The sequence below is a fragment of the Colwellia sp. E150_009 genome, assembly GCF_053543955.1.
This window is the reverse complement of record NZ_JBHFOM010000033.1, coordinates 1-50,810: the sequence shown is the minus strand read 5'-3', so window position 1 is coordinate 50,810 and position 50,810 is coordinate 1. Positions and strand designations below refer to the sequence as shown.

Here is a 50,810-nt window from a genome sequence, read left to right as displayed (position 1 = left end):
ATATCTATGTTTAATCAATTTTCCTTGTTCTAAGCTCGCTAATGAAGCTCTGAGTTGGGAAGAAATTTAATCAAATTGGTATTAGTTTGAACCCAAGTTAATAATAAGTCTATTAAGTCATTCCCACTCAGCGAGAATAAACTTAATAGAATTAATGCTATAAAAATCAACAGAGTCAACTTGTGGTGTTTAAAGCAGAATAAGGCATCAAATACCCTGCTGACCGTTCATTACCTTAAAGGTAGTACAACAACACATAGGCCGAAAGTAACCCAGCAATCCATAAAGCTGTAGTTCCCACAGGCCAAGAACGGGCAAACATGCCGCGTTCTTTACTATCAGCCGTATGCGGTTGCCCTAAATATTTAACCGCTATATTATGCAATAATTTTTGTAAACCCGTTCTTTGTACAGCAATTATTTCAGCCAAAGAAGTAAAGACTCTCTCTAGCGCTTTAAATAAAGAATAACCTACACGTCGCCACAACCAGTCAGTATCTAAACTGATGGTCATAGTACGTTTCATTAACGGTAATAGTACAAAGAAAGCAAGACCTGAGAACAATAACAACTGCAAATAGAACAATACCTTGCCTATCGAATAAGGTACGTAATCTACTGGGTAAGGAAGCAGGCTATAAAGCAGCTCGGGGAAGATACCAAGTAAAATACATAAGCTAGCAAAGATTACCATCGCTAGCCCCATATTCCATGGCGCATCTTTAGGGCGTAAACCTGAATCTTTTTGAAAAAATACAAACCAAGGAAATTTAATTCCTGCATGCAGAAACACACCAGCAGAAGCCGCCGTTAATGCCATATATACCCACATTAAGTTCATATCTATGGCTGCCTGAGAAATCATACTTTTTGTCGTAAAACCTGACGTAAGCGGAAAACTAGAAATGGCTAAAGCACCAATAATTCCACAAGCACAAGTAAGCGGCATAGTGCGAAACAGGCCGCCCAACTCTATGCATTTATTTTTACCTGTGCGGTAGATAACCACACCAGCGCTCATAAATAACAAGGCTTTGTAAACGATATGAGCAAAAGCATGAGCCGTTGCGCCATTGAGTGCCATTTCGGTACCAACCCCTACAGCCACCACCATGAAGCCCACTTGGTTCACCACAGAATAGGCGAGAATACGTCGAACATCGTTCTCTAACAGAGCAAAGATGATGCCATACATCACCATAAACAGGCCAAGGCCAATCAGTACAGGTTCACCAGGGAACAACAATATCAGCGCTAATACGGCTGTTTTGGTTGTAAATGCTGAAAGGAATACAGAACCTGTTGGCGTAGCTTCTGGGTAGGCATCAGCAAGCCATGCTGAAACAGGCGGTGCAGCAGCATTAATTAACACACCAATGAGTATCATCCATGTACTAAAATCGGTTGCAAGCATAGGTTGTATTTGTACGCTTCCTGTATTAAGCACTACACCTACAATACCAATTTTAAGTACAACACCACCAAGAAAGTGCATTATCGCATAACGAATTCCTGCCGCCCTTGCGCTTGGGGTACCACCGCAAAATACAACCACGGTAGAAAATATTGCCATCAGTTCCCAATAAACAAACATGCTAATCAAATCGCCCGAAAAACACACGCCAATAGCACCCGCAGCATAGGCATAAGCGGCCGCAAGTTCATACCATTTAGCTATTCGATAGGAATAAAGACCTCCGACAAAAACCATAATGGCAAAAATAGTAGCAAATATGCGCCTTAGCGAGCTACCTTCGATAGGCTCTATAGTATAAGAGAGAAATTGTACTGTACTTTGCACACCATCGGGGATCTGCCAAATCGCCCAAAGCGTTAAAATAGGAGCTACTAATAAAACACCTGTACGTACGTGACCTTTTAGTAGCCCAATAAGTAAAGCGGCGATTAACAAGATAAACGCGGGTGGAAATGATTCAAACCCCATTACTGCCCTCCTCTACTATTGTTATTATTCAATTTAGGAGTGACTTTTTGTTTTGACGGTTGTGATGATTGTGGATGCTCATCATCATAATAATCCTCAGGGCGCTTTAACAGCAAACCTAATAACTTAGCTACCAACACCATAATTAAACAGCTAACAAACCCATAAATAGCGCCAAAACCAAACCAAGCATCGAAACCAAAATATCCCTTAACGTAAATAACGGTCTGTGCCAATACCACAAAGGCGAGTACAACACTTGCGCCAATCCATAATTTACGAATTGTTGACGGTCGCACTAACCAGTGTAAATTTGTTTCATCAGTCATTATTATCCCAGCCCCTTAACTATCTGGCTTTCAAGTTCGATAACAGGTGCATTAAACAAGAAGAAGCCTAGTGTTAACAACGCGGTTATACACAGTGCTATCACAGCTAGCAATGGAGCTTCACCATGTTCCTTTCCACCTTCTTTTTCTTGCTCAAACCAAACCATATATAAAATAGGTAAAAAGTAAGCTGCATTAAGCACCGTACTGCCAATGATGGTAAATATAGCCACTAAATTATTAGCTTCAAATGCACCAGCCAAAATATACCACTTAGAAACAAAACCTGCGGTTGGCGGCATACCAATCATACTCAGAGCACCAATAGTAAATGCTGCCATGGTCCATGGCATACGTCGCCCAATACCACGTAATTGAGCAATCTCAGTTTTTTTAGATGCGACATAAATAGCGCCTGCAGCAAAGAACAAGGTTATTTTACCAAACGCGTGGGCAACTATATGTAACGAGGCGCCAAGCTCAGCTAAAGGTTTAAAAATTGCGGCCGCCATAACAACATACGAAAGTTGGGCAATAGTAGAATAGGCCAAAAGGCGTTTAATATTAGTTTGCCGTAATGCAACCACACTTGCAGCAATGATAGTAAACGCTGCCGCATATAATAGCCATTGAGCACTAGAAGCTTCAAACAAAAATTCAATGCCGAACACATAAATAATAATTTTAGTAATTGCAAACACGCCCGCTTTAACAACCGCAACCGCATGCAGCAAAGCGCTTACGGGTGTCGGAGCTACCATAGCCGCAGGTAACCATTTGTGCATAGGCATTACTGCTGCCTTACCGATACCAAAGGCAAACAAACCGAGTAATAATCCTATTTCTGGATCATTCAACTTACCCGCGAGAATCCCCCCCTCGGTAAAATCACCAGTGCCTGCAACACTGTAAGTCCAAATAATTGCTGGTAAAAACAACGCAATAGAGGTACTGATCAAAACACCTAAATACACCCTTGCAGAACGCACGGTAGCAGCATCGCCTTTATGCGCTACTAAGGGATAAGTAGAAAGGGTTAATAATTCATAAAATAAAAATAACGTAAACAAGTTGCCCGCAAAGGCGATACCCATAGTAGCAGAAAGGGCCAAAGCAAAGCAGGCGAAAAATCGGGTTTGATTTTTCTCTTTATTACCGCGCATATAACCCACTGAATAGAGGGAATTAATAAGCCATAGTCCAGAAGCTAACGCGGCGAACAACATACCTAAAGGTTCAACCGTAAAGGCAATACTTAGCCCAGGCATCACCTGACTCACCTCTATTGAAGGGCGTCCACCGTCAATAATAACAGGGAGTAATCCCCAAACCACAAAGATCAAAGAAATTGACGTAACAGCCGTGGCTGCTTCCCGAATATTAGATCCTACACGTCCAGCAAGTGCTATTACCAAAGCACCAATAAGCGGAAGTATTATTGCCGTTAATATAGCTATTTCTGGTGTCATAATACGCCCTCCAGAAGCAATACCGCAGCACTATCGGCTAGTGCTAATGGCACTTGTGGGAATAGGCCAAAGTAAATATTTAGGATAGCCACTATACCTGTCACTAATAACAACTGTATTGGCGCCTCAGATATCTTAGCCTCTCCCGCTATAGGCTCTTGAAAATAAAGTGCCTCAATGATACGCCAAATATAAACCACCGCCATCAACGAACTAGCAAGAATAATAGCGACTAATAACCAACCCCAAGAGCCGCTTTGCAGCGCGGCATTAATAAGTAACCATTTGCTAATAAATCCTGCAGTACCTGGCACACCAATTAGGCTTAAACCACAAACAACGATAGCTGCGCACGTCCAAGGCATACGGGTAGAAGCACCGCCCAATTGGCTTAGACGTAAGTCACGATAATGATAAGCTATACAGGCAACACCAAGAAATAAGCCCCCTTTTGCCAATGCATGATTAAACAAATGCATAGCACTACTACTAAGGCCAGCGACGCTTACAAAACTAGCGCCAAGCAAAATATAGCCAATTTGAGCAATAGAAGATGAGGCTAATAATCTTTTAAGATGTCCTTCAAACATAGCAACCGCTGAGGCAACCAGTATTCCTAAAATAGCTAACGGTATTGCAAACATAGAGAACTGCACCACGTGTTCAATAAGATTTCCCTGAAATACCATATAATCAAAACGGAGCAATACATACAGTGCCACTTTGGTTGCACACGCAGCCAAAAAGGCTGTTACCATATGTGGCGCGTGCGTATATGCATTTGGTACCCATACATGCAGCGGAAATACTGCGGCTTTAAGCGCTAACCCTACAGTGATAAACCCAGCAGCAACAAATAACGGATTTATATCACTAACATTACCGATACGCGCATCAATATCTGCTAGGTTAAGGGTGCCAGTCATCATGTAGATCAGCCCAACCCCAATTAAATAAAACGTTGCCCCAATAGTACCCATCATCAAATATTTAAATACAGCAGGAAGTGCGCGACGATCAGGGCCGCCAGCAATCAATATATAACTTGCTAGTGAGGAAATTTCCATAAAGACAAAAATATTAAAGGCATCAGCAGCGACTACAATTCCTACCAATCCAGCCAATGCCAACAGCCAAGCTGAGTAAAAGAGTGGTTGACGTGCAGACTCAATTTGTTGGTCAATGCTGGGTTTAGCTGCAATCAATGCGGCAGCGCTAGCACCTGTCACCACCAATAACATCAACGCGCTAAACGCATCTACCATTAGCGTGATACCAAAAGGTGCTGGCCAACCGCCTACCGCATAGTCAACAGCCTGACCGTCTAAAACAGCTAAGGTAAGTGCCACCGCAATAGCAAAGCTCACCAGTGAAGTAGCCGTAGCGCCAGCCCATGCCAGACCTCGCGGTTGTAACATAACGATAATAGGTGCCGACAACATCGGCACCACAACTTGTAATACGGGAAGGTGTGCTAATAAATCCATAGTCGTTAGTCAGCGTCCAAAATTTCGTCTTCTTCTATCGTGCCATAACACTCATTAATACGTACCACGAGTGCTAAGCCCAATGCTAAGGTAGATACCCCCACAACGATGGCCGTTAATATCAGTACCTGCGGTACAGGGTTAGAAAATATTTGATCATCTACACCTGCTGTTATGATGGGAGCCGTACCGCCTTCCACTTTATCCATGGTGATATACATAAGAAACACAGCCGATTGAAAGATAGACAACCCAATTAATTTTTTGATCAAGTTGGTTTTACTAATAACCGCATACAAACCCACAGTTAAAATAATTGCGAACACCCAATAATTGAAATAACCCAACAGTTCTAATAGTTTCATGAAAAACTCTCTCGGGCGGCAAATGCATGGTAAATTGACAGCAGAGCACCGCAAACAGCCATGCCAACACCGGCCTCAATAAATAAAATACCCAACTGTTGCCCTACTACAGGGTCAGTAGCTAGCACAGAATAATCTAAAAAAGCGCCTCCCATTAATATGCAGGCGACTCCCACACCACCATATAAAAGTGCGCCTCCTACAACCATACCAAGTAATACCGAGCGAGGGATTGCTCGTAAAGCAGAAGACTCTCCTTCTAACAATGCGTACAGAATCACACCTGTAGCAATAATTGCTCCTGCCTGAAAGCCACCACCTGGTCCGTATTCACCATGAAATTGCACATAAAGACCAAAAAGTACAATAAACGGGATCAGTAGCCGACCAACCACTTGGGGTATCAAATGATGGCGTAGTCCACTTTCCTTTTTTATCACCTGATTAGTTTTTTTTGTTGGCTTTACACTAAGGATAAATAAAACACCAATACAGGCCGCGAAAACAACAAATACTTCGCCAAGCGTATCGTAGCCACGAAAGCTACCAAGAATTGCCGTAACTACATTAGGAATATCAATATACTCAGGGGTTTTTTCTAAATACCAAGGCGCTACATGTTGGTGCACTGGAGCATCAGGATCACCAAGACGAGGTTTATCAAAGGTTGCGTAAATAATTAATAACGCTAAAACACCAACAGTACAAAAAGCAACCCAACGACTACCTTCACGAGGTTTTTCCCGATCATCAGTTAAAGATAAAGCACAAAGAAAAATTACTGTGGTTATTCCAGCACCAACAGCTGCTTCGGTTAACGCTACATCAGCAGCATCTAGAATGAAAAAGTTAGCCGCCATTAACAAACTAAATATAGAGGTTAGCATTACCGCAACAAATAAGTTTTTAGCGCGCACAATAGCAATAGCAGTAATAACAAGTAAAGAAAGCAGAAAAACCGCAAAGATAAATATCATTTTAACTTATTCTCCTGAGGTTCATCACTCGCAGATCCAACGTCAGGCTTAAGTCCAGATAACAATGCAGCATTGGCTAATGCATAAGTTGCAGTAGGCCCAGTTAACAGCAGAAACACCATGATAGCGAACAATTTTAACGTTGCCAATGACAAGCCAGCCTGTAGCATGATACCAGAAAAAATCAAAATATTGCCCATAGAATCAGTAAGGCTGGCCGCATGAATTCTGGCATAAAAGTTTGGCAACCTCAGTCCACCAATACCACCAATCAATACACAAGCACCGCCTAGTAAAAGTAAAATCCAGCTTAGAATATCGAGGATAATATCAATCATCTTGAGTCTCCGACTTTTTTCTAACTCTGTTTTGAAAATATTCTAAAACTGCAAGCACACCAACCATATTAACTAAGGCATAAGCCAAGGCAAGATCGAGAAAGTCAGGTCGCCCATAAAGAAAAGCAATAACTGACAACAATAATACCGTTTTAGTACCGAATACATTAACCGCTAATACACGGTCGTAAACGCTTGGCCCCATTAATGCCCGCACTAAAGCCAACACCATAGTTATTAAAATAGCAATAGAAACAACTATATACATTTTTATTTACGCTCCAAAGCCGCAGCTCGTCGATTGGCCTCACCCTTTTGTAATTCGCTTGCACTTTCAGCCGTTAAACAATGAACTAATAATTTTCCTTTGTGTAGATCCAAAGTGACTGAACCTGGAGACAAAGTAATTGAATTCCCCAGAATCACATGACCTACATCGGTTTTAGTTTCAGCTTTAAGTTCAACCACAGTTGGGCTTATAGAAAGTGAAGGTTTTAGAATCACTTTAGCCACATCAATACTCGAAAGCGTAATTTCTCGCAGCAACCACAACCAATATCTAGGCAAACGAGGAATGAGTCTAAGCATAGCTTTATGATGGCGAAAAAAACCCATTCTATGAGCCAAGTAAACACTAAGCGCACAAGAAAAAGCACCCAGGCCTAGCAGCAGTGGCTTATACAGTCCTGACCAAAGTAGCCAAGAAATTGCGAGAACCAACAGCAAAAGTAATATAGATAATAATTGTGCCTTGCCACTTTGAAGCACGTAATTAGGTCGCATCAATTTCATTCTTCACAGGGGTAGTTTTTTAATAGTGACTGATAGACGAACTCCATAGCGGGTTCGTTTGTATCACGATTCTCTGATTTAACTTGTTGAGCAGCCAAATCGTCGACGACAACATTAACAACTTCTCGCAGTGGTAGCGGATCACCAAGACAAAAACCAGCTAAGTTAGCAGCTCTAGAACGCTCTAAACGGCTTGGTATTCGAGTGCGAATTGCGCGTTCAGTAAAGGTTTCCTTACTAGAATGAGTACTTTCAGCATTGAGCATAACTCGAGCATCAGTTGCTATTGCACCATCGATAAAACCTTGAATATAGCGGACACAATATTGAGCATCAGCACCTTCTGGTTCATTAACAATAAATTCACAGTGTGCTGTAAGTTCCTTAGCCGTTAGTACTTCTAATGCCTTAACTGGCGATGCTGACAACAACTGACCACCCAACAAAATAACAAGCATTAAGGGAAAAATATTATTTGGCATATTAACTCCAACTCTTTTCGTATATTTCAGTTATATCTAATTATTCATAGCAATGAAAGTCGATTTTAGTTGTGTACTTATCAACAAAAAGTTGACAATTAATGATGTAATGATAAAAATTAGGTCATCTAAAAATCTAGGAAATCACATGGCGAAGCTTAATTATCATCACTTGCAATATTTTCATGCGATAGCAACACATGGCAGTATCGCTGAGGCATCCAGAGCTATGCATATTACGCCACAAACATTGAGTGCTCAGCTAAATTTATTAGAAGCCCAACTAGGGTATAGCTTATTTATTCGAAAAGGTAAACGTTTGGTGCTGAATGACATGGGTCACATAACGTTAAGTTATGCACAAGAAATATTCAGTTTAGGTGATGAATTGATTCATTCATTGAAAAACCATTCAACTGATTTTTCTTTTCGATTTTCTATCGGCGTTACTGATGTCATTGCGAAAGTATTTTCATTTAATTTATTAAAAACAATCTACACTATGGACGACTCTATTAAGTTAGTCTGTAAAGAAACAAGCTTGGACGTATTATTTGGCGATTTAGCGGTAAATAAACTTGATGCGGTACTAAGTGATACCTCATTGCCAACAGGATCTCCTTTAAAAGCCTACAGTCACCTTGTAGGTAAATGTGGTATTACTTTTTTTGCTCATAAAGATCTAGCTAAATCCCTCACTGCTAACTTTCCATACTCACTTGACGGTAAGCCATTTTTTACCGCAGGAGAAGGCTCTAATCAACACTTAAGTGTCGTTTCTTGGTTTAATGAACTGAATATATCCCCTAAAATAATAGGTGAACTTGACGATTCAATGTTAACTATGTATTTCGGCGAATCTGGCTATGGTGTTTTTTGCGCCCCAACTATCATTGAAAATTATGTAACAGAGCAATTTGATGTTGAGATTATCGGCAAAACAACAGAAATCAGTGAGCATTATTATTTAATATCACCCGAACGAAAGGTAAAACACCCCGCAGTTCAACATTTATTAACTGAAGGAAAAAAATTATTTAACAAACCTAATAGTTTAAAAATTTAATTTTTCTGATCTGAGTCGATAAGAAAAGCGACTTACCAAAAAGCTTACTGACACTAAGCTATAAACTTCCACCATAAAAAGAAAATACTAAAAGACATTAACACGACTAAACAAGAAAAAAGGATACTTATTTAGCCGCATATGAATTTTAATGCAACTTATTTTTATCATGCTAATCATTTAGTTAAATATGATAACATTATTTGAGGGAGCTCAATCGCTAATTCTTCACCGTCTATATCACAGGCAATGGCAGGCGTAAGAGTAGGATAAAGCACTTTGTCTAATAAGCTGTTAATAATCATAAAAATAACAATGCTAGCTACATTAGACGGATCTTTTGCGGTAATTTCTTGCTTAAAACTTAAAATTATTGCAGATAAACGTTGGTAAATTAATTGTCGATCAACCGATTTATCTGAATCAAGTATCTCTGAATGAAGTCTTGAATTTAAATGCAACGTTCTAAAGACACTTTTACGTGTTGTAATGAACTGATAAGTTTCAATAGATATTATTTCAATGGCTTCTTTTAAATTAGCAAATTTCATTAACTCTACATCAGTAACCCAGTGAGCAAGGTCATTGCCAAAATCTTGATAGAGTAAGGGTAATAATGATTCTTTATTTTTAAATCGACGGTAAAAAGTACCCACAGAGACACCTGCATGCTCTGCCAATTCTTTAATCGTAATATGTTCAAAAAACTTACCTTCTAAAAAAAAATATAAAGAATTTAACAGTTTATGTTGTGTATCTTGACTTCTTTGTTGTTTCGGTAAGAAAACATTTTTTGTTTGCATCGTTATCGGTGTATATCATTTAAGTCTTAAAACTAGCGTAATGATGCGACTTTTTAATAAAAACAGCAATACAAAAATTAAATGGAATAATTGCTTCGCATACCGTTGCCATTTTTATATTGCGGTTAATTTACCATGACTTATTTAGCTTGTGCCATATAGTCAAGTGTCAGTTGAGTTAAAGTTGCTGTACCCGTTTTAAATGATGACTCATCAGCAAAAAAATAAGGCGAGTGATTACTGGCCGCTTTTTTTGCATCTTTGTCATGGGGAGTACCACCTAAAAAAACAAACAAACTAGGTACTTCAAGCGCATAAAAAGAGAAGTCTTCTGCGCCTGTAATTTTTGACATCACGGTAACGTTCTCTTTTCCTGCAGCTTTTTCTAAGCTCGGTAACATTTGTGCAGTTAAATCAGGGTTATTAACAGTAACAGGATAACCTTGATAAATATCAACTTCTGCCTTTGCGCCTGACGATAAGGCAATATGTGTTGCTGTTGTTTTAATTTTTTCAAAGATCTGTTGTCGATTATCCATGTCAAAATTGCGAATAGTACCGACCATTTCAACTTTGTCTGGAATAATATTATTACGCACACCACCTGAAATTTTACCAAAAGACACAATAGCAGGCTCTTTAGTAATATTAATTTGTCGGCTAACAATCAAGTTAACACCATTTACAATCTGTGCTGCAGAAGCAATAGGATCTACGCCATTCCAAGGTGTAGAACCGTGTGTTTGTTCACCATGCACTGTAATTTCAAATCTGTCTGCACTTGCCATAAATGGCCCGCTTCGATAACCTATAACGCCAGCATTAAGGCTAGAAGTTATGTGTAGGCCAAAAGCAACATCAGGTTTATAACGCTTAAATATTCCTTGTTTCAACATAAGCTCAGCGCCACCTTCTTCACCTTTTGGGGCACCTTCTTCTGCAGGTTGAAACACAAACATTACATCGCCATTAAGCTGCTCTTTCATACCAGCCAGTACTTCTGCGGCTCCCATCAACATAGCGACATGAGTATCATGACCGCAAGCATGCATAATTCCAACATCTACACCACGATAGTTAGTTGTTTTTGTTGATTTAAAAGGTAAGTCTACCTTTTCGGTGACGGGTAATGCATCCATGTCAGCACGCAGCATTACCGTTGGACCAGGCTTCGCTCCTCTTAAAATTGCGACAACCCCAGTATAAGCAATATCAGTTTCTACCTCCATACCAAGGTTTTTTAAATGTTTTGCAACAATGCCAGCAGTGCGAGTTTCTCTATTGCTTAATTCAGGGTGCTTGTGAAAATCTCGTCGCCACTCAATAACTTTACTTTCGACATTTTTAAGTAGCTTAGCTTGTTCACTGGGCATCGCATTTATGCCAAATGAGGCCAGTAAACTGATAGCAATACTGTAAGATAAAATTGTTTTTTTAATCATTGTCTCATTATCCTTATTGACTCTTAATTATTGTGATTATTTGCATTCAATGTCGAAATGTTAATAACAAGTTTAATATCTAACCCAGTTTCAACGAACAGCCCAGATAGTTCACTTTCCCAGCGTTAATCAACATTTTCTGTAACGCCATTATTTTTCATACTAACGAGCAATGACTCAAACGTAAATAAATTAATATTTGTATAACAAATTGAAACCTTCGTTACAATTTACCCAAACACAAGTATAAATGTAAATGTAAATTCACATAATTTTGCAAATTAAATTAATTATGCTAATTTAGCCTAGAGTTCAACCATGAATAAAAGGGTAAAACTACCCATTTAAGGAACAATGATGAATAAAACAACGTGGGTAGCATTAATAATTGCACCACTCATTTCAACAATGACATTGGCTAAAAACGAGCCGACTTTACAGCTAGAAGATGTTTTTACCCTAGAGTATGCTTCTGGACTTGCTATCAATGCTGACGGTGATGAAGTCTATTTTGTTCGTAACTACATGGATATTCAAAGTGATAAAAAGCTTGGGAATATTTGGAAAGTAGATAAAGAAAAAAATTTAACGCCTGTCACTAACGGTCTTCATGTTGACTATTCACCCACACTGTCTCCTGACAACACAAAATTGGCTTATATTTCAACCGCCAGTGGTAAACCTCAAATTCACATGAAGTGGTTGAAAACAGGTGAAACAGGGCAAATGAGTCACTTTAGTAACCCTCCTTCGAATTTAAGTTGGTCTCCTGATGGTAACACCTTAGCCTTTACTATGTTTGTTGACAGTAAACCAAAAAACGTAGTATCACTACCAGGTAAGCCAAATGGTGCCAAATGGGCTAAGCCAGCAGTGTATATTGATAAAATGCACTATCGTTTTGATGGCGTAGGCTTCAATAAAGCAGGTAAACGTCATATATTTGTTATGTCGTCTGACGGAGGTAATGCACGTCAACTAACGCATGATGATTTCAATCATAATCAAAAAATGAGTTGGAGCAAAGATGGCAGCCAACTATTTTATTCAACTAATAAGCGTTTAGATAAAGAACTTGAGTGGACCGATAGTAATATTTACGCGATGAATATTGAAACACTTGAAGTTAAAGCATTAACAGACCGTAATGGACCTGATTTTAAGCCTATTGTTTCACCTAACGGTAAACTGATTGCGTATTTAGGATCTGATCAAAATTACAAAAACTACGAAAATACTGAACTTTATATCATGAATATTGATGGCTCAGATAAGCGTTCTATTACGGCAGGTTTTGACCGTTCAATTAATAACATTCAATGGGGAAAAGATAACAAAACTGTTTATATCAGTTATCACGACAAAGGAGAAACCTATGTTGCTTCTCAATCATTAAGTGGTAAACGTAAAATAGTTGCGAAAAATATCGGCGGACTTTCCTATGGCCGACCGTACAATGGGGGTGAATTTGTTGTAGCCCAGAATGAAACAATTGCCTTTACTTATTCCCACCCTCAACGCCCTGCAGATATAGCCATAGCTAAAAAGGGTAAAACCACTCAACTCACTACACTTAACGAAGATGCTCTTGGTTACAAAACTTTAGCTACCATCAAAGAAATAAATACAAAATCTTCATTTGATAATCGCAATATTCAGGCTTGGGTTGCATACCCTCCTGGTTATGAAATCGCTAAAAAATCAGGTGAAAAATTTCCTTTAATTTTAGAAATTCATGGTGGTCCTGTAACGAATTACGGTCCTCATTTTTCGACAGAAATCCAACTGATGGCAGCAAAAGGCTATGTTGTGGTTTACGCTAATCCAAGAGGTAGTGATAGTTATGGTAAAGAGTTTTCCCAAACGATTCATAATAATTACCCAAGCCATGATTATGATGACTTAATGTCAGTTGTTGGTAATGTTATTGAACAAGAAGCCATTGATAAAAATGCTTTATTTGTTACAGGTGGCTCTGGCGGCGGCGTATTAACAGCATGGATCATTGGACATACAGACCGATTTAAAGCAGCCGTTGTTGCAAAACCCGTTATTAATTGGTTTAGCTTCGTATTAACGACCGACATTTACCCGTATGTTATTAAAAACTGGTTTAGCAAAATGCCGTGGGAAGATAGCGCTCATTACATGAAGTTATCACCCATAAGTTATGTGGGCAATGTCAGCACACCAACTATGTTACTTACAGGTGAAGCAGATCAACGTACACCAATTGCTGAAACTGAACAATTTTATCAAGCGCTAAAATTACGCAACGTTGATACGGCTATGGTCAGAATACCAGATGCTCCTCATGGTATTTATAAACGACCCAGTAATTTAATGTCTAAAGTTTCTCATATATTATGGTGGTTTGAACAATATCGAAACACTAAGTAATACCAATTTGACTACAGTATAAATGTGTAAACTAAGGCTAAGAGCTTACTTATACCATTAGTTTCATTAAGTTTGTGATCTTGTTGTGCATAGGAAAAATAAATCAGGGCAAGACGCTTGATTGAGCAATAGCAGGCTATTGGGATTGAGAGCAACGCCGCCATGGAGTATTTCAACTAGCACAAGTGGGCAATAATTTAGTGAAATTGGTATTAATAGTATTCTCTTAGCCATGGCAATAATCATGTCATTATTGTTTGTAGATAACACCGTTTTTCATTACAAAGCTTACCTTTTCCATTAAGGAAATATTTTCAACAGGATTACCGTCAACAGCAATAATATCAGCTAAATAGTCTGACTTAATTTGCCCCAAAGAACGTTGTTGCTGTAGCAAACTAGCACTATTAATAGTTGCAGCTTGAATAGCTTGCATTGGCGTCATACCGTAAGTTACCATGCGTGAAAATTGCTTACCATTGTCACCGTGTGGGTAAATAGCGGCGTCTGTTCCAAAAACCATTTTAACACCCGCTTTTGTTGCTTTACGAAAGCTTTCACGTTGTGCTTTTGATACTAGCTTTTCTTTATTAATATTTTCTTCAGGTACACCATTTGCAGCACCAAACGCTAATGTGTATTCCGTATTATAAATATCGCACGACATAAAAGTACCATGTTTTAACGCGAGCTTAATGGCTTCATCATCGAGGAAACTACAATGCTCGATTGAGTCGATGCCTGCGCGAATAGCTGCTTTTATACCGCTAGTACCATGTGCATGCGCTGCTATAATTAAACCGCGTAAATGCGCTTCATCAGCAGCGGCTTTCATTTCTTCTTCCGTTAGCTGTTGAACACCCACTTTAGTACCTTTAGAAAAAACGCCACCTGTAGCACAAACCTTAATGGTATTGGCACCATACTTAATGTTCTCTCTGACTTTAGTTCTTACCGCCCAAGGGCCATTGGCTACACCACCAGCAATACTTTTTGCCTCCGGAGGAGAAAAATTATCGTCACAATGGCCACCCGTAATGCTAATAGAATAACCAGCAGCCCAGATACGAGGCCCTAGTATTTCACCCGCATTAATACCATCACGAACCCCAATAATTGAATACCCTGAAGCGCCTAAATTACGTACCGTTGTAAAACCTGCTAGCAAGGTTTTTTTAGCATTCTTGACTGCTTTTACTGTTTGACGTGGTACTGAATTACCCCTTGCGGCTAAAAAGTTATCTTCGGCATCACTATGTAAATGTACATGCATATCCATTAAACCAGGCATTAATGTTTTACCTTGCAAATTAACAATATTAGCGTCTTGCGCTGCTTTTACACTTCCTTGTTTACCCACTTTGATAATTTTATTACCGTCGACCAATACCGCAACATTTTTAATAAGTTTACCTTTTTCAACATCAACATAAGCATCTGCGTTTATTAAAATTTGTTGTGCCATCACACTAGATGTGGCAAGCAGTGCTGTCACAACACTAAGTAATCGAAAAGATCTCATTTTATATTCCTGTTGGTTATTATTAAGTATTCAGCTCTATTGACATTGAACCTTCAGTTTTGTTACCACTCTTATAGATTAACCACATGTAATTATTGACTATTTCTGTTTGTAAACCTTGCCTCCTTTCATAACAAAGTCAACATCGAGTAACTCTTCAATATTTTTTAATGGGCTAGCATGAGTAGCAATAATATCGGCAAACTTTCCTTGTTCAATGGTGCCCAATTTGTCACTCATTCCAATAAGGTCTGCCCCATTAACCGTGGCAGATTTTAAAATGTCCGATGTACTCATGCCTGCTTGATGCATTAACACGGCTTCTTGAGCATTGATTCCATGCTTTGATACCCCACTGTCAGTACCAAAAGCAATTTTTACACCTGCTTTATAAGATGCCTCAAAATGTTCTTGCATATCACCCCCAACACGGAGCGCTTTTGCCCTAACAGGCGCAGTCATAAAGTCTGATGTTTTCGCCATGTTCACAACCGTTGCTCCAGCGAGTAACGTTGGCACTAAATAAGCCCCAGATTGTTTAAATAGCTTAATCGTTTCTTTATCAGCGTAGCTACCATGCTCAATACTATCGACACCAGCCCGCAATGCTGCATTAATTCCTTCAGCAGCATGAGCATGACTTGCCACTTTACGACCAAGACCATGAGCTGTATCAACAATTTCTTTTAGCTCATCGTCAGTCATTTGTTGCCCCGTACCTGTGCTTGTATCAGATAAAACACCGCCCGTTGAAGCTACTTTAATAATATCAGCGCCATATTTAATCGCTTCGCGAGTCATTTTTCGACATTCAAAAGGACCATCACAAAGCATTTTAGATGATTTCATTTCCAGTAAATCAGGTGCCATTCCATCAACATCTAAATGCCCACCAGTAATTGATATTCCTGCTGCGGCAATAATACGCGGCCCCTCAATCCATCCTTTATTTACGCCATCTCTTAAGGCATACATTTGTTCAGGCTTGCTCAATAAATCACGTACGGTAGTAAAGCCCGCCATCAAGGTTTTTTTGGCGTAACTCACACTCTTCATTGCTACATCGGCGTCAGATAGCTTAACGGTATCTTTGATGTTGTCTGGACCAAGTTCTCCTTGCAAATGAACATGCATATCCATTAAACCAGGCATAACAAAGCTGTTAGATAAATCGATAAAAGTTGCGTCTTTATCAAAGGTTTCCGCATCAATATAACCTTTTTTTACCGCTATAATGATCCCTTCTTTCACAACAATCGTTTGATTTTTTAAAGGTGATTCACCTGGAACCGCAAGTAGCTCACCTGCATGTATCACTTGAGTAGCAGCAATAGCTGATTGACTCAATGCAGAGGATAAAATGACAGCGAGCAGAGTGGGTAGATGTTTAACTATTTTTTTAAATTCATATTTAGTATTTGTCATGTTATTTACCATTTATATTTAGACGTTCTTTTTGTATCATTAATATACCTACTATAGCTAACACAAGCTAAATGTAAATATTGATTCACATAAGTTAACATAAAAATAAATTTTATTTGTTTAGCATAAGGCTTAATTAGGAAGAATTGATTGCAATGTTTGCTTGAAGCTAAAAATGATATAGTAGTTTGATAATAAAGGAGTTATGTAGTTCTAATTACCGAATAACTTTATCGTTAATTGTAAGTTAAGCTGTTTTTAAAGTAGCGGATATTTATACCGACTTTATAGTCACGCACTTTACACCATGTGTTTACGTTAATCCTATTTCTATATAACGATTTAGTTTGTCATTGTTCAGTCGCTGTGGTGATATTTTATCTACTATATCAAGCGCTTGGTAAGTTTTAGTTAGGCCAGCTTTATCATCAAGAGAGAATTTTTCAAAAGAATCGGTATTAATAGTATCTTTTAATATTACGAGCGTATTAGCTAAAGACGCTTTAAAATCAGGTTCTACTTTTGCTTTTTCAATATTGCTTAACATGGTTTGAGCAGTTGATAATGCGTCTTTCAATAGAGTGATAATCTCGCTTTCTTCCGCTATATTTTCTGGATCAGTATTATCATCTTGACTCTGCTCAGTTTCTTCAACACGTGATAAAAAGTCACCAATAAAGCTAACAAGTGTTTGATTAGGCGTTTCTTCTGCGCTATCTATACTCTGCGTTGACAGTTCAGCCCCTGTTAGTCGAGAATAATCTTCTTTAGAGATAAGCCCTAGCTGATAAACACGCTCTTTTAATGCATCAATATCATTAAATTTTAAATCACCATGACTAAAAAATTCACGACTTAATAAATCAATTTTTTGAGCTCTAGTACTTAAATAGAGACTAGCATTATCCCCTCCGAGCTGCTCTGTTTTCTCTATTGCTGTTTGCTTATTTTCAGCAATAATTTCATCAACACTGGAAGGGGTTGATGAAATAGATGCATTAGTATTGAATAAATTACTATAAATATTATTGATCATTATCATCACGCTTAACAAAAATTTGACATAGTTAATCTAATGCAAACTTTGTTCCGAGATTATACTAAACTCACTTTATACTTATTTCAGGCAATCAGAATTGTTGACTTATTTGATGCAAATTAAGTTTAGAGCTGCAAGGAATTTTACAAAGTTTACTATAAGTTTTTATTGTCAAATCTGGTTTGAATGAAGGAGGATAACCCCCGAATAATCGCTTACTGACAATGAAAATAATGGCTTACAAGCCTAATTCCTTGTTTTCAGTGACATCCGAGGTGTTAAAATTACATGATCTTTATACATCGAACGTATCATTTTCAAATTATGCTACTACTCACTATCTTGAAACTTACCAGTCATGAGGGCAGGCATCGCAGCCTTGCATATAGGCATCCTGAAAAATAGCATACCTTTTGATTACTCCATCCATTACGGCATCTTTAAGATCAGCATTATAAAACTTGGCTTCCTGTAAATTGGCATTGGATAAATTAGCACGAGTAAGATCTGCCTTAGCAAACCAAGTCATCTCAAAGTTAGCCGACTGTAAGTCTGCATCAATAAGTTTAGCACCACTCAACCGAGCAAATTCAAAATTACCACCACGCAAGTTAGCATTATTTAACTTAGCACCTTGAAAAAATGCAGCCCAAGCTTGCACTGATTCTAGGTTTGCCCCGCGTAAATCGGCCCCTTTGAGGTTAGCATGACGAAGATCAGCCCGCACTAAATTTGCCCCGCGTAAATCGGCTCGTGCTAAGTTGGCGTTGCTTAAGTTAGCATGGCGTAAATCAGCATTACGCAAATCAGCACCAACGCAATTAGTTTTGGGCATTATGATACAACTGCCTATCTGTCGTTCAGAGTTACCTTCTGCTTGAACAGACTGGCTACTGGCATTTAGCAAAAATAATACAAAACAAATTCGTTTAATAATCATCTTTATTTCCCTAAGTGGTAAGCACAGCCCAGTATTCTGGCCTGTGCTAATATTGACTATCGATAAAACTTAATTTAATTAAGCAGGGCTCTATCTTTTACCCACTTAGGCACTTTGAATACCCAGAAGGAGCCACCTTGAGATACTGGTTTGGTTAGATCTGCCATACCACCGCCCCATAAAGGTACCGCACCACCGTATCCAGATGCTACACCAACATATTGCTCACCGTCCATTTCCCATGTGATAGGACAAGAAATGATGCCGCTGCCCGTCTGGAATTTCCAAAGTTCTTCACCTGTTTTGGCGTTAAATGCCTTAAAGAAACCATCGCCAGTACCAGTAAACACTAAGTTACCTTTAGTTGCTAATACCCCAGCCCACAAAGGTAGTTTTTCTTTATGTTGCCAAACAATTTTACCGCTCACAGGATCAATAGCTCGAAGATTACCAACGTGATCATCGAACATACGTTTAATATTAAACCCTTGTCCTAGATACGCAGAACCTCTATCGTATTTAACTTTTTCGGTCCAATAATCTTCTTTCCAATGGTTGGCACCTATATAGAATAAGCCTGTATCTTGGCTGTAAGCCATAGGGTTCCAATTTTTAGCCCCTAAAAATGGTGGTGATACCTCAATAGTTTTACCACGTTTTTCCCCAGGTTCAGGTTTTGGCGGACGCTGACCTTCTACCTCTACAGGGCGACCAGTAACAGGGTCAATATGCGTAGCCCAAGAAATATTTTCAACAAATGGGAAAGCTTTAATAAATTTACCGTCTTCTCTGTTAACTACGTAGAAGAAGCCATTACGATCGGCATGAGCAGTCGCTTCAACAACTTTACCATTTTCTTCATATTCAAATAATACTAGTTCATTATTACCAGAGAAATCCCATGCATCATTAGGGGTATGCTGATAGAACCACTTCACTTCACCCGTGGAAGGATCAACACCAACTTGTCCAGAAGTATAAAGACTATCATAATCTTTTGGTTCGCCATCTTTGCCAGTACGTGCCCAACCGTTCCATGGTGCTGGATTACCTGCACCAATAATAATAGTATTATTAGCAACATCAAAACTAGCACTTTGCCAAGGCGCACCACCACCATGATGCCAAGCTTCGACTAATTCACCATTTTCATCACGAGGCCAAGAAGGCGCTCTCACATCCCCCGTTGGTGTACTTTCTTTACCATTGATACGCCCCATATGCCCTTCAACAAAAGGACGCATCCAGATCTCTTCCCCCGTTTCTGGATCTCGCGCAAATAATTTACCAACAACGCCAAATTCATCACCAGAAGAGCCATGAATTAACATAACACGACCCGTTTTTTTATCTTTAATAATTGTTGGCGCACCCGTCATAGTATAGCCAGCTTTGTGATCACCAAATTTTTTGCTCCAAACTCTTTTCCCTGTCTTTTTATCAAGTGCGACAACTCGCGCATCTAGCGTACCAAAATAAACTTTATCGCCATAAATTGCTGCCCCACGGTTAACCACGTCACAACAAGGACGAATATCTTCCGGTAAACGATGACTATAAGTCCATAACTTCTCACCTGTACGTGCATCCATTGCAAAAATACGAGAGTAAGAAGCTGTTACGTATAATACACCATCATGATATAACGCTTGAGTTTCTTGGCCTCGTTGTTTTTCATCACCAAATGACATAGTCCATTGCGGCACCATTGCTTTAATAGTGTCGGTATTGATCTGCGTTAAGTCGCTATAACGTTGTGCTTTAACACCCATGCCATAACCTAATACATCAGTCGTTGTTTCTTGATCACTAACGATATCATTCCAAGTCACCTTGTCTGACTTAGCTTGCACTGTTGAAACAACGCTTGCCAATGCCATAGTTGCAATGGCTATTGCAATACGGCTACGTGTTCTTTTTTTATGTTTTAACCCTTGTTGGGAGTTTTGTGCTTGTAATTGCATATTATTTCCTCAATTAATGGTAGCTATTCAGCTAGGTAAAAAACTATTTCCTTAATAAAAACTATGAAGCATCTACTACAAATATGTATGGCTTGTCACAGTGAAGGATCTCTTATTTTTGTTTGCGTTTTCGTTTTCGTTTTAAAGTAAGTCTTCCATTCCAATTTAACCATCGTGTTCTATCATTTCATCTAGTAGGAGTAATCATGTGCCTTTTACTAAATCGCTACTGCTCTTTGTAATACCTATCACCCTATTTTATTTAAATCACAATGCTTCCTTCGGTTAAATATTAATCGTCTTATTGGTAATTACGCTATAGGAATAATTCCTTTTAGTAAGCTGTTTTGAAGAATGATTAAACAAAGCTAATATTAAAAATAATTAATATTTATCAAATACTAACGAGTAATAATACTTTAGTATGAATTAACCTATTCTAAGGAATAATTAAAAGGCATCTCCAAAAGTATTACTCATATAGTTCTTAAGATTTATGTTTTAACGATAATGTTTTTTATCAGATAAATTTGCTGATAATTTTTATCAGTTTCTGCTAAAGGGCTATTCCTTAAACTGACATTGTGAAGGTTTGTGGATATTGTTATTTAACAAAGGCACGGTGGACATTTGTCACTGATTTTCTTGGTAAGTAAACGACGGTGTAACTTTATAGTCACTTAACAAAGTGATAGATAATTAAGACTAAGTAATGAGAAAATTAGTCTTATAGTTGCATGGTGACGGCAGTAATTGTGGTTTTAAGATGATAATAGAATAAGTAATTAATACTTATAGCATTAGCAGAAAAGGGTACAAATCGTCTCCCTATTCAATCTATAAAAGGAACAAATTATGAACTCATCTATTAACAAAAAACAATTACAATGAATAGGTTAAGGCTCTGTAAGTTACTAGTAATATTAAGTTTATTCTTGCTGGTATCAACTTTCTCTTTTGCATTGTCAACCAAGTCGCCTAATGACTGGCAAAAAATTTTCCCTCATGCAACGTCTATTGGCAATAAACAATCTTCACCACCTGTTTGGCCAGTATATCAAGAAGATAATATTATTGGTTACCTGTTTCACTCGATAGACGTTGTTGCACTACCAGCTTTTTCTGGTAAACCTGTAGATATGCTAATTGGTATTGATCTTGAGGGTAAATTAACTGGTATTCAAGTTGTTGATCACCAAGAGCCAATATTTTTACATGGTTTAGGTGAACAACCACTGTTCAATTTTGTTAAACAATATGCAGGACTGTCCATACGAGATAATATCAAGGTAGGTAAAGCATCTAACAGTGCTCATGTAGTCATAGATGGAATCACCAAAGCAACAATATCTGTAGTCGTCATTAATGAAACGATATTGCTATCATCATTGAATATTGCTCGTAAAATTCTTGATGGCTTTGTCACTAAAGACATAGCTAAAACCTCAAAAAACTATCAACCACTAGATTTTCAAACATTACTAAGCGAAGGCTACATTGCTAATTTAGAGTTGTCAGAAGCTCAGTTGGTTAAAGCGTTTGATGATGATGAAATAACCAAAAAGTTAAACCTACCTAACGAAAGAAACCTATCATCAGTAGTTGATTTACGTTTCGCTTACCTTAACCCTCCTATGATAGGTAAAAACCTATTAGGTGACGATTACGAACGACTAATGGAACAACTTAAAGACGGAGATCACGCAATTGGTGTTTGGTCTTATGGTTCTTACCATCATGTAAATGAAGATTTTATACCTGCCTCGATCCCTGAACGGCTATCAATATCACAAAATGATGTGCCAATTGAAATTAGAGATCTAAATTTTTATGATTTTTACGAAGATAAGACAGATAATTATAGAGGCGCAAAGACCTTTAACATATTCAGAATAAAATCACAGTCAGGCTTTGATCCTGGTTCCCCTTGGACAATGTTATTAACGGTTGGTTATGGCAATAACCCTTGGTTAGAGCAGATCTCTGTTGTGTTTCCAAAAGACTATCAACTCCTCTCTTCACTTTACAGCTATCCAGAGGTAGACAATAAAAAAGAGTCTCGTCCTCTATGGTTAGAGCTTTGGCATAAACGAGCAGGTGAAATTTTTATATTAACACTAAGTCTTGTGATTCTTACCTGCCTGTTTATATTTCAGCACCAGCTTTCGCGCCGTTTTAGGTTGTTCCACCGTGTTCGATGGTTTTTTCTATTTTATACTTTAATATTTATTGGGTGGTACGCTCAGGGTCAGTTATCAGTTGTTAATATATTTCCAATTCTGCATTCATTGTTCAAGGGATTTGAGATTCAAACGTACTTAATGGACCCTATTATTTTCATATTGTGGGCTTATGTGTTTATTAGCCTTTTCTTGGTAGGGCGTGGGCTTTTTTGTGGCTGGCTTTGTCCTTTTGGTGCTTTACAAGAAATAGTTGGTTGGTTAGCGAAAAAATGGCGTATCCGTCAGTTAAAAGTAGCTTACCCTTTGCATAAAAAATTACAATTAATTAAATATGGTGTGCTAGTGCTTCTGCTTGCTTTATCGCTGTATGCTAATGTTATAGCTGAAGTCATGGCAGAAATAGAACCTTTTAAAACAACATTTACTCTGATGTTTGTTCGAACTTGGCCTTTTGTTATTTATGCTCTACTGTTATTAGTAGCAGGATTGTATATCAATAAATTTTACTGTCGCTATATGTGTCCATTAGGTGCAGGGCTGTCACTACTAGGAAGATTTCACCCTATCAAGTGGCTGAGCAGACGTAAAGAATGCGGTAGTCCCTGCACACTTTGCCATCATAAATGTGATATCAAAGCTATTCTTCCATCAGGTGCAATTGATTATAACGAATGCGTACAATGCTTTGAATGTATTGCTTATTATAATAACGACAGCTTGTGCCCACCCAAAAAACAGGCTAATAAACAACTTAAAAAGTCTCTATTACCTACAAAAGCTATTGAGATCAAATGTGTTCATTAACAATGTAATGTTCAATTAATATGTTTTTCTACCATTACGGATGACATTCAACTTTTAGCCAATTAAAAAAGCCACTATTTCAAGTGGCTTTATCAAATTTAACAGGCCATATTCAAATTTAAAGCACGATATTTAACAATGCATTCAATACTTAACACTATCATTTCATGCTTTAAAACAAACTGACAAATTTCAGATAACCTTACCATTGTTCCATCTTCATTGGTTAATTCGCATAAAATTCCTTTTAAGCTAAACACCATACAAGAAACTTATCGGTTGAATACTCAAAATATTTGGGTCAACATTGGTAGTTATGATGATGTAAGCTGTGTATAAAAGTTATTTAGTACACAGCTATTAACAAGATTTATTACTAAATTTTTCATCCCTAGCCTTTGATATAATTGTAAAAATTCTAATTACACGGATATATTATGACCTGTATAAAAGAAGATCTTATCACTATTTTTGATAAAAAAATTTATATCAAAATGTGGGTTCCTGAAAACGTAACATCTATCGTGCCTATTATTCTAATTCATGACTCATTAGGTTGTGTTGATTTATGGAAGGACTTCCCACAGGAGTTATCTAAAAAAACATCTAGACGTGTTATCGCTTATGATAGGTTAGGTTTTGGAAAATCAGACAGTTGTATTGAGCAACCATCAATTAATTTTATAAAAGAAGAAGCTGAAATTGTTTTTCCTGCACTTAGAAAGCAACTATCAATTAAAAACTATATATTGCTAGGGCACAGTGTTGGCGGTGGCATGGCGCTTAATATTGCAGCTAAAGATAAAGCGTGTTTGGGCATTATATCAATTTCAGCTCAAGCATTTATAGAAGATGTTACTATTGCTGGCATACAAAAAGCACAAAAATTTTTCTCACAAAACAACCAAATAAAACGTTTAGAAAAATGGCATGGCGCAAAAGCTAAATGGGTTTTAAGTGCTTGGGTAGATATTTGGCTATCTTCTGAATTTTCTCAATGGAATTTAAGCTATTGCATTCACGATGTAATGTGCCCAACCCTCGTGATACATGGAGACAAAGATGAATACGGCACCGTTGCTTTCCCACAATATATTTCAAAAAATGTAAGTGGTGACTCAGAGAATTTAATATTGAAAGATTGTGGCCATATGCCCCACAAAGAAAAACCAACTGAGACTTTAAATGCAATAGTGAATTTTTTCTACCTGAATAGTGCCAGCAAAAGGTTAACCGATGAATGGCTAGTGTCCACATTACCAAAAAAGATTAAGAAACAGTAGGCAGTAATGAAATCACACTAAGAAATAGGAACAAAACTAAGCTTATGAATTTGCTTCTCAATACGTTGAATCTGATCTATTTTCTGATATTCAGTAAGTGCTTTAGCATCATCTAGTAAATTCAATTTCATCTGCTAAATCTCCTTTACGTATAACGAGCCTGTTAACAGACAAAATACAGTTTGCTAAAATGTTTTAGGAACGAAAATCAATGAAAATTCCTCCACTACACTACAAAAAACAAGAATAAATAAGTAAATAGCTAATTATATTTGATACAGCATTACTAATGTTTATACTATCAAAACAGCTGCCACTTCACTTGGTAATGTTAGGAACAACTTAAACTACAGAGCGACCAAGTATGGGATACACTTAATTTAATTAAAGGGACAATTATGAAACATATTTTATTATTTATTAGCATATTAACGCTAAGCGCTTGTGGCGGCGGCTCTGGTAACAAAAATTCTGAAATAGAAGAGTCTGTTGATGAAGAAAAAATCTTTAACTTACAAAATATCAGATTTGACTCAAAAGATTATTATGAAGGAGAACAGATTACGGTTACAGAAGGAACTCGCTTTGAAGTTCAGTGGGTATCTCCCACCGCAGCCTCTTACAAAATAGATTTATATTTATCGACTAGCGGTGAAGAGTATTCTGACAGCAATAAAATAGTAGGGCTTAAATGCGGAAATACCTCTTTTTCACTTTGTCCTAACGCGACAGGCGAAGTTCAATGCGAAATTAATGACAACGAGTTATCCTGCACTATTGGAAATGACTTAGTAGGTAGTGGAGGCTTTCAGGACAATGACCTTTCAAACCTAACTTTTATTATAAAAGGTTGTGACGCCCTTAATAACTGTGATGTAAAAGCGTTTGATTTTTTGGTTGAAAGCAATACAGATGCATAATTAATTGAAACGATACAGCATTTTTTGATTGTAAGACAGAAGAAGAAAAAAGCTGCTTTAAGTCAATTTAGCATGCAAGTTATGGAACTAATGAGTGAAAGTATGCGGGAGTATTCGATTTTAAAATCAGAGCCTAGATCTCTTAAATTGACTGCCTGTACTGCGCTGATAAAAATGGTGTTGGACAAGCCCGAAACCTGCTTGATTAAGCCAATCATGTACCGGCAATAAGGGTAACTGAATAATCAATCGCAGTTTTTTAGCACTCGAGCATAGCAACTCATAATCACGCACTTGCTGTAAACCTTTGTGTAGCACTAAAGTATCTGGGATACTGCGATGGCTTGAAGATAGAAAGCCATTCCGATTGCTTATCGGGTGGACAACGGTTAAAGAATTGTAAGCCGTTACGGCCAAGCTTAATGCCTCACTAAGAATGTATTTGGATGAGCCGATTAAAATACTGCTTCAGGTCTGCAGTGGTTAACGTATCAGAAACTTTATCAAAAAAGGCTGTATATCCGTTTTGCTTTTACCGAGGTGGTTTCTTCTGCTTGATTAAGCCAATAACATTTATGTAAAGTAGTATATAATTTCATAGAGTCCTCTCCTTTTGGGTTTAGTCGCCTTAAAGTTTAGCTTAGTGCTAGACTTTGGGGGAGGCTCAATTAGTATCAAGTTGCTCAAACGGACACAAACAGCTGGCTGTGCTCGTTCTTCGTTATTATCGCCAGCCATTTTTACCCGCTTAGCAAAGCGTTGGTATTTCCTATACATATATGAACGTAGCTGAATTTTCAAAACGAGTCGGATTAAGCCCACATACCGTGAGGTACTACGACAAAATTGGTTTATTAGACGATATACATCGGCAATCTAATGGCCATCGATCATTCTCTGAAAAAGATATAACATGGATTGAATTTGTACAACGATTAAAAGACACAGGCATGTCTCTTGAGAAAATACTTGAGTATGCATCGTTAAGGAAAAAGGGCAACAAGACTTTACTTCAGCGAAAAAAATTACTTGCTGAGCATTCAAATAATCTGCAAGAGAAAATTGCCTTGCAAAATCAACATCTCAAAAAACTCGATGAGAAAATCCAATTTTATCAGTCCGCCCTAGAAGAAAAAATATCCCTTGACTGAGAGTTAACTCTAAGGTTTAGACTAGTTGATAGAGTGAAGCAGCAGAGAGTAAACAGATGCAATCTATGCAAAATCAACCTGATGAAGGTAGGCGAGAACTCCTTAAATCATCCCTTATTTTGTCATCGATTTCCTTTGGATTCTTAGTATTAGATGGCTGTTCATCTCAAATTTATTCAACTATCGCAAAGGGGCAAACTATGAATACTGAAGATAATGAAAGATTTGTTAGAGGCTGGGAAAAGCTGAAGGAAATTGATGGGGAGGCTGGCGAAAGAGTTATTGAATCACTGAAGAATATAGCCCCTGATTTGGGTCGCTACACGATTGAATATCCGTTTGGCGATATCTATAGTCGGCAAGGTTTGGATTTAAAATCTCGGGAAATCGCAACCGTAGCCGCTCTTTCTGCTATGGGTAATGCTGAGCCCCAGCTCAAAGTCCATATTAATGCAGCGTTGAATGTTGGATGCACTCCAGAAGAAATAGTTGAAATCATCATTCAAATGTCTGTCTACGCTGGGTTCCCAGCAGCTTTAAATGCAGCATCTGCAGCTAAAGTGGTGTTTGTTGAGCGGGGAATAATCAATGCTTAACAAAGCGTTGCACCAGACAAGCCAGTGAACGCGGCGTTGAGGTTGTAGAATAACTTGTTTTTGTAAAATAACCTGTTAGGGGTCTGATCAATGTCTGATTTGTATTAGTTCCGACTTTTTTTGACTTCTGCAGTCAATGTTTCTTTTAAGCGATTTGCCTTACCTGCTTGTTTTTCTAAGGTGAAAGTATCATACAAATCACCTGTTGCTGTAAAGGCTTTATAGGATAGCTTACCATCATCAATTTCGATAATTTGATACAACTGTGTATCCTCAGCAACGCGTTTAGCATAATCGCCTTTAGTAATATTATACATTTTAGGGCCACTCACTGATACTACATAAACAGTGCCTATTTTAGGATCATAAGCCTGTTGATACCCTGTTGGAATATTTGCGGTGTCAACACTATTACCCACATCGCCGGTGCGCGAATAGGTATGATCATGACCTGTTAATACTAAGTCCACTTTAAATTCATCAAATACAGGTTTCCATAACTCTCGCAACTCTTGATTATCCCGATCTTTAGCTGGCGAGAATATTGGGTGGTGAAAGGTTAATATAGTCCAACGGTTTGGGTTGTTGGTTAATACCTTACGTAACCACGGCACTTGCTCGGCACGATCTCTGTTTGAATCAAGAGAGATAAATCGCACACCTTGATAATCGATATAATAAGTCGTTTCCTCTAAACCTTTAGGTACGTCTTGCTCTGGAAATGCAAATTGAGGACGCCAGTGAGTGCTTACCTTCGGAATACCATTGTCACGACGGCGATCATTTAAAGGTTTTTTGTCGTAGGTTGTGCCCAAAAGCTGCGTAGCAGTATAGCCTGTTATCGATTTAACCCCATCACCAACTAAAGTGATAATTTCATCGCCGTCATATTCTAAATAGGCTGAATCTCCAGAAGCTGTTTTTACCATCACTTTATACAGCTTAGTACCATCCGCTTTCTTTTCTTGTACAACCTCAGTGTCTACCTCTATTGGTATACCTGCTTTGTTCAACCATAAGCGTTCTTTAACTGGACCTCGATTCGCACGAAAATACTCATGATTTCCAGGAGTAGCAATTACTGGCAAGGTACCATTAACCCACGCTGGTGCACCATGCCACTCACCCCATTCTGCATCGTAAGCATCTTCATTAATAAGATCGCCAGCATGTAATGTAAATGCAGCTCTTGGCGCATCACGAAATGCCTCTCGAAAAACACGAGACCAATGAGTTTTTAAGTCATTCTGCGCATCACCAAAATAAATGAAACTAAAAGGCTGGGCAAGGTCGCTAGCTGTTCTAAAGTGAAAGTATTCACTCCAATTCACGCCATCACCTACGCGATATGCGTAAAGTGTATCGGGTGTTAAGTTTTCAAAGGTTAAAGAATGGTAATGAGCTACATTAATATCACTGGTAAATGGTGTGGTCTGGGCGTTAAATCGCGCTGGTTTTAATGCTCTTCCATTTGCATTGGCAATGGCAATTTCAGCGACGCCTGCTAGGATTGTATCATCAGTACGCCACGTCACTGACTGGGAAGTAGCAGGGTCACTTGCCCAAGTTAACACAACACGATCAGGCATTGGCGTAGGCGCATGAATTTGCGTTTGTGAGTAGGCTTTTGGCTGCCAATGAGCATGACCGCTGTCGTTACCATGAGCCCAAACATAGAACGGAGTAATTGTTAGGAGTACCACGAATAAAATAGCGTGCTTTATCATGTTATCAATTTCCTATGGGTTAAAGTTAAAACGACACCCTTACTAGAGTGCCGTGGTATACAAGAATCTTTAAAAACTACTTAATTAGGTTTAAAAAATGTAATTAACTCCGAATGTATATTTTCGACCTGAGAAGCTTGCATCTTCCACAAAACCAGAATAGCCTTGATAAGATACTTGCGGTTGTTCGGTTAGATTGGTTACGGTGGCAAATAGACGTAAGCTTTCACCAACATTATAATGAATTTCAGCATCAATACGATCTTCAGCGGCGTAGAACTCATCACTTTCAATGCTATCGCCTAAGCCCTCAACATAGTCATCACGGTAGCGATAATCAATACGTGCACTTAGGTCACGCCAGTTATAATCAAGGGTTGCTGTGTATAATAATTCTGAAAATCCTGGCAATGGTAAGTTGCGTCCATCGGTACGATTTGGATATTCAGCATCGCTTTCTGTAAAGGTTGCACTCAAAGCAATGCTCAAACCTTGTAAGGCACCGGGTAAAAAGTACAGTTGCTGTCTGGCGATTAACTCAATACCTTTGTTTTTGGCGTTAGCACCATTAACTGGACGCTCATATTCAAGATCACCACCGTCTACAGGAATTGGAATATCATTAGCATCTAATTCGTCAAAGTCATAAACCTTAGCATAGGTAAAATTATTAATATCTTTGTAGAAGTAGCCAATAGAATAAAGACCACCACGTTCAGTATAATACTCTAGTTGAATATCAAAGTTGTCTGAAATGGCTGGTTTAAGGTTGGCATTACCGTCTTCAATGTTACCTTCATTATCTATCCAGCGTCCACGTGAAAGTTCTTCAAGACGTGGACGTGCGTAGCTACGGTTGTAACTTTCGCGTAAAATTAGGTTTTCACCAAGCTCATGACGCAAGTGCAAACCTGGTAGCCAAAACGAGTGAGAATCACTGTTATCTACCGATGAAACATTCGATAGATTATCGAAAAAGCTTACAATTTTATTTGTATTTTCCCATTCGTAGTTTTCAAAACGCACACCAGCAATAATGGTATGAATACCTATTTCGTAAGTTCCCATAACATAGGCGGCTGAGATAGTTTCTTTAGCGTCATAATCTTCAACGTTACTATCTTCAAGAGAATCATCCGCTACGAATGAAAACAACTCAGGGTTAGTTTGTAACATTGCTAGCCCTGTAGAAGGTTGAGCATTGAAATACTTCGGTTTTAAGAAAATCACTTCATCCGTAGGCTCCATAACAGATGCATAAGGGAAACTTTCATCCATTTCATAAAGGGCAACGCTTGTATCGCGAAACTGTGAGCTAACTCGATATTTTGCTCCTGTCTTAAAGGTAAACGTACTTTGTGCATCAGAGAAGCTTTGCTCCCAGTCAATCTTAGCGCTTAACACGTCTTCGGTCTTAGTACCCGTCACCTTTTCCATTTCACCTTCGGTGATCAAACTAAGGTCTGTAGAATCTAGGCCGTTGATGACATCAACACGAACATCACCATTAGGATCAAACACTTCATACTCAAAAATAAAGCCAGGTTCTTCTGGCTCCATTAACATGCTTAACTCACTGTCATCATGAATAGTACTTTTATTTGACGAGTATGAAACGTCGTAACTCAGCTTGCTTGAATCAAATTCATGTAGACCACCCATCGTTAGTGAATAGAGCTCATTTTCAGAATTATCTAAGGTTCCAATCCAGCCACGAGACCCTTCACTAGCTGGCGTACCACGTCCGTAACTAGGTGTTAGTTCGGCGTAAGTTTTATTCCCACCTTCAGCATTTTCGAATTGCGTGTCAATATCAATATCGGTTTCGTACTTTACCCCTTTACGCTCATAAAAACTGACCATAGGGCGTATGTAAAAAGAGTGAGAATCGTTAATACGATAGTCAATTGAACTACTCGCCGTGTTAGTTAACGTTTCACGTGTATCATGTTCGAAATGTGTCGATTCCATAAACCATACAGGCTTAGTACTGGTCAGATTAAGCTCAGGATTCGTTTCAGCATCAACCTGTACCCAGTCTTGATCAGCGTTACGCGAATAACGATCTGTATCGTAATGGCTAAGAGATAAACTAATACCAAGGTTGTTATAACCACCGTTGATACTAAAAATATCGGAGAATTTAAAGCTTGCTGATGAACCCCAATTGTTAGGCTCTTCGTTAAGTGTACCCGACATATCAAAACTCATATCTCGACCAGTGCGCTGGAATGCACTACGAGAAACTAAGTTAATAATGCCGCCAACGGCATCGCCATCACGATCAGGTGTCGGCGCTTTAATTACTTCGATAGTGGTAACACCATCGGCAGCCAATTGACGTGGATTAAAGGCATTACTACCACCAGAAGATGGCATACGATTGCCGTCTATTTGTACAGAGTTATATTCTCCAGAAACACCACGAATATTAATACTGCCCTGTGAGCCATCTTGGTCTTCATCGACACTAAGTCCAGGCATACGTTGTAAAGCTTGACCGATATTTGCATCAACCATAGAGCCAAATTGCTCTTCAGAGATCACATTGATAATACCCGCAGCTGTTTTCTGTTGGTTAATAGCACGGTTAGCCCCCGTGCGCTGCCCTCTTACTGTGATAGTTTCTATGGCGTCTGAACCTGTCAATTCAACATTCAAAACAGCAGTTTCATTTTCGCTAATACTGACCTGATTTGTTGACGTATATAAACCTACATAGCTAACACTAATTTTATACTCACCCGCTGGTAATTCAGTGATGACGAAGCGTCCTGATGTATCAGTGTAATCACGAAATGTCGTACCAGAAACTGATACAACCGCACCTTCAAGCATCTTTCCTGTACTCAAATCAACAACGCGACCACTTAGACTACCCGCCACTGTTTGTTCAAAAGCGTATGTGCTAGGTACTAACAATACAGTACATGCTGTAACACCCGTTACTAATAATTGTTTACGTATACGTTTTCGAGTTAAAAAAGATTGGCAACATAAATATAACGTTGCTAGGTTGTATCGTCCCATTCAGGCTCTCCAGTTTAATTAATATTTTATTTATTGGTAAAAAACGTAGAGAATCTATTCATTTAATATGACAACTAGTGTCATCTTAAATGAATTTTTTATGAATAATTCACTAACAAGTTATTACAGTTGAATATTAATTAATCTTCTTGCCCGATATCTTTAGCCCTAGTTTTAGCAATAATTGTGAGTAATTTTAGTGCTAATATAGTCAAAATTTAGTGAAGTTTATCAAGCAAAAAGTGAAGCCTAAATGTATTCCGTAGATGAAGATGAGAGTGAAGTTTTGTGAGATTTGAGAATAAATGTTGAAGTGTGAAAATTAGCGACCGTACACTTGTCCGTGTACCAATTTTTCAACCGTAACACTTTGATATAAAGATATTTTAGAGAGCCGCTTGCAAAAACAAGCGGTTACTAAAAATTTGTGAGCTGACCGATAAGCCGGGTTTTGTATCTTCCAAAGGAAGCGACAATCATTCGTCTAGGCCTTAAATCGCTCTAAGGCTCAAGCAACCTACCCGGTTTCCACGCGAGCCACGCTTATATTATTCAAACTTGCGTCTAAATAATCATGAAACCCTATTTGGTCTTGCTCCAGGTGGAGTTTACCCTGCTGCGAACTGTTACCAGTCGCCCGGTGCGCTCTTACCGCACCCTTTCAGCCTTACCTGTGCTTTATCACCTATAAATAAGTGAAAGATAGCCATCGGCGGTCTTCTCTCTGCTGCACTTGTCGTCGGCTTGCGCCGCCCAGGCGTTACCTGGCACCCTGCTCATTGGAGCCCGGACTTTCCTCCCCCCACAGAATAAATTCAGCAAGCAGCGATTGTCTAGTCAACTCGAAGCGCATTCTACTTTATTTAAGGAAAAAGTCTATGTTAACCATTCATAATTGTGAATATAAACAGCGAAAATTCGTATTATTTTATTATTAATAACACTGCCTACTATCTGCGATTACCCACATCAATATTTATCTATATTCATAAAGGAGTAACCTCTTTGTTATGTTGACTGACATTAATAGGGGATAAAAAAGGGGATAAAAAAACATAGTGTCAGCTTTTTTTACAAAAATAAAAGTAATTGTAAACAAAAGGTTAATAACCCAAATTAAATATACTAATCAATTGATAATTATAGAGATAAATAATTAGGAATAGTTTTTGCTTTAGTGATTTTGCATATTATATGGAGTAGATGAAATCTCTGATATTCATCTATAAATTAAAATACATAACAATAAAATAAATAGGAAGTAACATGTTAAATAAATTAGTTTTACGCATTTTTTTATCGCTATCGTTAGCCATTAGCTGTGCTGGTACAGCTAATGCTACATTGATCACTCAAGACATTCTTTTTAATAGTTTCTTTGATACTGAAGATACGTTTGAAGTGATTGGGAATATAACTGTTGATACCGATAATATTGATAGTTGGGGTTTTATTGAAAATACTTGGGAATCATTTTCTTTTTATGGTATTGATGTCGATCCCTTTGATCCAACTTGGAATCTTTTTGTGGCGACCTTTGATGTGACCAATATAATGAAGGGGATTGAGTCACTTGATTTTGAAGTAACCTTGCTTTCAGATCTTAGTTTTTCTGGTTATATTGATGTGTACAACCCAGTAAACAGCGTTGCTTTTTCTTTATTCAATAATGCCGATGACAGTTTATGGGATGCAGGAGCTTTAGCTTTTGGTAAAGCAACAGCTGTGCCATTACCAGCAACGTTAATATTGTTTTTAACTGGTATTTTGGGTTTAGTTGTTCGTCGTAAAAACAGTTAATCTATTGATTCTTTAAAGGCTCTATACGTTAGAGCCTTTCATCCCTGTAATCCGCAAAACTTACGCTTATCACTCTTATTCAAGTCAAAAGTACCTATCCCCCTGTTATATCAAAGTGTAGAATTTAACTAAAATTAGTATTATCTTTAGGCTAAACATTGATTGACGAGAGTGCTTTTCCAGCTCAATAACGCAGCAGGCAAAACCAGTAAGCAACTAAGAGCCTAGAGCTCACTTCGTAGGCTTAGTCACCTGTGCGCGCAAGTATCAGTGAGCCAGAGTTAACTACTCAATTAGAGCTCAAACATAAGTAAGCGTTTCAGTTCTTCAAAAAAAATCTTTATTGTTGACAAGAGGGTGTTCATATAAGTCATTATAATAATTAAATAAATAGTGATATGGTGGGTAATTTTAACAAGTATAAATGATCACATGGTTAGTGAGATTGGTATAAATTGATATAATAAAAAGGCCCTCTTACATCAATTAAGAGAGCCTTTATTTAAGCTAATTTTTAACTCCTCATATTACAAAGTGAATTAATTACTTAGCTCAAGCACCGTTGTGCCTTCAGGTTTACCTTCCTCATTATAATAGGTGACTGCTCCCATATATATAGATTCTGCTGGCAAACCATTAGTGTATATAGTGGTATAATTAAATCGACCTTGGATAGCTCTTGGGCTAGATATAATTCTAGTAGTACTTTCAGCTATATCTGCAATCCAACCAATCATAGTGTAATCTGTTTCTGATGCATCTCCAGTAGAGTAACCATGTATCATTGTTATGTAAACATCACCAACATCAACATTAGCAGCAGGCTCAGGGGTTGTTAAAATTACATTTTCATTTGAACCACCATTTAAAGAACTCCCCACTTGAGTACAGCTCCAGCCAATACATCTATAAACATACAAATCTAAATCTGAGTTATCCTCAGAAACTAAAGAATCGCCAAGACTAAAGCGAGCAACCTTAGTACCTGCAGGAATATGAAACATGTGGTAATTGGTTCCAGCACCCAAAAATTCAAATTCTTGAGCAGGATCTGCTTCTACACTACCATTCACACCAAATGGAGCAACTAAACCAGCATAATCTATACTTGTATTTCCTGAATACAACATTTTAACAGGAAACCTGAAACGTCCTCGGTTCAATGTACCTGAAATAAGCTCGGGAACTTCAATTTTAACCGTTGGTACCCCTTTAATTGCCAGTGGAAGTCGTACTGAATGTCCTGCACTATCTGCCCATGTAATTGCACCAAATTTCCATACATTAATTTCACTAGTTTCAGTTTTAGAAAAAGTCACCGCAAAACTTGCTGCCTCATTTGCACCAACTTCTAATGTATTACCTGCTGTTTCATTTCCAGCAGCGTCAAAAGTTTGTACGCTTACCTCAAACCCTTCTGGTGCTTCTATCGTAGCAGTATATTCAGAAGCAAAGCTAGTCGCATTGGTTACGGTTCTAAAAATTGTTTCAGGCTCAAGTAACTCAGCAATCGCAATTGACGGAAGGTTTAATTGACTCGCATCAGTACTAAACCCTGCAGCTGTTAAATTGGCACATGTTGTATCATACCCCTCAACAAAAGCATCTTTGTCTTGACCACACAAGAAGGCTAGATAATCTGCTGTATTCGTGTCAAATAATAAGCCAGGATCTAACGCCGCAACTGGGTCAGCATGACCTGAGCCAAAATCATAGGGATCTGCTTGTGTTATACCATCTTCTTTTGTCAAATTTTGACGAGCGGTAGTCATTAAAGCTGATTTGATTTGTGCTGGACTCCAAGTACCATTTGACTCTTTAAACAATGCAGCCATACCAGCGATATGAGGGCTAGACATTGATGTTCCTTGCAGGTATTTAAATGTTTCACCAGGAGCTGAAAACATAGGCGCTGAAGTAGTAGCAGCCAATATTTTTACACCAGGTGCTGTTATATCAGGCTTAATAATATCATAAGTATTTAAGTTAGGACCACGCGAAGAAAAACTTGCCATGGTGTTTCCAACTTCAGTAGCTTGCTCTGATACCGCAGTAGCAGTGAATGTTACTGAAGTGCTTTCAGCAATAACACTTGTTACCAAGGCTTGCCCATCTTGAAATGAAATCATTGCCGCAGGAATAACAACACTAGGATCATCTCCTCCCATAGCAAACGGTGAAGTTGCATTATAAGTATAAATAACCACACCGAGCGCGCCCGCATTTTGAGCATTAATGACTTTTTCAGTAAATGCGCATGTACCTCGTGCAATTAATGCTATTTTTCCAGCCAAATCCCCCGCATTAGTTAAAGGATCTTCATTACATGCTTCTATTGGCTCAGCTATTACCAGTTCCCCCGATAACCCCTGAGCTTCAGGCCCAAATTCAGCAGGAACAGACATTAATGAAGTGCCATTGAGTGACCCTGACGTAACATTCAGTGCTTTACCAACAATTATTGATGTACCATTATATGTTGAGGCTGCAACACTTGTTACCCATGGCGCTGGTGTGCCAACTGTTTCGACATCAGGCCCTTCATTGCCCGCAGAAACTGATACAAAGACACCCGCAGCGGCTGCATTTAACATAGCCGTTGTTGAAGGAATAGTTAAATCTGTTCTGCTACCACCAATAGAATAATTGATCACATCTACACCATCAGTAACAGCGGCATCAATCGCTGCCATGGTGTCACCGTAAAAGCAACCGCGTTCTTTATTTCCTTCAGGGCTTACATAGTCACTATTCCAGCAAGCCTTATAAGCAGCAATACGTGCTCGTGGCGCCATACCAGATACAGTTCCAGCGGAAATGCCAGAAAGTACAGCGTCGATATTCTCATTACCACCAGCTGTACTTGCAGTATGGCTTCCATGTCCGTCAGCATCACGTGGTGAATCAAACTCACCTAATACATATTGAATATCATATTGACTTTTAAAACTAGCATCAAAATAACGCGCGCCAATTAATTTATTATTACAATAAAATTCCGTATCAGTGCCTATATCACATGAACCTTGCCAGCCTAAACCAATAGGGTCAGAGTAAGAACCATCATCAGAAAAGCTTGGATTCTCTGGCCAAATACCCGTGTCAATTACACCAATAATGACATCTTCTCCTTTAATATTTAGAGAATGTTGTCCCCCAGGGCCTGTTAAACCTAAAAATTCTGGCGTGTTAGAAGTATTTATCACTTCTAATTGATCTTTCCAAACACCGATAACGTCTGGGTGAGATTCTAATTCACTTTTTTGTTTGTCACTTAATTTAGCAGTAAAGCCATTAAAGGTATGTGTAAAAGAGTAAATAATATCTACCGCCCCTATACTTCCAGCAACTTCTTTCTGTTTTTTCTCTAGTGCTTCTGTATAAGCTATCATTGCTGGTGTATACGCATTATATCTATTGCCTACATTCGCAACCAATTGATTAGTAGGCATAAGCTCGCCTATATCTTGCGCTTGTGCAATTGCTACTTTGCCCTTTAATTGAACAATGTAGTTACTGGTATGATGCTTTGTATTATTCAGCCTCGTTGTATCAACTTTGAATTTACTTATATCAGCCGTTACTTCATTTGCTATAACCGTGGTAGCTGTACCTGCGGTTATAACTAATGCAATCAAGCCCCCCAGTCCCAGTGTAGATCTCTTAAATTCCATCTTTATCTCCTGTTTATTATTATTTTCTCATTAAACCTTGATATTCATTTTTTCTTTCATTAATACGCACAATGAATATTGCACCCTTTAGCATTAAGCAATAATAGTGCCTTGTTATAATTATGTTAACAACAGCTAGGTATTACCTATTTATATGCTTCTAAAGCAAGTTGAAAAGAACCAACGTAAATTATATGTAAATTAATTTTACAAAAAGTTTACGTTGGTTATTTTTTACAAACAAAAAAACAACAACAAAAGAAATATAATACAATAATAAACACGAAAAATAGAATAAACAAACAAAAAACCAATAAAGGCACTCTGAAACGAAATATAGTACAGATAAAGAAACAATTTAGACATGTAAAATAATCTGACACTCTATTTTTTAGATTCTAAGTCAGTAAATAAAACTTGTTAAGTATATTACAAAAAAACAAGATAAGAGGAGGAACGGGTATTACAAAAAGAAGTACAAGCATAGATAATTAATAGACAAGAAAAAACTAAGCTTAAACAGGAGTAATTTTAATGAACAACTTAAATTTCTTTAATAAAGACTTTAGATTTACGTTGAAAATTGTACAGTTTTTGTTTGCCTTCAGGTAATTTTTCCGTTGGTTGCTCAATAAAACCTTGCTCTTGAAACCAGTGCCCACTAACAGTGGTTAAGACAAATATTGCAGATAAATCTAACAACTTTGCCTCTTCTTCTAACGCAGTAATAAGTCGACCACCTCGATTACCTTTACGGTAATCTGGGTGAATTGCAACACACGCCACTTCGCCCATTTTAGCGTCAGGGTATGGATAAAGTGCAGCACAAGCAATAATCATGTCTTCTTTTTTGAGCACAATAAATTGGTTTATTTCAACTTCCAATAATTCACGAGAGCGTTTAACCAAAATGCCTTCTGCTTCAAGTGGTGCCAACAGCTCCAGTATACCAGCCACATCATCTATGGTTGCTGTAGACAGTTCTTCTTTGTGGTCTTTAGCAATGAGTGTTCCAGCACCATCACGGCTGAAAAGCTCTTGCAATAGAGCAGTATCACTTTGATAGCTAACACAATGACAGCGTTCAACACCATTTTCGCCACTTTGAATAATTGCGCGTAGTAATAGTTGACGAACATGGTCATCTTTATCATCAAGCAAGGTTTTAACACGACGTACACTACAGCTTTTAATAAGCTGCCCTGTTTCATCAAGTAGGCCATCGTCATTCGTTAGCGTAATTAATTTATCGGCATTTAAGGCGATAGCTGTTTGCGCAGCAACATCTTCTAATGCTAGGTTGAATACTTCGCCTGTAGGTGAATACCCAATAGGTGATAGCAGCACAATAGAACCATAATTTAGCTGCATATTTATGCCTTCTGAGTCTATTCTGCGTACAGTGCCCGTATATTTATAATCAATACCATCACGTACGCCCATAGGTTTAGCAATAACAAAATTCCCCGTACTCACTCTAATACGAGAGCCATGCATGGGAGAGTTTGCTAAACCTGTGGTTAATAAGGCTTCAATGTGTAAACGTAGTGATCCAGTCGCGTCTTTAACAGCACTTAACGTATCGGCATCAGTAACGCGAATATTGTTTTCAATAATTCGTTCAATATTACGCTGCGCCATGCGTTCTTCTATTTGTGGCCTTGCTCCATGCACCACAACCAGCTTCACGCCTAAGCTACGTAGTAACGAAATATCATGAATAATATTTGAAAAATTTGGGTGTGAAACGGCTTCACCACCAAACATTAATACGACGGTTTTTCCCCGATGCGCATTAATATAAGGCGCAGCATTTCTAAACCATTTTACGTAATTTTGATCACTATTATTCATGTTTTCCATACTTTACAATTACCATTAAGTTCTAATATTTGGTTTGATCGAATCCTAAATGGCTGGCTATTTATTTGCCTTGTCCAACAATATATTCCATTGCAACTTCATCTGCAGGGTCTTTATGTGGGCTTGGCTCACTGTCTTCAATTATATTTTCAGCTAGTGAGTCTTTATCAATAAGATTAAAGCCTAATTTGGTGAAATATGCAGGAATATAAGTTAATACAATAATTTGTTTTAACTCCATTTGGTAAGCAAATTCAAGAAGGTACTGAATTAATGCCTCACCTTGTCCTTGGTTTTTAGCTGCTTCTTCAACAACAACAGAACGAATTTCAGCAAGACCCGTTTGGTAAATGTAAAGTGATGCACAACCAACAACCTCACCTTCAAGCTCTGCAACTACAAAATTTTGTATATCGTGAATAATATTATCAAGTGATCTTGGTAATATTTCACCTTTGTCAGCTTGAATATTAACTAACTGATGTATTTTATTTACATCTGACATACGTGCTCTACGCACTGACATAGCAGCAGCCCGTTGTGCATTCAAGCGCTGTTTTACTTGTTTAAGAGCAATTTCTGTTTGTTGAATACCGGGAGCACCAGCCACTTGTTCATTCAATATTTCTTCATTACCCGATTGAATATTTGCCATGGCTTTTTCTACTTGTGAACGAGACGTACCACCAAGTACTTCACGTTTATCAAGTGTGGATTCAATGGATAAATGCTGATAAACGTCTGCTTCTATTTGTGTGCTAAATGTTTGTAATTGCGCAATGGTTAAATCTTCTAACGGACAACCCTCTGCAATGGCCGCCAAAACAACTTCACCAACAATGTGATGAGCTTCACGAAACGGAATGTTTTTGCTCACTAAATAGTCTGCAAGTTCCGTTGCATTAGCATAACCTTGTTGTGCAGCCGCTAATGTACGGCTTCTATTTACTTTTAAACCATCAGCAACTAATACCGCCATTTCCATGCATTCTTGCCATGTATCAAGGGCGTCAAATAGCCCTTCTTTGTCTTCTTGCATATCTTTATTATAGGCAAGCGCTAACGCTTTCATGGTAGTTAACATGCCTGTTAATGAACCAAATACTCGCCCTGCCTTGCCGCGAATTAATTCACAAGCATCGGGGTTTTTCTTTTGTGGCATCAAAGAAGAGCCAGAGCTAACTAAATCGCTCATTTCAACAAAGCCAGCTTCGCCTGAATTATAAAAAACCAAGTCTTCGGCAAAACGCGATAAATGCATCATTGAAACACTTGCACTTGCGAGCAGTTCAATCACATGATCTCGGTCTGAAACTGCATCTAAGCTATTCATGGTTGCTGTTCTAAAACCTAAACGATTGGCTAAGGCATTACGGTCAATTGGGTAAGCCGTTCCTGCCAATGCACCCGAGCCTAACGGCGAGACATCTAAACGATACAAAGCATCTTTTAAACGACCAATATCACGGTTGAACATTTCTACATAGGCTAAACACCAATGACCAAACGTTACGGGCTGTGCACGTTGTAAATGAGTATAACCTGGCAACACTGTGTCTTTTTCACGTTCAGCTAAATTCATCATTGCTTGTTGTAAATTAACTAATGCAAATAATAAATCACCACCTGTTTCTTTACACCATAGCTTTAAATCAGTGGCCACTTGATCATTTCGACTACGACCTGTATGGAGTTTTTTGCCTAAGTCCCCTGTTTTTGCTATTAGCTGAATTTCTACCCAGCTGTGAATATCTTCGGCATCAGACAGCAAGATTTGTTTTGGGTTTTCTTCTACTGACACTTTTAATTCATTCAATGCTGCCGTTAAGCGTGTTAATTCATCGTCATTTAATACGCCAACTTCATGAATTGCCTGCGCCCAAGCAATTGAACCCACAATATCTTGCACTGCCATGCGATAATCAACAGGTAGCGAGTCATTAAATTTCTTAAATTGTACACTCGCTTTTTCTTTAAAACGTCCACCCCATAAGGCCATAACTTTATCTCCTAACCTTTTTGGTTGTCTTTTTGGGCACTTTTCTGGCTTAGTGCAGTAATACGGCTAGACAAGCTGAATAAACGAATAAATCCTTCAGCATGTTTTTGGTCGTAAACATCATCAGCACCAAAGGTTGCAAATTCTTCTGAGTATAAACTGTTAGGTGAACGACGTTGTGTTACTTGTGCCATACCTTTATATAACTTAACAACCACATCACCCGTTAATTGCTCAGCAAAAGATGCAGCGCCAGCTAGTTGTGCTTTAGCTAACGGCGTAAACCAACGACCATCATAAATAACATGTGAAAACTCTAAACCAATTGATTCACGGTACTTTAATGACTCTTTATCAAGAATTAAGGTTTCTAAGCCTTTGTATGCCGCCATTAAGATTGTGCCACCTGGCGTTTCATAACAACCACGAGACTTCATACCCACTAAACGGTTTTCTACGATATCTATACGACCTACACCGTGTGCTGCGCCTTTGGCATTTAAGTACATTAATGCGTCAAGTGCTGGCGTACCATTCGCTTTAAAGTCTTTACCGTCAACAGAAACTAATTCACCTTTAACAAAGCTTAGTTGAACACGTTCAGCTTCATCTGGTGCATCCATAGGATCTACAGTCATAGTCCAAACTTCTTTAGACGGCTCACACCATGGGTCTTCTAACTCACCGCCTTCGTGCGAAATATGCCATGCGTTTGCATCACGGCTATAAATTTTAGTTAATGATGCTGAACATGGAATATTACGCTCTGCTAAGTAATCTAATAAATCTTCACGAGAAACCATGTCCCACTCGCGCCATGGCGCAATAACAGTTAGCTCTGGTGCTAATGCAGCAAAACAAGATTCAAAACGTACTTGGTCGTTACCTTTACCCGTACAACCATGACATACAGCATCAGCACCTACTTTTAAAGCCACTTCAACGTGCGCTTTAGCAATAACAGGACGCGCCATTGACGTACCAAGTAAATATTGGCCCTCATATACAGCACCTGTTTTAAGAATGGGGTAAATATAATCTTTTACGTATTCTTCTTTAAGATCCACAACGTGGCATTCTGAAGCACCTGAAGCAATGGCTTTTTCTTGAATACCAACGAGTTCATCTTCTCCTTGACCAACATCAGCACAAAAAGCAACCACTTCACAACCTTCATAGTTCTCTTTCAACCATGGAATGATCGCTGATGTGTCTAATCCACCAGAATACGCTAATACGACTTTTTTAATCTTTTTCTTTTGAATACTCATGATTTTTTCTCTAAATTTGTTAAATTATTTCAGTTATTTCAATTCTGTTTTTGATAAGGTTTATTATCAGTTTGTTCATTAGCTGGTTAATAGGGTTACTAATACGGCATTCTGTGCCCACATTCTGTTTTCAGCTTGCTGAAATACCACTGACATTTCACTATCAAAAAGTGCTGTTGTAATTTCTTCTTCCAAATGTGCAGGTTGACAGTGCATAACAATACTCGCCTCTGTATTATTCATCAACGTATGGTTAACCTGATAAGGTAAAAAATGTGCGATAACTTTTGACTTTTTATTAGCGTCTTCATCACCCATAGAAATCCATGTATCAGTATAGATGACATCTTGCGCGCCAATACTATTAATGTCACTCGTTATATTAAGTTTTGCGCCCGATTCATTCGCCAGTATTTTTGCTTTTTCAATAATTGTTGATTTTGCTTCATAACCTATCGGGGTTACCAAGGTAAAGTCAACACCCAACGTGGCGGCCATGATCATTAAAGAATGAGAAACATTATTGCCATCGCCAACATAGGCAAGTTTAACCTGAGTTACGTCGCCGAATCTTTCGGTTAAAGTAACAAAATCAGCCAAAGCCTGACAGGGATGATAAACGTCACATAAGGCATTAATAACAGGTACGCTAGCATGTTCAGCTAAGCCTTGAATTGAGTCGTGACTAAAAACACGAGCAACAATAGCATCGGCAAAGCAAGATAAGTTTTTAGCGTAATCACTAACACGCTCGCGCTCACCTAACTTGCCGTTTTGTTGACCTAAGTAAAGGGCGTGCCCACCCAATTTATTGATGCCCATATCAAAGCTAACATGTGTTCTTAGTGAGGGTTTTTCAAAAATCATGGCAACTGATTTACCTGCTAACGCTTGATTATAATCACGGGGATTATTTTTAATCTTAATAGCAAGTTCAATTAGGGCTAATAATTGTGCTTTATTTAGCTCATCATCAGCTAAAAAATGGGAAAGTTGTAGTGCTTTAGTTTGTTGTAACATAAATTTCTCTATTCAATTAATCTAAAGTATTTTCTAATAAGACAAAACTAATGAGACTAAGCTAAAAGGTAACGCCACTGATACTTAATTAGGTAAAATCTGCGTACCCATGCCCTGTCCATTCAACAGGCTCGGAATTTGCTCAGGCGATTGCCAACTTGCAACCGCGATACTTCGTCGTAATTGATTTGCAGCGTGTAATGCCGCATTAACTTTTGCTGTCATACCGCCAGCAATAACACCCGTTTCAATCAATGCTGCAGCTTGCTCACTATTAAGCGACGTTAAATATTCACCATCACTACCTTTAACGCCATTAACATCAGTTAATAATAAAAGTTCAGCATTAAGTAGCTGACAAATAACTACGGCTGCATCATCAGCATTAACATTAACAAGGTCACCATTTTGTAAAGCGCCAATAGATGAAACCACAGGTAAAAAATTATTTTGAAGTAAAGCGTCTAACAATTGACTAGATTTGGGACTAGGAACCCCCACCTCTCCTAGGTCTAATTCTGACTTAGTGCAAGCAATCATATCACCATCGGTTAACGATAAGCCCACAGCAGACAAATTCATACTGTTTGCCAACGCCACAATAGATTTATTTACTGTGCCCGCCAATGCACCACTAATAAGACCAATTTGCGCCTTAGGTGTTACTCGTAAACCGTGCTTTTTAACCGTAGTAAAACCAGCCTGTGCTAACATTTCGTCAACAACACAACCACCACCATGTACTAAAACAACTTTGGCATCCACTTTAAGGTTTGCGATCACAACTAATAATGACTGTAGTGCAGCCTCTTTTTCTAAGATAGCACCGCCAATTTTGATTACTAAGGGTTTGGGATTACTCATTTTTCTTCTCTATTTTTATTTAGCAACTCAATACTAACAACAAAAGATTTTAGTTATTTAGCTATTAAAGCATATTCGCTAGGTAAACCAAGGGTAATATTAAAACACTGTATTGCTTGCGATGATGCACCTTTGAGTAAATTATCAATAGCACAGCTCACAACCACCACTTGTTTTTCTTCATCGACTTGCCAATGAACATCAGCAAAAGGAGTATGTGCTACATTACCAATTTGCGGCCAAGATTTCACTAGCCGAACAAGCGGTTTATCGTGATAAGCTTGCTCAAAAGCAGAATTAACTTGTGTTGCCGTAACACCTGCTTTTAGTTGCATAGTAACCGTCGCTAGCAAACCTCTTTTATAAGGAGCTAAGTGAGGATTAAAAATGACCTGAGCGCCAGCTTCTTGAGAAATTTCGGGTTGGTGCCTGTGCTGTAAAATATTATAAGGCTTTAAGCTCACCTCATTAAAGTTAGTTGCAAGAGAAGCACTTCTACCCGCACCACTGACACCACTAATACCGTTTACAACAATCAGTGAATTTTCCACATGCAGCTTATTGCTAGTAATAGGTTTTAATGACAGTAAACTTGCTGTTGGGTAACAGCCTGGTACAGCAATTAAATCAGTATTGGCTATATCATCATGTTGCCACTCAGCTAAGCCATATTTTGCTTGCGCCAAAGCATCGACATTCGCATGCTCAAAGCCATAATAGGTAGGGTAATCTGTTGGTTTTTTCAATCTAAAACCACCAGACAAATCAAATACTTTCACCCCATAATCAACAAATAATTGTGCCCAATCGGCACTAAATTCATGCGGTGTAGCAAAGAAAACAGCATCTAATTTTTCTGCAGTATTGACAACATTGTCTTCAAACCATTGCTGAGAAAAAGATTGCAGGGGTACATCACATATCCCCTGCCAGCGACCATGTAATTCGCTAAAAGGTTTTCCACAGGAAGTAGAGTTTTCCGACACAACAAGATGTTGTATTGAAACTTTGTCATGTTGATTTAGTAAACCAACTAACTCCGCGCCGGCATAACCACTGGCACCGATAACAGCAACTTTTTTTATTTCTGACACAATTAAAACCTTATTATTCAAATAATTAAAACGATATAACCAATCTCTTATAACTAAAGCGTCCAAGAGATAATAAAATAAATATCTATCGTCGTCGTATTCCTTGAACAATTAGCATTACACTGTGCCTTATGAAAAGAGTAGCCTTATAAAAACAGGTTATTTACACTATAAAAACAATTTACCAGTTAATGGGTAGTTATGCAACTAATAAGCATAACTATTTAAGCTTTTTTCTCATGATTTTTTATGGATATTATTTATGCCACAACTGCCAGATTTCACTCAGTCCTTGACACAGTTAATTGCCTGCCCATCAGTTAGTTCCACTCAACCTAGTTGGGATCAAGGAAACCTAACAGTGATTCAATTACTAGCCACATGGTTCGAACAATTAGGTTTTTCTATTGACATTCAAAAGGTGCCAAATGTGCATAAAGGAGGTGATAATAAGTATAACTTATTGGCTAAATTAGGCAGCGGTGAGGGTGGATTATTATTGGCTGGTCACAGTGATACGGTTCCTTTTGACGAACGTCGCTGGGAAAGTAACCCTATGGATGTTATCAATAAAAATGATAAATTTTTTGGTTTAGGCACCTGTGATATGAAAGGTTTTTTTGCTTTTATTTTACAAGCATGTAAAGGCTTGGACGTTAAAAAATTAAAAAAGCCATTGTATATATTAGCCACTGCAGATGAAGAAACAACAATGGCTGGAGCACGTTTTTTTGCACAAAGCCAAGCGATCAAACCCGATGTAGCAATTATCGGAGAACCAACAAACTTAGTACCTGTTATGATGCATAAAGGACATATGTCGCATCGTATTAGTGTACAAGGTCAGTCTGGGCATTCAAGTAAACCAAGCCGTGGTGTGAATGCTATTGAGATCATGTATGAAGTGATTGGTGAGCTAATTAGTTTACAAGAAAAGTTTAACCTAAATTACAATAATGAAAGATTCGATGTGCCTGCTCCTACGCTTAATATGGGCGCAATTAATGGTGGTGATAATGCCAACCGTATTTGTGGTTATTGTGAACTCGACATAGATCTGCGTTCCTTACCTGGTATGAGCGATGATGAACTACTGAACTGGTTAAGCGAAACATTAAAACCATTAGCTGAAAAGTACCCAGCTAGAATCAGCTTTGAAGAATTACACCCTAGTTCTCCAAGCTTTGAGCAATCAAAAATACCGGGTGAAGAAAGTTGCTTAGTCAGTATTGCTGAAGAAATTAGTGGTCACAGCTGTTGTGCAGTAAATTATGCTACCGAAGCCCCTTTTATTCAGCAACTTGGTTGTCAAACCATTGTGCTAGGGCCTGGCTCAATCGAGCAAGCACATCAACCCAATGAATTTTTAGCTCACAGCGAAATTGAAAAAACAGACAAATTACTGATAACGATGATTCAACGTTACTGTTTTTAAGTAAAATTAAAACAGCATTTAATGCGTTTTTTGAAAAATACTTGAGACTAAGTCAACTTCTCGACATAAACCGTTAAAATCTGGCACAGTTATATAGGCTCCTGTCTCTTGTATTAGACCAGCTGCCTTTAATTTATTCAGTAAACGCGACAGGGTTTCGGGTGTTATACCCAGTTGCGTTGCTAGAACTTTTTTAGTGCTAGGTAGCGCAAGTCGATTTCCTTGTTGATTTTGTTTACGGTATATTTCAGCAAAATACATAACTAAGCGTTGATTAGCATTCACTTGTGTAAGCATATCTAACGAGTTCATTAATTGCCCCACCCTATTACTCATGAAACCAATAACCTTCATTGCTAACTCACTATCAGATCTAAATAACTCAGTTAAACTTTTATAGCTATAACAAGTCAACAACGTGGCTTGGTCTACATGCGCATTCATAGGGTATACTCTTGGCTGCATGAAAACCGCCATTTCTGCAATAACACCACCACTTAAAAAAACTTTAAAGACCTTGTGCTCACCATTGGGCATTAACCGATACAGCGTCACTTTGCCTTTATTTACTAAATAAATATTATCTGCAGAATCTCCCTTTTCAAAGAGGCAATCGCCCGTAGACAGTGCCAATTTTTGACTCTGCGTATCAAGAAAATTTTTCTGTTTTTTATCTAAAAGTTGTAACAAATCTGATTGAGCAGCTGGCATTTACTTTTCCTTAATGAAAGTCATTGTAAACAACCTTGATATTTATCAAGTGCTGATATGCTACAACCATATTAATATAAATACAAATCATTCTCACTTAATAAAATAATGACTAAAAATACTTTCTATTTTTCACTTTTAAGTTTCATGTTAAGCGTTAATACCGCGTTTGCAGATACAAAAAAAATAACATTGGCAGGCCCTGCTGCTGTGGTTAGCTACCCGTTAATGGTAATGGCTGAACAACAAATGTTGTCATCTTCCTCAATCGTATTTTCTTTTGTTCGTTGGAAAAATCCTGACCAACTACGCGCCATGGTGATAGGTAACCAAGTTGATTTTTCGGCTATGCCATCAAACCTAGCAGCTATTTTTTACAATAAAGGTCATCAATTAACGCTATTGAATATTTCCGTTTGGAATATCATGGATATTATTAGTCGAAACAAAAAAGTAGTTTCACTTGTTGATTTAATCGGTAAAGAAATTGTCATCCCATTTAAAAATGATATGCCCAGTATTATTTTTGAACACCTACTGAATGCACAGTTAACAACTAAAGCTAATCAGGTAAAAATAAGGTATAGCCATAACTTAGCAGATGCTGCACAGTTACTTTTATCTGGGCAAGTTGAGCACGCATTATTGGTTGAACCTCTTAGCTCTGTTGCATTGTATCAAAATAGCAAAAAAGGAGACTTTAAATTAACACGCACCATCAATATTAGCCAGCAGTGGCAACAAACATTCCCTAACACACCCAAATTGCCACAAGCAGGTATTATTGCCAACACGTCGGTAAATACTGACAAAGTATTCATGTCAAAAGTCAATAGCGCCTATAAAAAAGCGGCTCTTTGGTGTAATACAAATGTGATCTTATGTGCTGATATTGTCAAAAAATACCTACCAAAAATGCCAAAATCTGCATTAATTACCGCCATAACAAAAACCAAGTTAGAACCTATTGACAGCAATATTGCTAAAACAGATCTACAAAATTTTTATCAATTACTTGCAGAACGTGATGCCAAACGGATTGGCGGTAAACAACCTGACGATAATTTTTATTTCTCCTTATGATTTTATATTTCATGCTAACCAATAAGCTCAGCATATGATGAACACACATAAAAAAAACATTATCTATTTGTGTAGCGTAATTAGTCTTTTGGGACTATGGCAACTGCTTGCTAACTACTTAAATGCAATGATCCTTGCGTCACCCCTACAAACGTTAATGCAACTGTCAACATTAATACTAACGGCAGAGTTTTGGCAGCAATTATTGATAACTATTATACGTTTGTTATACGCACTTAGCCTTGCTTGCTCTATTGGTTTCACTTTAGGTTTAATTGCAGGAAGACATGCTTGGTTAAAGTTTTATTTGGCTCCATTTCGTTGGCTACTGATGAGTATTCCACCCGTTATTGTGGTGTTACTTGCTATGTTGTGGTTTGGCATGGGTAACACCATGGTGATTTTTATCGCTGTACTTTTACTAACACCCACTATTTACATCAATACACAAAAAGCGGTTGAGCAAATTGATAACCATTGGTTTGAACTAGCAAAAGTATACCAATTTTCTTGGTTTCAGCGATTAGTAAAAATTTATATACCAGCCATTGCAGGTCCGTTATCTGCCACCTTAATTATTGTTTGCTGCAATGGCGTTCGCATTGTTGTACTCGCCGAAGTGTTAGGTACTCATCAAGGTATTGGCTACGAGCTAGCTAATGCTAGCAGTAATTTTGCCACTGCCGAACTATATGCTTGGGTTACGGTGAGCTTATGTATTGTTGCCTTTATGGAACTAGTACTTTTAAAGCCTATTCAGCATTATTTATTACGTTGGAGAGAATTTATCTAATGAAAATAAATACTCCTATAAACCAATCAAATAAACTGGTCTGCATGAATAACATTGGGCTAACCCTTGCTGAACAGATTATTTTTGAGAACTTGTCATTCCAACTTAATCGAGGCGATAAAGTCGCTTTACTTGGAGACAGCGGTGTTGGTAAATCAACCTTATTAAAATTAATTGCAGGCATTCACCAGCCCTCAAAAGGCACACTAACAAACCAAGCATCAAGAATAGGTTATGTTTTCCAAGAACCACGATTACTGCCATGGTTGACGGTTGCCCAAAACATTACTGAAGTAATGAAACCTCTTAAAATCAACAAAGAAAAAAGGGAACACAAACTCACTGCATTATTGACGCAAGTGGACCTACTTCAATATAAAAATTATTACCCTTATCAATTATCTGGCGGTATGGCACAACGCGTTTCATTAGCCAGAGCTTTTGCTATTGAACCTGATTTATTACTACTTGATGAACCATTTAGTGCCTTAGACCGAAACTTAACACAACAACTTAGCCAATTGTTGAGCTGTTTTCTGAAACCTGAAATAACAATGCTTTATGTGAGTCACTATATAGACCAAGTATTGCCGTTGGTGCCATCCCGCTTGTTTTTCCAAAAAAACAAGCATGGCTGCACCAAACTCACTGTGGACAAAAATACAAACATTGCCGAAAGGGAGAACTTTCTTGATAAATTTTATTCCACTAAAAAATAAGGTAG

General features: G+C 38.2%; 40 protein-coding genes and 1 other RNA gene. 12 read left to right on the top strand and 29 right to left on the bottom strand.

All coding sequences use genetic code 11. The annotated features are described in order from the left end of the window. Positions 1-235: 235 nt before the first annotated feature. The 10 genes from ACE1OF_RS14060 to ACE1OF_RS14015 are packed head-to-tail and all read right to left on the bottom strand — an operon-like array spanning position 236 to position 8,184. Positions 236-1,945 carry a Na(+)/H(+) antiporter subunit D gene (locus ACE1OF_RS14060; RefSeq protein ID WP_448895272.1) on the bottom strand — a complete coding sequence of 570 codons (1,710 nt, stop codon included), beginning with the start codon at positions 1,943-1,945 and terminating at the stop codon, positions 236-238. Continuing rightward, positions 1,945-2,274 carry a hypothetical protein gene (locus ACE1OF_RS14055; RefSeq protein ID WP_448895271.1) on the bottom strand — a complete coding sequence of 110 codons (330 nt, stop codon included), beginning with the start codon at positions 2,272-2,274 and terminating at the stop codon, positions 1,945-1,947. The genes ACE1OF_RS14060 and ACE1OF_RS14055 overlap by 1 nt, the downstream gene beginning before the upstream one ends. A gap of 2 nt (positions 2,275-2,276) precedes the next feature. Next, positions 2,277-3,743 carry a monovalent cation/H+ antiporter subunit D family protein gene (locus ACE1OF_RS14050; protein ID WP_448895270.1) on the bottom strand — a complete coding sequence of 489 codons (1,467 nt, stop codon included), beginning with the start codon at positions 3,741-3,743 and terminating at the stop codon, positions 2,277-2,279. Continuing rightward, complete coding sequence (locus ACE1OF_RS14045) at positions 3,740-5,230, bottom strand: monovalent cation/H+ antiporter subunit D family protein (protein WP_448895269.1); 1,491 nt, start codon at positions 5,228-5,230, stop codon at positions 3,740-3,742. Before ACE1OF_RS14045 ends, ACE1OF_RS14050 begins: the two co-directional genes overlap by 4 nt. Positions 5,231-5,235: 5 nt before the next feature. After that, positions 5,236-5,595: a cation:proton antiporter subunit C gene (locus ACE1OF_RS14040; protein ID WP_448895268.1), complete on the bottom strand. Its 360-nt coding sequence runs from the start codon at positions 5,593-5,595 to the stop codon at positions 5,236-5,238. After that, positions 5,592-6,572 carry a DUF4040 domain-containing protein gene (locus tag ACE1OF_RS14035; protein WP_448895267.1) on the bottom strand — a complete coding sequence of 327 codons (981 nt, stop codon included), beginning with the start codon at positions 6,570-6,572 and terminating at the stop codon, positions 5,592-5,594. Before ACE1OF_RS14035 ends, ACE1OF_RS14040 begins: the two co-directional genes overlap by 4 nt. Continuing rightward, entirely contained in the window at positions 6,569-6,910 is a 342-nt protein-coding gene (gene mnhG / locus ACE1OF_RS14030; protein ID WP_448895266.1) for a monovalent cation/H(+) antiporter subunit G, read from the bottom strand. Before mnhG ends, ACE1OF_RS14035 begins: the two co-directional genes overlap by 4 nt. Beyond that, positions 6,903-7,178 carry a monovalent cation/H+ antiporter complex subunit F gene (locus tag ACE1OF_RS14025; protein ID WP_448895265.1) on the bottom strand — a complete coding sequence of 92 codons (276 nt, stop codon included), beginning with the start codon at positions 7,176-7,178 and terminating at the stop codon, positions 6,903-6,905. Before ACE1OF_RS14025 ends, mnhG begins: the two co-directional genes overlap by 8 nt. A gap of 2 nt (positions 7,179-7,180) precedes the next feature. Continuing rightward, positions 7,181-7,693, bottom strand: coding sequence for a Na+/H+ antiporter subunit E (locus ACE1OF_RS14020; protein ID WP_448895264.1), 513 nt, complete (start codon positions 7,691-7,693; stop codon positions 7,181-7,183). A 5-nt stretch (positions 7,694-7,698) separates the two neighbouring features. Next, entirely contained in the window at positions 7,699-8,184 is a 486-nt protein-coding gene (locus ACE1OF_RS14015; RefSeq protein ID WP_448895263.1) for a Rap1a/Tai family immunity protein, read from the bottom strand. A gap of 148 nt (positions 8,185-8,332) precedes the next feature. Between ACE1OF_RS14015 and ACE1OF_RS14010 the strand changes: the two genes are divergently transcribed. Next, the gene (locus ACE1OF_RS14010; protein WP_448895262.1) at positions 8,333-9,250 is read left to right on the top strand and encodes a LysR family transcriptional regulator; all 918 of its coding nucleotides are present in this window, start codon (positions 8,333-8,335) and stop codon (positions 9,248-9,250) included. A gap of 176 nt (positions 9,251-9,426) precedes the next feature. On the opposite strand, the gene ACE1OF_RS14005 is transcribed toward ACE1OF_RS14010, so the two are convergent. Both ACE1OF_RS14005 and ACE1OF_RS14000 read right to left on the bottom strand, forming a co-directional pair. Beyond that, a complete protein-coding gene (locus ACE1OF_RS14005) occupies positions 9,427-10,053 on the bottom strand; it encodes a TetR/AcrR family transcriptional regulator (protein WP_448895261.1) in 627 nt (208 codons plus the stop codon). A gap of 140 nt (positions 10,054-10,193) precedes the next feature. Continuing rightward, on the bottom strand, positions 10,194-11,426 hold the full coding sequence (locus ACE1OF_RS14000) for a M20 family metallopeptidase (RefSeq protein ID WP_448895276.1): 1,233 nt from the start codon (positions 11,424-11,426) through the stop codon (positions 10,194-10,196). 426 nt (positions 11,427-11,852) lie between these two features. On the opposite strand from ACE1OF_RS14000, the gene ACE1OF_RS13995 reads away from it, so the two are divergent. Next, entirely contained in the window at positions 11,853-13,895 is a 2,043-nt protein-coding gene (locus ACE1OF_RS13995) for a S9 family peptidase (RefSeq protein WP_448895260.1), read from the top strand. Positions 13,896-14,145: 250 nt separating this feature from the next. Here the strand turns inward: ACE1OF_RS13995 and ACE1OF_RS13990 are convergent, their stop codons facing one another. From ACE1OF_RS13990 to ACE1OF_RS13970, 5 genes are all read right to left on the bottom strand, one after another. Further along, positions 14,146-15,417, bottom strand: coding sequence for a Xaa-Pro dipeptidase (locus tag ACE1OF_RS13990; RefSeq protein WP_448895259.1), 1,272 nt, complete (start codon positions 15,415-15,417; stop codon positions 14,146-14,148). A 99-nt stretch (positions 15,418-15,516) separates the two neighbouring features. Next, a complete protein-coding gene (locus ACE1OF_RS13985; protein WP_448895258.1) occupies positions 15,517-16,842 on the bottom strand; it encodes an amidohydrolase family protein in 1,326 nt (441 codons plus the stop codon). Between the two features lie 313 nt (positions 16,843-17,155). Beyond that, positions 17,156-17,878, bottom strand: coding sequence for a hypothetical protein (locus tag ACE1OF_RS13980; protein ID WP_448895257.1), 723 nt, complete (start codon positions 17,876-17,878; stop codon positions 17,156-17,158). A gap of 352 nt (positions 17,879-18,230) precedes the next feature. After that, the gene (locus ACE1OF_RS13975; RefSeq protein ID WP_448895256.1) at positions 18,231-18,821 is read right to left on the bottom strand and encodes a pentapeptide repeat-containing protein; all 591 of its coding nucleotides are present in this window, start codon (positions 18,819-18,821) and stop codon (positions 18,231-18,233) included. A gap of 74 nt (positions 18,822-18,895) precedes the next feature. After that, positions 18,896-20,701, bottom strand: coding sequence for a PQQ-dependent methanol/ethanol family dehydrogenase (locus ACE1OF_RS13970; RefSeq protein WP_448895275.1), 1,806 nt, complete (start codon positions 20,699-20,701; stop codon positions 18,896-18,898). Between the two features lie 1,019 nt (positions 20,702-21,720). On the opposite strand from ACE1OF_RS13970, the gene ACE1OF_RS13965 reads away from it, so the two are divergent. After that, positions 21,721-23,772, top strand: coding sequence for a 4Fe-4S binding protein (locus tag ACE1OF_RS13965; protein ID WP_448895255.1), 2,052 nt, complete (start codon positions 21,721-21,723; stop codon positions 23,770-23,772). 98 nt (positions 23,773-23,870) lie between these two features. On the opposite strand, the gene ACE1OF_RS13960 is transcribed toward ACE1OF_RS13965, so the two are convergent. After that, complete coding sequence (locus ACE1OF_RS13960; protein ID WP_448895254.1) at positions 23,871-24,035, bottom strand: 3,4-dihydroxy-2-butanone-4-phosphate synthase; 165 nt, start codon at positions 24,033-24,035, stop codon at positions 23,871-23,873. Positions 24,036-24,209: 174 nt separating this feature from the next. On the opposite strand from ACE1OF_RS13960, the gene ACE1OF_RS13955 reads away from it, so the two are divergent. From ACE1OF_RS13955 to ACE1OF_RS13940, 4 genes are all read left to right on the top strand, one after another. Beyond that, positions 24,210-25,055, top strand: coding sequence for an alpha/beta fold hydrolase (locus ACE1OF_RS13955; protein ID WP_448895253.1), 846 nt, complete (start codon positions 24,210-24,212; stop codon positions 25,053-25,055). A 398-nt stretch (positions 25,056-25,453) separates the two neighbouring features. Further along, entirely contained in the window at positions 25,454-25,975 is a 522-nt protein-coding gene (locus ACE1OF_RS13950; protein WP_448895252.1) for a hypothetical protein, read from the top strand. A 779-nt stretch (positions 25,976-26,754) separates the two neighbouring features. Then, a complete protein-coding gene (locus ACE1OF_RS13945; RefSeq protein ID WP_448895251.1) occupies positions 26,755-27,126 on the top strand; it encodes a MerR family transcriptional regulator in 372 nt (123 codons plus the stop codon). 200 nt (positions 27,127-27,326) lie between these two features. After that, positions 27,327-27,722, top strand: coding sequence for a carboxymuconolactone decarboxylase family protein (locus tag ACE1OF_RS13940; protein ID WP_448895274.1), 396 nt, complete (start codon positions 27,327-27,329; stop codon positions 27,720-27,722). A 104-nt stretch (positions 27,723-27,826) separates the two neighbouring features. On the opposite strand, the gene ACE1OF_RS13935 is transcribed toward ACE1OF_RS13940, so the two are convergent. The 3 genes from ACE1OF_RS13935 to rnpB form a co-directional block, all read right to left on the bottom strand. Continuing rightward, a complete protein-coding gene (locus ACE1OF_RS13935) occupies positions 27,827-29,449 on the bottom strand; it encodes a fibronectin type III domain-containing protein (protein WP_448895250.1) in 1,623 nt (540 codons plus the stop codon). 90 nt (positions 29,450-29,539) lie between these two features. Continuing rightward, on the bottom strand, positions 29,540-32,479 hold the full coding sequence (locus ACE1OF_RS13930; RefSeq protein WP_448895249.1) for a TonB-dependent receptor: 2,940 nt from the start codon (positions 32,477-32,479) through the stop codon (positions 29,540-29,542). A 424-nt stretch (positions 32,480-32,903) separates the two neighbouring features. Beyond that, an RNA gene (gene rnpB, locus ACE1OF_RS13925) (RNase P RNA component class A) lies at positions 32,904-33,324 on the bottom strand. Between the two features lie 421 nt (positions 33,325-33,745). Between rnpB and ACE1OF_RS13920 the strand changes: the two genes are divergently transcribed. Beyond that, the gene (locus ACE1OF_RS13920; protein ID WP_448895248.1) at positions 33,746-34,279 is read left to right on the top strand and encodes a PEP-CTERM sorting domain-containing protein; all 534 of its coding nucleotides are present in this window, start codon (positions 33,746-33,748) and stop codon (positions 34,277-34,279) included. A gap of 539 nt (positions 34,280-34,818) precedes the next feature. Here the strand turns inward: ACE1OF_RS13920 and ACE1OF_RS13915 are convergent. The 7 genes from ACE1OF_RS13915 to argC all read right to left on the bottom strand — a co-directional run bounded on the left by ACE1OF_RS13915 (position 34,819) and on the right by argC (position 46,055). After that, on the bottom strand, positions 34,819-37,953 hold the full coding sequence (locus ACE1OF_RS13915; protein WP_448895247.1) for a S8 family serine peptidase: 3,135 nt from the start codon (positions 37,951-37,953) through the stop codon (positions 34,819-34,821). A 543-nt stretch (positions 37,954-38,496) separates the two neighbouring features. Next, on the bottom strand, positions 38,497-39,807 hold the full coding sequence (argA, locus tag ACE1OF_RS13910) for an amino-acid N-acetyltransferase (RefSeq protein WP_448895246.1): 1,311 nt from the start codon (positions 39,805-39,807) through the stop codon (positions 38,497-38,499). 70 nt (positions 39,808-39,877) lie between these two features. Continuing rightward, positions 39,878-41,815: an argininosuccinate lyase gene (argH, locus tag ACE1OF_RS13905; protein WP_448895245.1), complete on the bottom strand. Its 1,938-nt coding sequence runs from the start codon at positions 41,813-41,815 to the stop codon at positions 39,878-39,880. Between the two features lie 11 nt (positions 41,816-41,826). Further along, positions 41,827-43,086 carry an argininosuccinate synthase gene (locus ACE1OF_RS13900; RefSeq protein ID WP_448895244.1) on the bottom strand — a complete coding sequence of 420 codons (1,260 nt, stop codon included), beginning with the start codon at positions 43,084-43,086 and terminating at the stop codon, positions 41,827-41,829. A 78-nt stretch (positions 43,087-43,164) separates the two neighbouring features. Next, positions 43,165-44,106: an ornithine carbamoyltransferase gene (locus tag ACE1OF_RS13895; protein ID WP_448895243.1), complete on the bottom strand. Its 942-nt coding sequence runs from the start codon at positions 44,104-44,106 to the stop codon at positions 43,165-43,167. 84 nt (positions 44,107-44,190) lie between these two features. After that, complete coding sequence (gene argB, locus ACE1OF_RS13890) at positions 44,191-44,970, bottom strand: acetylglutamate kinase (protein ID WP_448895242.1); 780 nt, start codon at positions 44,968-44,970, stop codon at positions 44,191-44,193. Positions 44,971-45,023: 53 nt separating this feature from the next. Next, complete coding sequence (gene argC, locus ACE1OF_RS13885; protein WP_448895273.1) at positions 45,024-46,055, bottom strand: N-acetyl-gamma-glutamyl-phosphate reductase; 1,032 nt, start codon at positions 46,053-46,055, stop codon at positions 45,024-45,026. 271 nt (positions 46,056-46,326) lie between these two features. On the opposite strand from argC, the gene argE reads away from it, so the two are divergent. After that, on the top strand, positions 46,327-47,499 hold the full coding sequence (gene argE, locus ACE1OF_RS13880) for an acetylornithine deacetylase (protein ID WP_448895241.1): 1,173 nt from the start codon (positions 46,327-46,329) through the stop codon (positions 47,497-47,499). Between the two features lie 18 nt (positions 47,500-47,517). On the opposite strand, the gene ACE1OF_RS13875 is transcribed toward argE, so the two are convergent. Beyond that, positions 47,518-48,210 (bottom strand): Crp/Fnr family transcriptional regulator, encoded by a 693-nt coding sequence (locus ACE1OF_RS13875; protein WP_448895240.1) that lies wholly within the window; start codon positions 48,208-48,210, stop codon positions 47,518-47,520. Between the two features lie 108 nt (positions 48,211-48,318). Between ACE1OF_RS13875 and ACE1OF_RS13870 the strand changes: the two genes are divergently transcribed. The 3 genes from ACE1OF_RS13870 to ACE1OF_RS13860 are packed head-to-tail and all read left to right on the top strand — an operon-like array spanning position 48,319 to position 50,805. Further along, a complete protein-coding gene (locus ACE1OF_RS13870) occupies positions 48,319-49,293 on the top strand; it encodes an ABC transporter substrate-binding protein (protein ID WP_448895239.1) in 975 nt (324 codons plus the stop codon). Positions 49,294-49,327: 34 nt separating this feature from the next. Further along, on the top strand, positions 49,328-50,086 hold the full coding sequence (locus ACE1OF_RS13865) for an ABC transporter permease (RefSeq protein WP_448895238.1): 759 nt from the start codon (positions 49,328-49,330) through the stop codon (positions 50,084-50,086). After that, positions 50,086-50,805, top strand: a complete 720-nt coding sequence (locus tag ACE1OF_RS13860) for an ABC transporter ATP-binding protein (RefSeq protein ID WP_448895237.1) — start codon at positions 50,086-50,088, stop codon at positions 50,803-50,805. Before ACE1OF_RS13865 ends, ACE1OF_RS13860 begins: the two co-directional genes overlap by 1 nt. Positions 50,806-50,810 lie beyond the last annotated feature (5 nt).

What these genes read in the sequence shown, in the direction of transcription:
- ACE1OF_RS14060 (WP_448895272.1), bottom strand. Translation starts at nt 1,945, where the DNA reads ATGGGGTTTGAATCATTTCCACCCGCGTTTATCTTGTTAATCGCCGCT.
- ACE1OF_RS14055 (WP_448895271.1), bottom strand. Translation starts at nt 2,274, where the DNA reads ATGACTGATGAAACAAATTTACACTGGTTAGTGCGACCGTCAACAATT.
- ACE1OF_RS14050 (WP_448895270.1), bottom strand. Translation starts at nt 3,743, where the DNA reads ATGACACCAGAAATAGCTATATTAACGGCAATAATACTTCCGCTTATT.
- ACE1OF_RS14045 (WP_448895269.1), bottom strand. Translation starts at nt 5,230, where the DNA reads ATGGATTTATTAGCACACCTTCCCGTATTACAAGTTGTGGTGCCGATG.
- ACE1OF_RS14040 (WP_448895268.1), bottom strand. Translation starts at nt 5,595, where the DNA reads ATGAAACTATTAGAACTGTTGGGTTATTTCAATTATTGGGTGTTCGCA.
- ACE1OF_RS14035 (WP_448895267.1), bottom strand. Translation starts at nt 6,572, where the DNA reads ATGATATTTATCTTTGCGGTTTTTCTGCTTTCTTTACTTGTTATTACT.
- mnhG (WP_448895266.1), bottom strand. Translation starts at nt 6,910, where the DNA reads ATGATTGATATTATCCTCGATATTCTAAGCTGGATTTTACTTTTACTA.
- ACE1OF_RS14025 (WP_448895265.1), bottom strand. Translation starts at nt 7,178, where the DNA reads ATGTATATAGTTGTTTCTATTGCTATTTTAATAACTATGGTGTTGGCT.
- ACE1OF_RS14020 (WP_448895264.1), bottom strand. Translation starts at nt 7,693, where the DNA reads ATGCGACCTAATTACGTGCTTCAAAGTGGCAAGGCACAATTATTATCT.
- ACE1OF_RS14015 (WP_448895263.1), bottom strand. Translation starts at nt 8,184, where the DNA reads ATGCCAAATAATATTTTTCCCTTAATGCTTGTTATTTTGTTGGGTGGT.
- ACE1OF_RS14010 (WP_448895262.1), top strand. Translation starts at nt 8,333, where the DNA reads ATGGCGAAGCTTAATTATCATCACTTGCAATATTTTCATGCGATAGCA.
- ACE1OF_RS14005 (WP_448895261.1), bottom strand. Translation starts at nt 10,053, where the DNA reads ATGCAAACAAAAAATGTTTTCTTACCGAAACAACAAAGAAGTCAAGAT.
- ACE1OF_RS14000 (WP_448895276.1), bottom strand. Translation starts at nt 11,426, where the DNA reads ATGCCCAGTGAACAAGCTAAGCTACTTAAAAATGTCGAAAGTAAAGTT.
- ACE1OF_RS13995 (WP_448895260.1), top strand. Translation starts at nt 11,853, where the DNA reads ATGAATAAAACAACGTGGGTAGCATTAATAATTGCACCACTCATTTCA.
- ACE1OF_RS13990 (WP_448895259.1), bottom strand. Translation starts at nt 15,417, where the DNA reads ATGAGATCTTTTCGATTACTTAGTGTTGTGACAGCACTGCTTGCCACA.
- ACE1OF_RS13985 (WP_448895258.1), bottom strand. Translation starts at nt 16,842, where the DNA reads ATGACAAATACTAAATATGAATTTAAAAAAATAGTTAAACATCTACCC.
- ACE1OF_RS13980 (WP_448895257.1), bottom strand. Translation starts at nt 17,878, where the DNA reads ATGATCAATAATATTTATAGTAATTTATTCAATACTAATGCATCTATT.
- ACE1OF_RS13975 (WP_448895256.1), bottom strand. Translation starts at nt 18,821, where the DNA reads ATGATTATTAAACGAATTTGTTTTGTATTATTTTTGCTAAATGCCAGT.
- ACE1OF_RS13970 (WP_448895275.1), bottom strand. Translation starts at nt 20,701, where the DNA reads ATGGCATTGGCAAGCGTTGTTTCAACAGTGCAAGCTAAGTCAGACAAG.
- ACE1OF_RS13960 (WP_448895254.1), bottom strand. Translation starts at nt 24,035, where the DNA reads ATGGTGTTTAGCTTAAAAGGAATTTTATGCGAATTAACCAATGAAGAT.
- ACE1OF_RS13955 (WP_448895253.1), top strand. Translation starts at nt 24,210, where the DNA reads ATGACCTGTATAAAAGAAGATCTTATCACTATTTTTGATAAAAAAATT.
- ACE1OF_RS13950 (WP_448895252.1), top strand. Translation starts at nt 25,454, where the DNA reads ATGAAACATATTTTATTATTTATTAGCATATTAACGCTAAGCGCTTGT.
- ACE1OF_RS13945 (WP_448895251.1), top strand. Translation starts at nt 26,755, where the DNA reads ATGAACGTAGCTGAATTTTCAAAACGAGTCGGATTAAGCCCACATACC.
- ACE1OF_RS13940 (WP_448895274.1), top strand. Translation starts at nt 27,327, where the DNA reads ATGAATACTGAAGATAATGAAAGATTTGTTAGAGGCTGGGAAAAGCTG.
- ACE1OF_RS13935 (WP_448895250.1), bottom strand. Translation starts at nt 29,449, where the DNA reads ATGATAAAGCACGCTATTTTATTCGTGGTACTCCTAACAATTACTCCG.
- ACE1OF_RS13930 (WP_448895249.1), bottom strand. Translation starts at nt 32,479, where the DNA reads ATGGGACGATACAACCTAGCAACGTTATATTTATGTTGCCAATCTTTT.
- ACE1OF_RS13920 (WP_448895248.1), top strand. Translation starts at nt 33,746, where the DNA reads ATGTTAAATAAATTAGTTTTACGCATTTTTTTATCGCTATCGTTAGCC.
- ACE1OF_RS13915 (WP_448895247.1), bottom strand. Translation starts at nt 37,953, where the DNA reads ATGGAATTTAAGAGATCTACACTGGGACTGGGGGGCTTGATTGCATTA.
- argA (WP_448895246.1), bottom strand. Translation starts at nt 39,807, where the DNA reads ATGAATAATAGTGATCAAAATTACGTAAAATGGTTTAGAAATGCTGCG.
- argH (WP_448895245.1), bottom strand. Translation starts at nt 41,815, where the DNA reads ATGGCCTTATGGGGTGGACGTTTTAAAGAAAAAGCGAGTGTACAATTT.
- ACE1OF_RS13900 (WP_448895244.1), bottom strand. Translation starts at nt 43,086, where the DNA reads ATGAGTATTCAAAAGAAAAAGATTAAAAAAGTCGTATTAGCGTATTCT.
- ACE1OF_RS13895 (WP_448895243.1), bottom strand. Translation starts at nt 44,106, where the DNA reads ATGTTACAACAAACTAAAGCACTACAACTTTCCCATTTTTTAGCTGAT.
- argB (WP_448895242.1), bottom strand. Translation starts at nt 44,970, where the DNA reads ATGAGTAATCCCAAACCCTTAGTAATCAAAATTGGCGGTGCTATCTTA.
- argE (WP_448895241.1), top strand. Translation starts at nt 46,327, where the DNA reads ATGCCACAACTGCCAGATTTCACTCAGTCCTTGACACAGTTAATTGCC.
- ACE1OF_RS13875 (WP_448895240.1), bottom strand. Translation starts at nt 48,210, where the DNA reads ATGCCAGCTGCTCAATCAGATTTGTTACAACTTTTAGATAAAAAACAG.
- ACE1OF_RS13870 (WP_448895239.1), top strand. Translation starts at nt 48,319, where the DNA reads ATGACTAAAAATACTTTCTATTTTTCACTTTTAAGTTTCATGTTAAGC.
- ACE1OF_RS13865 (WP_448895238.1), top strand. Translation starts at nt 49,328, where the DNA reads ATGATGAACACACATAAAAAAAACATTATCTATTTGTGTAGCGTAATT.
- ACE1OF_RS13860 (WP_448895237.1), top strand. Translation starts at nt 50,086, where the DNA reads ATGAAAATAAATACTCCTATAAACCAATCAAATAAACTGGTCTGCATG.